This is a genomic window from Sphingobacterium sp. HMA12 (assembly GCF_002933815.1).
Taxonomy (GTDB): Bacteria; Bacteroidota; Bacteroidia; order Sphingobacteriales; family Sphingobacteriaceae; genus Sphingobacterium.
Genome location: NZ_BEYR01000001.1, coordinates 2,496,808 through 2,554,478, shown reverse-complemented (window position 1 = coordinate 2,554,478; position 57,671 = coordinate 2,496,808). Strand labels below are relative to the sequence as shown.

Below are 57,671 nucleotides of genomic sequence, written 5' to 3'. Positions count from 1 at the left end.
CGCGAATGCCAGTTTCCGGTACTTTGCCAGGCCTGATTCACAGGTTTCGGCGCATTATACCTATGCTTCGGACGGGTTTAACAACTGGTTTAATGGTGTATTACTTCGGGGATTTCTTCAGATTTCTCCAGTCTTTGAAAAAGCGGGAAGTTATATGGACACCTTTCAGCAGAATTTGGACTACGGGTATAGCCATTTTTTGCGCTCTGGTTTATTACCACAGGACCTTCTTGGGGGATGGCATGCGGACAAAGACAAAAATAACCTGGAAGGGATGTTCATGTTCGCTTATGCGGCACAGTATGCGATGCTATCGCAATATGAGACCGGCAAATAGTGCGATGAACAAAAGATCGGCATAAACAATTGTGATTAAGAAAAACAAATACCAATAAAAACCGGGCTTTCGAGCTCATGAAATACATCAGATAGTATAATAACTATTTAAAAACCAATTTATTAAGATGAAAAAGGATATAGGGAAATCAAGGCGGCGACTCAGCACACTGCTCGTGCTGATGGCGCTGGGCATTCCGTCCATCGGATGGGCACAACAGAAGAATGTCAGTGGAAAAGTGCTCGATAGTAACAATAAGCCTATTGCCGGAGTGACAATATCGGTTCAGAATGCCGGTACTCGCATTGAGACGACGACTGATGCGGATGGTAGTTATACTATCCGTGTTCCGGAAGGGAAAAAGCTTTTATTTAAATCACTTGGTTTTAACGCTAAGGAAGAGCTTACTGAGGGAAAATCCACAATTAATGTTGTGTTGCAAAGCGATGATACCCAGTTGGAAACAGTGGTCGTGGTCGGTTATGGAACACAGAAAAAGCAGTCTCTTACAGGAGCTATTTCCTCCGTAAAGGGGACGGAAATGAGGCAGACGAAAAATGAAAATCCGCAGAATATGCTGACTGGTCGTGTGGCCGGCGTACGCGTGTGGCAGAGAAGTGCAGAGCCGGGTGCCTACAGTGCTAATTTCGACATTCGTGGACTTGGTGCTCCACTGGTTGTGATCGACGGAGTTCCTCGTACGAGCGAAGACTTTCAACGCCTGAATCCTAGTGATATTGAAGATGTTTCGGTATTAAAGGATGCATCGGCAGCAATTTATGGGGTGCGTTCGGCTAATGGTGTTGTTTTGGTTACAACCAAAAAAGGGAAGGAAGGGAAGACCACAGTGAATTATAATGGATCTTATACCTTCCAAAGGCCTTCGGGTCTGCCTGTATTGGCCGATGCAATCAATGCAATGACGATCTACAATGAGAAGTCCATGAACAACATCAATGGTGGTAGTCCTATTTATACGGAAAAAGATTTCGAAGATTTTAGAAATGGGACACGACGTTCATCAGACTGGACTTCGCTAATCTTTTCCAAATATGCACCGCAGACGCAGCACGATATTAGCTTTTCTGGCGGTAGTAATAAAGTTCAGTATTATATTGGCGGGGGCTATTCTTATCAACAAGGATTCTTTAAATCAGGTGATCTCAATTATAATAAATACAACCTACGTTCGAATATTTCGGCAGAATTGGCCAAGGGATTGAAACTGGATCTGAATATTAGTGGTATGGCCGATCAGCAAAATAATCCCTATAATAGCTCTGTTGATATTATTCGAAACTATTGGAAACAGGGGATGTTATTCGCCGCGTATGCTGATCCCGAAAACACCTTGTTAAATTACGAGGGACTGGATTTAGAACAAAATACGGTCGCGATGATGGATGCAGATATTTCCGGATACCGCAAATTCAAAAAGAAGACCTTTCAATCCTCCGCTGCACTGAATTATGATCTGAGTAATTTATCACCTCTTCTGCAAGGGTTTTCCGCAAAAGCATTGATTGGTTATGATTACCGCGCGGATAACAATTCCCTATTCAGAAAGGAATATTATCAATATGCGTTGAATAAAACAACGGGTAAATATGATCAGAAACTCTATAATTTGAGCAGTCCAAATCAAATGAAGCGGGAGTTTTTTGATAAACAACAAGTATTGGGACAATTTATCCTGAATTATGACCGGACGTTTGGGGTTCAACATAAAGTATCGGGACTTGTGGGATGGGAAACCCAAAAGAATGATGGCGATAATTTCTATGCTTTAAAAAATCTAGCATTTGGTTCGGATAGACTATCAGCTGGGGTGGAGGACGGTCAGATGAGTTCGATGTATCCTGGGATTGCAGATTATTATAACGAAGCGAAATCTGCTTTATTTGGCCGGGTTAACTACGATTTTGCAGGCCGATATATTGCTGAATTCCAGTTTCGGTATGATGGATCGTCGCGTTTCGCAAAAGGACATCAATGGGGATTTTTTCCATCAGCTTCTGTAGGCTGGCGTATCTCTGAAGAACCGTTTTTTAAGTCTAATGATGCACTCTCTTTTGTCAATCAGTTAAAATTGAGAGCAAGTTATGGCGCATTGGGTGATGATCAGTTCAAAGACTGGGATTTTGGCTGGTTACCGGGCTATATTTATCCAGCAACCAGCGGAAATGCCGAAAACGGCTACAATAACCAGTATGCACCGGGTTATATTTTTGGTGGGAAATACGTCACTGGTGTTACGCGTAAACCTATAGCAAACGAGTTAATTACATGGTATACAGCAAAAACATTCAATGCCGGTATAGACTTTGAAGGCTGGAACGGTTTGTTTGGATTTACATTGGATTATTTCGAGCGGACACGGACAGGTATATTTAAGCGCCCTGAAAGCCAATTTCCTACAGTAATCGGGGCGGTTCCGCCCTTGCAAAATGCGGATAGCGATCGTCATATGGGATTGGAACTGGAATTGAAACACCGCAATAAAATCAATGATTTCTCCTATAATATTCGCGCGATCGCCACGGTGACAAGGAATAAGTACCTGACTTCAGTCGAAAACGGCCCTTATAGCAATTCCTATGATCGCTGGCGCAATGATAACCTGAACAATCGATATCAAGGGCTTCAGTTTGGGTATGAATCCGCCGGTAGATACGAAAACTGGGCAGATATCTGGAGCTATCCGATTTATAAGGAACGCGATGTATTGCCCGGAGACTATAAATACCTGGATTGGAATGGTGATGGTGAAATTAATGGTCAAGATGAGCATCCCTTTGCCTTCGACCAGACACCTTGGCTTAACTATAGTATGAACCTTGAGACTTCCTACAAAAATTTTGATATGAACTTATTATTGCAAGGGTCTGCTCTCGGTTCTATGCAGTATAAAGAACCTCTTTATGCAATCTGGGGATCAAATGGCGGCGGAACGCTGGAACAATATCTTGATCGCTGGCATCCTGTGGATCCTTCCGCTGATCCCTATGATCCAGCAACAGCTTGGGTGAAAGGATATTATGCCTTTACGGGAAGATATCCAAAGGAAAACTCTGAATTCAATCGCGTCAGTACAGCTTACTTGAGATTGAAGAGTGTGGAACTAGGATATACTTTCTCAAATCTAAAGCCTTCGTCGACGATGCGTTTACGCGTGTACGCGAATGCCTATAATTTATTCACAATAACAGGCGTACGATTTGTAGATCCAGAACATCCGGATGATGACTTAGGCCGAATGTATCCATTGAATAAGACCTACTCATTAGGCTTATCGCTTACTTTTTAGCACGCAAAAAAATATTCCAATGAAAAAACTACTCATTATATTATCATTAGCTGGCTCAATCGGATTTATAGGTTGTGCCGATCTGGATATTACGCCCAAAAATGTGGTTACAGATCAAGATCTATTGAGCACTCCTGCCGGTATGGATATTTACATGGCCAGGATGTATAGCCTAATGCCTTTTGAAGATTTCAAATATATGGCACAATGGGGAATAGAATTCAATGGCTGGCTGGCTGCCATCGGCATTGAAGGAACTGGGGAAGCTGTGACCAGGGATGGCATTAGTACTTCCTTTACAGGCGAAAGGACAGCCTATTGGGAAAGAGCATTCGAATTACTTCGAGATGCAAACCATTTAATCGAGAATTTACCTAATTACAGGGATAAGTTCTCGGAAGATCTTTACAACCATTATTTAGGTGAAGGATACTATGTCCGGGCAACAGTATTCTACGCCATGGCACGACGCTTTGGTGGGGTACCATTGGTCACCAAAGTCTTACAGTATCCAAACACTCCTGCTAATCTGGAAATTCCCCGTTCGAGTGAAGAAGATACCTGGAACCAGATCCTCAAAGATTATGATGAAGCGATCAAATTAATGCTTCCAAAAGGTCCCAAAACTGGATATTCCAATAAATATGTGGCACTTTCTTTTAAGTCCGAAGCCATGCTTTATGCGGGAAGCGTAGCCAAATACAACGAAACTGTTTCTGGCCGCTTGACAGGCCTAGGCAGGAAAACTGGTGTTCGGGTTATCGGTTTTGACCCCACTACAGCAAAAACTGCTTCACAAAAGTACTTCGCAGAAGCGTATGCCGCTGCCCGACAAGTGATAACGGCTGGAGGCTATTCACTTTATAAAAAGAAATGGGCGGCAAACGACAAAGATGCTCAATATCAAAATATGGTGGACATGTTTAGTGACCTCAGCAGTCCTGAAAATATCTACGTCAAAGAATATGTCTATCCGACGTTGACACATAGTTTTGATGCGTTTAGCTCGCCTTTCACCTTTCGGTCACCACTTTCTGCCGGCACCTGTCCTACGGTGGATTTTATGGAGTTGTTTGATGGATTTGACAAGTACCCTGACGGAACAGTCAAAGTGACTACCGGACAAAGCAACAAGGAGGGTGAGTATAAACTGTACGACAAACCGATGGACTTCTTTAAAAACGCGGAACCCCGCTTGCGCGCTTATGTTATTTTTCCTGACGATATCTTCAAGGAAAGAAAAATGGATATACGGGCAGGGGTTTATACCGGTCAGACTCCTATAAAACCGTTGTTCTCAGATTATTCTTATGCTACAGCGGATACACGTTATCAACAGCTGGGTGCTTATTCGGGCTCACCAAAGACTTTATATCTGAGTCCACGAGATGGTAGTGGACAGCAAACGGTGGATTACAATGGGCAAAAAATGAATGCCGCTGGAAACGAAGGACCATTCTTTGATAATGGTGAAGCGACATTAACAGGGTTTTATGTACGTAAATGGCTCAATACAAATCCAGCAAAAGAAGTTGGCGAAGGGAAATCCGATCAGCCCTTTATTTTGATGCGATATGCTGAAGTCTTGTTAAATGCTGCCGAAGCAGCTGTTGAGCTGAAAATGCTGGGAGCGAATCCCACCGATGGAAGCGACCTGCTACAGACAGCAACTACCGCCGTCAATGAGATTCGCTCGCGGGCAGGAGCAGATCTACTTACAGGTACAATAACCGGTGATAATACCGGAAGAGACATTGTTCGAAGAGAGCGTCGTAAAGAACTAGCATTTGAACATAAGGCAAAATGGGACTTACGTCGCTGGCGGGTATTGCATTTTGAAGGTCGGAATGGTTTCTGGGGAACACAAAAGGATAAAAATTTATACAGCAATAACGAGAACTTCAGGTTCAGAGGATTGTACCCGTTTTTTTCCACCGCAACAGGTAAATACTTCTTTGATGCACGATTCCAATGGGTAAGTACCAAAACATTCCGGTACACCCCTGTAGACTATTATTTTGAAATTCCCGGTGGAGAGGTGGCGAAAAGTCCAGTGATCGACCAACAACCCAATCGATAGATAAGTATGCTGTGCTACGAGCGTGGATGCGCCAAGCACATTCTACTTGCGGAGTGAATTTCTAATATTAATGTATAATGAATTACAAGAGATGAAAAATAGCATTTTTGGTGCGATAGGCGTATTATGTATGCTGAGTTCGTGTAGCCTCTTTGAGGCAGATAATTATGAAGCCCCTTCTGTGGCATTAAAAGGGATTGTCGTTGACGCACAGACGGGTGAGCCGGTATTGACCGATCAGGGCAGTGAAGGTATCCGTGTCCGATTGACAGAACTTAGTTGGGGAGATAATGTGGAGCACAACCCTGACTTTTATTGTATGCCCGATGGAACATTCCAGAACACCAAATTATTCAAAGGTAATTATAATATCACCGTTGACGGACCTTTCATACCATTGGTGCGAATAGATGGTGATGGCAAGGTACTGTCAGATGACAGCAAAAATATGGAACTGAATGGTTCACATGAGATCAAGATGGAGGTACATCCTTTTCTCAAAGTTGAATGGGTAGGAAATCCCGTTGTCGAAAACGGAAAGGTAAAAGCTAAGGTAAAGGTTACGCGTGCTATAACCGAACAGTTTTTTCGAGATAAGATCGAGCCGCTGGGGAGCTATAATGCGGATTTTTTGAATGTCACGGATATACAGTTCTTTATTAGCTACTCGTCCACGGTAGGATATAGGGCACGCGATGAACGTTGGTCCAGTAAAATAGAGTATGGGGGCAACAGCTTTAACGCAAAATTGGGACAGGTTATTGATCTGGAATCCATCGGTGAAATCCCAAAAGGCCGTACGGTCTTTATTCGGGCAGCATCACGGATTAATTACGATACTCCTCGTGGTACGGGGACCCGTAGGTGGAACTACAATGAAGCCAAGCGGGTAGATATTCCATAAGGGAATTCGCTACCGGGCTGAACCAGTCTGTTTAAAATATCAATGTTGCAGTTAGATTTTGAATTAGGCTGGTTTCAGCCGGTTGGCCGATAAACTGGCTATTCATATTGAAATTTATGAAAAGTGCAGGTGTAAACCATGAGTAACAGCAATGGAAATAGACAATAGATTATGATAAAAACGAACATACTCGCTTTATTGATGCTGCCGACGCTTACTGCGGTCGCTCAAAAAAAAGATCCCGTAAAGACGACATTTCAGAGTTCCAGAGAATGGCGCCCGACAATTGACAACCGGGCGGATGCGGTGATGATCTATGGAACAGGGGGGAATCCATCCGACAAGTCTCGAAAGATTCCATTTGAAGAGCGCGTTAAATCCTGGCGTGATAAGGGATATATTACCCATTTTATGACCGGGATTGCCTGGGGCGAGTACCAGGATTACTTTACAGGGAAATGGGATGGAAAGATGCATTTAGATGAGGGACAGGTTGACGTAAAAGGGGATACCATCTGGCATGGTCATATGGTTCCCTATATAGTTCCTACTGAAAATTATTTAAAATACATCAAAGAGATGCATGTCAAGCGGGTTATTGACGCCGGGATTGAAGCCATATTTATGGAGGAACCCGAATTCTGGGCACGTGCAGGTTACAGTGAATCATTTAAGAAAGAATGGAAAAAATACTATGGTTTTGATTGGCGACCACAGCATGAATCGCCTGAGAACACTTACTTATCCAATAAATTAAAGTACGCTTTATACCTCAATGCACTGAATGAGGTCTTTACGTACGCGAAATCTTATGGAAAAACCAAAGGGATGGATGTGAAATGTTATGTGCCCACGCATTCCTTGATCAACTATTCGCAGTGGATGATCGTGAGTCCTGAAGCGAGTTTAGCTTCGCTTCCCTGCGTGGATGGTTACATCGCGCAGGTATGGACGGGGACTTCGCGTGAACCTAACTATTTTAATGGTGTAGCGAAAGAACGTGTTTTCGAAACCGCATTTTTGGAGTATGGGGCAATGGAATCCATGACCGCACCTACTGGACGAAAGATGTTTTTCCTGACGGACCCGATCGAAGATTGGCCCCGGGATTGGGCAGATTACAAAAAGAACTATCAAGCTACGTTCACAGCGCAGCTGCTCTATCCGAATATCGCTGACTATGAAGTGATGCCCTGGCCCGAACGGATCTATGAGGGACTGTATAAGACAAGCCCCAATAGTGACCAAAAGGAAAAAATACCACGGCATTATTCGACTCAGATGCAGGTGATGATCAATAGCCTGAATAGTATGCCAAAAACGGCCAGTAAAGTTTCTGGATCGACAGGGATCAGTGTCCTGTTGGCAAATTCGTTGATGTTTCAACGTTTTCCGACGCATGCCGGGTATGACGATCCACAGTTGGCGAACTTTTATGGTCTCGCTCTTCCTTTCCTAAAACGTGGGGTGCCCATAAAAACAGTTCACCTGGAGAATTTGGCGGTTAAGGACGCCCTGGCGGAGACGAAGGTACTCCTCATGTCTTACTCCAATATGAAACCCCTGGCCCCCGAAGCGCATCAGCACCTTGCAGATTGGGTGAAAAATGGTGGTGTCCTTATTTATTGCGGTACCGATCTCGATCCCTTTCAATCGGTACAGGAATGGTGGAACACAAATGGCAAACAGTACCAACGGCCATCGGATCATCTATTTGAGAAAATGGGGCTGAAAACCGGTATGGCAAAGGAGGGCAAATATAATTACGGGAAAGGTACTTTTTATGTGTTAAGATCGGATCCCAAAGAATTTGTGGTCAAACCGGATAACAGCCAGAAACTGCTGGACCTGACGAAGAATCTTTATGAAAATAATGGTAAGTCCGAAAAGCTACAATTTAAAAATTATTTTACGTTGACGCGGGGTAATTACGACCTGATCGCCGTATTGGATGAGAGTGTGAGCAATCAGCCTTACCAGGTTAAGGGCAATCTAATAGATCTTTATGATCCGGCTTTGCCCATTGTTACTTCCAAAAATATCCAGCCGAATGAGCAAGGGCTGTTTGTGAATATCGATCATATAAAAAATAAACAACAGCCACAGGTACTGGCCTCTGCAAGCCGTATCTACGACGAAGTGTCGGCTGGGCATCAATATTCATTTACAGCAAAAAGCCCGATTAACACCACAAACATTTCGCGGATATTATTGCCTGGTAAACCAAAGAGTGTGCTCGTAAATAAAACCGAGGTATTTGTGGAGGAAAATTGGGATACAAAAACAAAAACGTATCTGTTGGGATTTGAAAATAGTCCCGACGGTGTACATGTAGCTATCAAATGGTAATAGGTGAGACACTCGATTTTCAGATAAAGGAGATGATAGCAATTCTGATTTTGTGAACTTGAGACTAATTATACGTTAGTTGCCATATCAAAAAAAAGAACCATATTTTCCGTGAATATGGTTCTTTTTTATAGCTGCATTAATAGCAATCGGGCTAAGTTTGTGACCGTAGCTATTATTCGGCCAATGATTTGATTTAAATTTTCGGGCACAAATTTGATCTGTCTCTAATGAAAAGTCGCTGTTCAATTATTTCGATTGGGCATCCTGGAATTCCGTCGGACTGAGTCCAAACTGTTTTTGGAAATTTCGGGAGAAATGTGTGGCCGAACTATAACCTAATAAGTTTGAAATTTCATAGACTTTGTATTGTCTTAAACTAAGCAATTCTGCCGCTTTTCGAAGCCTGGTCAGGTTAATCAGTTCATTTGGTGACAGGCTCGATACCAGATTTATTTTTCGATACAATGTGGGTCTACTCATGCAGAGTATGTCTGCCATTCGGTCCACATTAAATTGAGGGTCATCCAAATGTTCCATTATGATTTCGTCGATCTTGAGCAAGAAATCCTGATCACTTTGATTCTGACCGATTTGTTGTATCTGGGACATCGGGTTTTTGATGAAAAATTCCTTGATTTTAATCCTGTTTTTTAATAAGCTAGCAATTTGAGCTTTTAAAAATGCGGGCGAAAATGGTTTTTCGATGTATGCGTCAGCACCATATTCTAAGCCTTGGATCTTTGATTCTATGCTATTTTTTGCCGTTAGTAAGATAACGGGAATATGTGCATAAGCAATATCTTCCTTAATTTTTTGGCAAAGCTCGTAACCATCCATTTCGGGCATCATCACGTCACTGATGATTAAGTCGAAATATTCGGACGCGAGTAAATTTAAGGCCTCATTTCCATTTGTGCTGGTGGTGATATGGTAATCTTCATTGAGGTCGTCTGCAATAAATTCAAGTAATTCAGCATGATCATCTACTATTAATAAATTGGCTTTTGCATTCATAATCATTGGTTTGAACTGTGGTTTAGCGGTAACGTCAAACGGAATACATTCCAGCGTGAATTTTCGACTTCATACACTAGACTGCCCTGATGTTTTAATGCCAAGGATCTTGTCAATGCTAAGCCTAGACCACTTCCAGGAATGTTCTTATTTTGTTTTAAGCGATTGAATGGTTCAAAAATTCGTTCCCTTTCTTCTGAAGGAATTAAATCACCGTCGTTTTTCACGGTCAATATAGCAATATTTTTCTGTTTATCCACCGCTAAATTCACTTCAATATCCTGTGATGAGTATTTTAAGGCATTATTGAACAGGTTATAACAGATTTTATCAAAAGCATCTATGTCAATGTAGCCCATGATATCGGGAGCTATGGTCACTGTCATGTTCCTGCCCATGGCCTGAACAGTAACATTGAAATCATTACTGATTTTTTGTGCTGCTTGACTAATGTTTTCCAGCTCAAAGTGTAATTTAAACCCTTCTGTTTCGACTTGCCGAAAATCCAGCAACTGATTACTGAGCGCAATCAATTTTTCGGTATTGTTCTGCATGGTCGTCAATAGTTTATTCGTTATTGGATTGTGTTCGACCTTGTCCATGAGTTTTTCCAATGGTGCCTTAATTAATGTTAACGGCGTACGTATTTCATGGACCACATCTGTATAAAAATTGATTTTTGAGCGATATAGTTCCTGTTCCCGAAGGTTTTGGACGGTCAATAAATGTTGCCGGTTACGCTGTTTGATCTTTTCATTAAAATGATAAATAATAAATATAATTAGCGCAATAAGAATAAGGGCGTAACAGATATATGCTGGCATACTTGCCCAGATTGGGGGAAGTATGACAATTCTAAGACTTGCAGCAGTAGGAATGACATTTCCGTTGGGATCTTCCGCTTTGACTGTAAAAATATAGTTTCCCGGTGCAAGCTTAGTGAAATAAGCCCGTTGATTGCTGGTAATATCTACCCAGTTATTGTCTAAGCCTTCCATCTTGTAACTGTAATGGATGGAGTGGGGGGCTTGGTAATGAAGTGCAGCAAAATCAAGACTAAAGGATGATTCATCGTGTTTCAATTGAATTTTATCCGTAAATAGGATGGATTTGGATAGTATATTGCCATCTGTATACTGGTTGATCGCTTTGTTATTGATATAGAGGTTGGTGATATAGATCGGAATTCGGGTATTGTAATTGATCTGATTGAGTTTTTTTGGATCAAAACGGATTAAACCGTTGATCGTGCCAAAATAAAAATTTCCCTGACCGTCATCAAATGAGGAATTGTAATTAAACTGAATGGATGGCAAGCCTGATTCCAGGTTAAAAACGCGTTTTTTCCCGTTCGATAAATGGTAACGAACCAGTCCTTTGGAGGTGCTCACCCAAAGATTATTTTGCGCGTCTTCAAGAATGGCCAGGATCACATTGCTGGGCATACCTTCTTTGATGCCAATTTTGTCAAAACCATTTCCAGTAGGCAGTTTCTTTGCCATACCACCTTCCGTGGCCACCCAAATCTGTTTTTTTGAGTCTTCAAATAGGCTATTGATACGGTTGTTTGGTAGCGATGTGGGGTCGTCCTTTTGGTGAGTATAATGTTTGAGCGCTCCGGTAGCAGGCGTATAGCAGAATAAGCCATCCCTCCAGGTGCCCAGCCAGATATTTCCCTCTTTATCTTCAAGCACGGTCGTATAAAACATATACTCGGGAACGTTTCGCAGTATATGAAAAGATTTATTGGCGAAATCAAAACGATACAAACCGCGGGTGGAAGCTGCTAAGATGTCTCCTTTCTTTGTTTTATAGAGATAAAACAGGAAATTACTCTGTAGATCTGGGTTGGAATAGCTATTTCTATCAATATGGTAAACAACTTTTTCTTGTTTGGGATCAAAAATATCCAGCCCGTTGACAAAAGTACCGACCAATATTTTATTGTCAAATGGAAGAATACCATGAATATTATTGTTTGCCAGATTTCCTTGTTTTTCAGAGAAATTTTTGATTTTGCCTGATATAGGATCTAGTTTGGACAGACCGCCATTTTCAGTGCCGATCCATACATTGCCTGTTGGATCTTTGGTAATGATCCGTACAACAGAACCTTTTAGGCTACCAGGTTTATCTTTTGGTAAAAATTTTTCGATAATGCTGTTGTTTTTATGATAATAGTTGATGCCACCAAAATAGGTGCCTATCCAAATTCCTTGATCCTTATCCTGTAGGATATTATAAACGGCATTGTCAGAAATGCCCCATGGGTTTTCCTGTTCTTTTTGAATATTGATAAAGCTTTGATCTGCAATTTGATAAATAAAGAGCCCTGACTCGGTCGCAAACCAATATTCGGTATCATTGGGCTGTAAGATGTCTCGAATATAGAGAAATTGCTTTAGGCGATCTGGCCCTAAGATGGATTTCAGGGTTTTGGCTTGTAAATCGTAAACATAGACGCCAGATTTGGAAGTGCCGATCATGAGTTCCCCCTTACGGTTCTCCGTGATTTTTTCTATGCTGAACCAGTCTTTTGTACCATATTTTAGTTGGAAGTCCAGCAAGAGAACGGCTTTGTCGACATTATTGATCTGGAAAATTTTTCCTTCCGGAGTGCCAAAGAAAATAGTTCCATTTTTCGTGCAACCAACTGCCGTAATATAAAGATCCGATTTGGTGATTTGCTTAATTTCGTTGTTGATCAAATGATGGTAATAGAGCATACCATTCGATATAAACCAGATCCTTTTTTTTTGATCTGTAATGATAACCGGTACATCTGAATTTTCGAACTGTTTACTTAATAATCTAAACTGTTCATCGATGGGATTGTAACAGTAGATTCCCTGATCCGTACCAATCCATATCCTTCTCTTGAAATCTTCTTTCAGTGAGATGATATTATTGCCCCCTAAACTGTTTTTGTCGGAAGCTGAAGCATCAAAATGTTTGAAACTATTTCCGTCAAATCGGTTCAGACCATCTTTAGTGCCGAACCAGAGAAATCCGTAACTATCCTGCATACTACAGATCACCGCATTGTTGGAAAGTCCTTCATTAATCTGATAATGGTTAAAATAATAAGGTTGTGCGTGGATGAGCAGAGGGGACAACAATAATAAAAATAAAAAATGCAGCGGCTTCAGGTTGATCATGATCATTTGGTTATTGATACAAAATAGCTTAAAATTGAAACAATTTAATCCCAAAAGAATAAAAAAAAATAGGATTTTAGTATTTGTATTGCAACCAATAAAATTATAAAAAATATGGATAACAATGCATTTGTTATTCAACAAAGATTATAAACTGTTTAAATCATAAGAAATGAAAGGAAAATTGATGTTGCTGGCTATTTCCGGTTTACTTACCTATTGTTGTCTGTCCTGTCAACAAACGAATAGATCAAAAACGGCTTCAAAAGACACGGTGGCAGCTTTGATGGACACTTCATCATTTAGCGCGACAATCGATACAAAAAAAGTCTATCTATATGAATTGACCAACAAAAACGGTGTACAGGCCTATTTTACTAATTTTGGGGCCCGCGTTGTTGGTTTATGGGTACCGGATAAGGAAGGTAAATTGTGTGATGTTGTCTTGGGATTTTCTAAGGCCGGTGATTATAATAATCCCAAAGAACCATTTTTTGGAACAATCGTGGGACCTTTCGGCAATCGTATTGCAAAAGGGCATTTTAAGCTGGATGGCAAGAACTATACGCTGGCTGTCAATAATGGACCTAATACATTACACGGTGGTTTCAAAGGCGTACATTTTGCGCATTGGACCTTAAAGAAAGCTGATCGGTCGTCCCTTACTTTTGCGTATACCTTGCCGGATGGACAGGAAGGATTTCCGGGCAACATTCAGATGGAAGTTACTTATACGCTCAATGACAAGAATGAATTGATGATCGCTTACCGAGCTGAAACTGATAAAAAGACAGTGATTAATTTAACAAATCATGCTTATTTTAACTTGAATGGCGAGGGCAGCGGAACGATTTTGGACCACCAGCTTCAATTGTTTGCCAATCAATATACCCCCGTCGACAGTACCTTGATACCTACAGGACAATTGGCCGAAGTAAAAGGAACAGCGTTTGACTTTACCTCTCCCAAGGCCATTGGAAAAGATATCAATGCCACTGATAGGCAGCTCATCTATGGAAAAGGATATGACCATAATTTTGTGTTGAGCAAGGAGAAAGAAGGCGAGTGGTATAAAGCCGCACACGTCGTGGGAGATAAGTCTGGTATTATCATGGATATTTTGACCACCGAACCGGGGATTCAATTCTACAGCGGCAACTTTATGAATGAGCAAGTGCAGTTAAAAAATGGAAAAAAGGACGCTTTTCGGACAGCGTTCTGTTTAGAACCACAGCATTTTCCGGATGCGCCAAATCAACCCAACTTTCCAACGACAGTTGTAAGTCCTGGACAAGTCTATCAAACGAAATCCCTGTATCGTTTTTCAATAAAATAATATAGATTAATAATGATTGGTTTTGGAAGTACATCCCTATGGGGATGTGCTTTCTTCTTTTGATACAAATAGGCAGTCTTTTGAGAAAAATCAATCGTCCAACTCATTGATTAAACCTTATTTTTGGATAATCAGTTATAATACTAATCAAGCCAATAATGACAAAAAAAATAGGTCTATTATCTTATTTCATTGGAATTTGTTTTTTAAGTTCTGCGCAGAGCAATGCCGTCATCGCCGTTGATCAACTACCGGTTGAGGGTAAAAATCTAAACTATATTAACAACCGCTTGCCGTTAAAACAGAACGCCCTGCTAAAATTGCCTGTAGGAAGTATTGTTCCTCAAGGTTGGTTGGGGAAATATTTGGAATTGCAAAAAAATGGTCTTACTGGTCATCTTGGTGAGATTAGTGCCTGGTTATCAAAAAAAAATAATGCTTGGCTGAGCGCAGACGGAAAGGGTGATTATGGCTGGGAAGAAGTTCCTTATTGGTTAAAAGGCTATGCAAATCTGGGCTATATTCTGAAAGATCCCAAAATAATCGCGGAGTCAAAAATATGGCTGGAAGCGGCCATGAAAAGTCAAAGGCCTGATGGCTACTTTGGCCCCCTGATCCTGCGCAACAATAAACCTGATTTATGGGGTAATATGATAATGCTTTGGTGCCTACAATCCTATTACGAATATAGTGCTGATCAACGTGTACTAACCCTAATGACAAACTACTTTAGATGGCAGGCGAGTTTACCGGATAGCTTTTTTCTAAAAGACTATTGGGAGAATAGTCGTGGTGGGGATAATTTATTATCCGTCTATTGGCTCTATAATCGGACCCAGGGGAATGAATGGTTGATGGACCTCGCAGATAAAATCCATCGTAATACGGCCAACTGGCGGCAAAAAGATGACTTGCCCAACTGGCACAATGTCAATGTTGCACAATGTTTCAGGGAGCCGGCAACTTATTATCTCAAAAGTCAGTCCGCTGAAGATCTGAAGGCGACTTACAATAATTTTCATTTTGTCAGACAGGTATTTGGTCAAGTGCCGGGTGGAATGTTCGGCGCCGATGAAAATGCTCGTCCGGGGTATACCGACCCGCGGCAAGGAGTAGAAACCTGCGGTATGGTCGAACAGATGGCCTCCAATGAGATCCTTCTGGGAATTACGGGCGATCCCTTTTGGGCAGATCACGCAGAAGACGTGGCCTTTAATACATATCCGGCAGCCGTAACAGCTGATTTCAAAGCGCTACGTTATATCACTAGCCCAAATATGAGCATTAGTGATAGTCACAATCATGCTCCGGGCATTGATAACAACGGTCCGTTTTTGATGATGAACCCTTTTAGTTCACGCTGTTGTCAACATAATCATAGTCAAGGATGGCCGTATTATGCAGAGCATCTGTATATGGCAACAAACGATAATGGCGTTGCCGCAGTACTTTATGCTGCATCCCATGCAGATATCAAGGTCGGGGATAATCAAAAGATTCAGATTCAACAAAGCTCCAATTATCCATTCGAAGAATCGATTCGCTTTGCAATAGGAACGAATGGAAAGGCTATTGATTTTCCGTTCTACTTGCGGATTCCTGCCTGGGCGAAACAAGCACAGGTCAAAATTAATGGAAAGGTACAGGGCGTTGAGCCAGGTGCAAAGTACATCCGGATTGACCGAAAATGGAAAGATGGAGATCAGGTGGAACTATTGTTGCCAATGTCCATTGAGTTGAATACCTGGAAGGCGAATAAAAATGCCGTGAGTATCCAACGGGGACCACTGACTTATGCCTTGAAGATTAAAGAGAATTACGTACAAAAGGATAGTAAAGCTTCGGCTATAGGTGATTCAAAATGGCAGGAAACTGCTGACCCAAGCAAGTGGCCTTCGTATGAGATTCTGCCGGCGAGCGACTGGAATTATGGCCTTGTCCAAAATCAATTGCTTGCTCCGGGTCAATTGAAAGTTGTCAAACGGGCTTGGCCAAAAGACGCTTTTCCGTTTGAAGCGGATGCGGTACCCATTTCTATTTTGGTAAAAGCGAAACGAATTGATGGTTGGAAAATAGATGAAAATGGGTTGACCGGGGTGTTGCCATTGAGTCCGGTCGAAAGTCAGGCAGCCGTACAAGAAGTCGAATTGATCCCGATGGGGGCAGCCCGACTGCGTATCGCGGCATTTCCGACAGTAAAGTAATAAAAAGATATAAATGACATAACGATTTCTATGATGAAGAAAACCTTATTTTTTACCAGTTTGATGATGGCTGCACAGTTGAATTTTGCCCAGGAGTGGAAACCGGTTGGCACACATATATTGACCTCTTGGGGTGAAAAAGTGACTGCACAGCAACCACATCCAGAATATCCGAGACCACAACTGGTGCGAAAAAATAACTGGCAAAATTTAAATGGCCTATGGAAATATGCCATTACTCCAGTAAATGCAAAAGAAATTCCCCAACAGTGGGACGGAAGTATCCTAGTGCCTTTTGCGGTAGAATCTGCGCTTTCTGGTGTAGGTAAGGAGGTCGGCAAGGATAAAGCATTGTGGTATACCAATACGATTACCTTGGATAAGTCGGTCAACAAAAATAATGTTTTGCTCCATTTTGGCGCTGTGGACTGGCAATGCGATGTATATGTAAATAATCAATTGGTCGGTAGACATGAAGGCGGTTTTGACCCTTTTTCGATGGACGTGACCCGTTTTCTCAAAAAAGGAACTAAACAGGAAGTCGCGATACGTGTATGGGATCCGACAGATGAGGGGCCACAACCAAGAGGTAAGCAGGTCAATCGTCCAAATGGCATTTGGTATACACCGGTTACCGGAATATGGCAAACGGTATGGCTGGAAAGTGTGCCATCATCCTATATCGTGACAACAAAACAGACACCGCGGTTGGATGAAGGGATACTAGCCTTCCAGGCGACAGTGGCAGGTAGTCAGGCCGGTGATGAAATTAAAGTGCGGGCATTAAACGGAACTCAAGTGATTAAAGAACAGGTGGGACAACCAAATGCAGCTTTCGAGCTTGCCGTTCCGAATTTGGAAGCCTGGTCACCCAATAATCCGAAGCTTTATGATTTGGAAATTCAGTTAGTCCGCAAAGGGAAGGTCATTGACCAAGCGAAAAGCTATTTCGCGATGCGTAAAATTTCAATGGGAAAAGATGAAAACGGGATACAAAGGCTCCTATTGAACAATAAGTTTACATTTCAGTATGGACCACTTGATCAAGGCTGGTGGCCCGATGGTTTGCATACTGCACCTACGGATGAAGCCCTAAAGTTTGATGTAATCAAGACAAAGGAAATGGGTTTCAACATGATCCGTAAGCACATTAAAGTTGAACCCGCGCGGTGGTATCGCTACTGTGATAGCATTGGTATGCTTGTCTGGCAAGATATGCCAAGCGGCGATCTCGGCGGAAATCATTGGGACATGCAACCTGGGAAAATATCTGGCGGAAATCGGGATAAGGTGCGTTCAGCAGAGTCTGAAGGATATTATAGAAAAGAATGGAAAACCATCATGGAGGTTTTGCATAATTACCCCAGCATTGTGATTTGGGTTCCTTTTAATGAAGCCTGGGGACAATTTAAGACAAAAGAAATCACCGAATGGACGATGGCCAATGATCCATCCCGTTTGGTAAACAGTGCCAGTGGCGGTAATTTTATGGAAACCGGCCATATACTGGATATACACAACTACCCAGATGCGGCAATGCCGGATCCAAAATTGTTTGGCGCAAATCAGGTACTGGCATTAGGTGAATTTGGAGGCCTGGGACTTCCCGTAGATGGTCATTCCTGGCAACAAAAAGACAACTGGGGCTACCAGAGTTTCAAAAATAAAACCGAACTGCTCGAACGGTATAAACAATTGATCCGTGATTTGACAAGACTGATTCCTATGGGGCTGTCGGCAGGCGTTTATACACAGACGACAGACGTGGAGGTGGAAACCAATGGTTTGATGACGTATGATCGTAAAGTCATTAAAATGCCTGAAACAGAATTAAACGCTGCCCACCAGGCCCTCTATCATGCGCCAACGAAATAGTCTTAAAGGAACACCATGAATGGAAATTGTGACTGCTTTCATATAATTTTTTCGGATACAATGATAGGAAAGCATCTGGATAACATAAAATTGATAAAATGCTGCAGTCGAACTCGTTAAAATATTGGAGTGGAGTAGTGGTAATCCTGAGCCTGTTGAACTCCTGTAGAAGTTCTTCAGGTTCAGTTACACAACCTGTTCAGACCACGCGGTCTTCCGTAAAAAACACAACGTATATAAATCCTGTCTTTGAACCGATACTCGCAGACCCTACAGTCGTACGTAATCCACAGAATAAATTATTTTATGCTTATGGAACAGCTGATAATTGGGGCGATGGTAAGGGACAGCGTTTAGTTTCTATTTTGCAGTCAAAAGATCTAGTACATTGGACCTGGATCGGAACGGCATTTTCAGCCAAACCCAACTGGAAGCCGGAAGGTGGGATCTGGGCGCCAGATGTGGTGTTATTGAATGGGAAATATATAATGTACTATGCTTACTCTACCTGGGGCGATCCTAATCCCGGTATTGGAGTGGCCCTAGCGGACAAACCTGAGGGGCCATTTGTGGATCAGGGCAAACTGTTCGATAGTAAATCGATCGATGTACCCAATTCGATAGACCCCTATTTTTTCAGGGAAAATAACCGGAACTACCTCTTCTGGGGAAGTTTTAGCGATGCCACTACGCAGGGGACTTTTGGTATTCCTTTAAATAATAATGGGACGCAAATCCCCGATCTTAAGAAGAAATTTAAGGTTGCAGCTGGTGATTTTGAAGCTGTGGTCATCCACAAAAGAAATGGCTATTATTACTTTATCGGTTCAAAAGGATCCTGTTGCGAAGGCGAGAAAAGTACCTATCATGTCCTCGTTGGCCGATCAAAAAAATTGCAGGGCCCTTATCTGGATCAGGAAGGCCGTGATTTGACACAAAGAGGAAGCGGAACATTATTACTGAAAGGGAATGATAAATTTGTGGGCACTGGGCATACCTCCCGGATTATAACCGATGAGCAGGGCAATGACTGGCTGCTTTATCACGCCATGGACCCCAAACGGCCTCGTGTTTCGACAGGAGGAAATCGCCGCATGCTATTATTGGATAGGGTAATCTGGAAAGAGGATTGGCCAACGATTGAAGAGGCAACAAGTAGTGTCGGTGCGAAAGAGGCTCCAATGTTTAAAGAATACTAATCTTTAGTTGTCGCCTGTTATATGTACCATTCGATCTACGATTAACTTAAATGCTGATCGAGCCAATGATCTATGCATTGAAAGACCTCTTCTTTACAATCTTCGTTGAGTATTTCGTGGCGCATTCCTTTGTACAGTTTTACGGTAATATCCGTCTGTCCCTGCAAGCGTAGCTGAGTGGCAGTCTGTTCCACTCCCTTCCCGAAATCACCAATAGGATCATCCTGTCCGCTAATAAATAATAGGGGTAAATTTTTGGGGATACGTTTTGTCAGCTTTTTGTCTGTCGCGCGTAGCGATAGACTCAATACCGTATAGAAACCATTGTTGGTAAATAAACCACCGCATAGTGGATCTTCAATAAAAGCCATGCGATTCGCTTTGTTGACACTTAGCCAATTGCTATTGTTTTGGTTGGGTTCATTCTTAAATCCGGCATTATTACGCCTGTCAAATATACCGTTGATTAATTTACTGCGTTTTTTGGGGAAAAGGGAATTCAGTACAGCCAATAGCGCACGAAAAGCTGTGGATCCCTTTTGTCTTCCACCCGTCCCCACGATTATGGCTCCTTTAAAACGATCTCCAGCTTGTTGTAAGGCACAACGTGTCACAAAAGATCCCATGGAGTGACCCAAGATAAAATGTGGTTGATCGGGATAGCGCTGTTGCAATACAGTACTCATGGTTAATGCATCCTGCACAAGCTGTCCCGCTGGATCGCTTTGTTGAAAATACCCTAATCCTTCCGCATTTATGGCCGTTTTTCCATGCCCTAACTGATCATAAATGAGCACAGCAATACCCTGGTCAGTCAGATGGTTGGCCAGGAGCTGATACCGGCCACTATGCTCTTGCATACCATGGACAATTAATAGTGTCGCTATTACCTTTTGGTCTACCGGCTCATACGTCCGGTAAGAGAGCTTGTAGTCTGCGCTTCCTTCAAAAGGACTTATTGGAAAGAGATTCGATGATACCGTATTCATGCCGCTGTTTTGTTGCTGTCAAAGCAAACTAAGACTATTTTATCAGATTTGCAAGTTGGACTCTTCGGGTTTGAACAAATTTAGCCTGTTTTAATTTTTTAGTATCAGAATATTTTTTAGATTTGCAATAATTTAGAATTAATTTAAATAAGAAATTGATTCTTTGTTTAATAATCAGTGTTCAACTGAGGTTCGCATAAGATTACAGGATATTCTCAAACAGATAGCGTGGGATAACGACTACTTATGATGACTTCATTATCAATAAAAAATACGTTCTAATGAAAAAGACACTTTTAGCAGCTTTACTTTTTGCGGCATCTTATGCTCATGCACAGACAAATTCATTAATGAATGGTGAGTTTTGGAAAGGTAAACCTACTTTGGCTACAGTTAAGGAGGAAATTACAAAAGGGAATAGTCCTTCACAACCCAATGCGGCATCTTTTGATCCCGTAACGATGGCAATCCTGAATGGAGCACCGACAGATGTTGTCAAATTCATGATCGAACAAGAAGGAAATTATGTCACTAAGAAAACCCACCATAGCCGGAGTTATCTGCATTGGGCGGCTTCAAGTGGTAATGCTGAATTGGTAGATTATCTCATTGCAAAAGGTTCCGATGTGAACTACCAGGATAGTCATGGCTACCCGATTGTAGCCTATGCTGCATCGACGGGAAATATCAATACCGCTGTTTATGATGCTTTATTTAAAGCTGGAGTAAACCCGAAACAAAAATATGAAGGTGGAGCCACGTTAATGATGCTGGCGGCTTCTGCTGATAAAGATCTGGCATTGACCGATTACTTTATCAAGAAGGGTCTTTCTATACAAGATAAAGATGAGTATGGACGCGTTGTCACGGATTATGCGGCGAAATTGGGTAATATGCCGCTGGTCGAAAAGTTTATCGCCCGTGGGGTAAAACCGACGAATAATGCGTTGTTTTTTGCAACACAAGGATCCAGACAAACATCGAATGGCTTGGAGACATATACTTATTTGGTAGAAAAACTAAAATTAGATCCTAAATTCATCAATAAAGATGGTGCGACTTTATTACATGCGCTGGTACGTCGTCCAGATATGGCTGTGATCAAATATTTTTTGGATAAAGGAGTTGATGTGTCGAAAGCGGATAACGAAGGCAATACAGCCCTTATGGTCGCGGCGAATGGCAAAGACGTGAAATTAGTGGAACTGTTACTTTCCAAAGCAAAGAATGTGAATGCTGTGAATGAGAAAGGTGAATCGGCATTGACCAAAGCAATCGGTAATGGCTCTGCTGAGATTGCAGCGCTCTTGATAAAAAATGGTGCCGATGCCAAATTATTGGACAAAGATGGTAACAACTTAGCTGTCTACTGGTTTAATTCTTTTAAGGAAGCTCCACAGGGGGGACGCCCGCCGCAGGGTGCGCAGTCCAATAACCCGCAGGTAGATGATTTTAAGGAAAAATTAGGCGTGCTTAAAGCTGGTGGATTGGATGTTGTTGCACCACAGAAAAACGGGAGCACACTCTATCATCTTGCTGTCGCTAAGGAAAGCACAAACCTCATTCAGAAAGCAAGCGAATTGGGGGTAGATATCAATGCACAGGATAAAGAAGGAACCACTGCACTACATAAAGCTGCTTTGATTGCGAAAGACGATTCATTATTGAAGAGATTGGTCGCTTTAGGAGCAAAAAAAGAACTGAAAACCGAATTTGATGAAACCGCATACGATTTGGCCAAAGAAAATGACTTTTTGTCAAAAGGAAATGTACAGTTGGACTTTTTAAAATAATAAGATGAATACTATAATTAAAATCGCGCTAATCACACTTTTGTTTTCTGCAGTTTCTGTCAGCACATTTGCCCAAACGGGTAAGTATAAATGTATGATCCAAATGAACGCCTATCAAGGAGAAGGAGCTTATGTCGTTATTTCACTCATAAACCCGAAGGGAGCATACGAAAAAACGCTTTCCGTATTGGGACCAGATAAACAATGGTATAACACATTGAAAGAATGGTATAAATTTCAGGCTAAAACCAAAGAAAAGCTGAGCGCAGTGACCGGTGCTTCTGTTGGTGGTGGTGACCGTGCGATGCGTACATTGGAAATTGATGAGTCTAAATTCAACAAAGGATATAAACTTCGCTTTGAATCCGCTGTAGAAGAACAGAAATATCATACTGCAGATGTAGAAATCCCATTAACAAAAGAGGCTATTACTGAAAAGGCAAATGGCAAGGGATACATTAAGCTTGTCAAATTAAATAAAGTACAATAAGAAAAAATGTTGGTATCTGTCTGGAGGTATGCACATTTAGCCTTAGCTCTTGTTTCTGCTGTTTTTTTACTATTATTATCGGTCACGGGAGTGATTTTGGCAATTGACGCCGTCAATGAAAAAATACCACCCTATCGAATAGAAAATATAGATTCTTTGGATCTTTCGCAGACCATTACTGGTTTGCGAAAGATTTATCCCGAAATTATTGAAATTTCGGTCGATCACAATCAATTTGTGAGCATTGACGCCATAGATGCTGAGGGAAATACGGTAAAAGGGTATATTGACCCGCAAACCGGCAAATATCTGGGTGCGCAAAAGAACAAAACACAGTTTGTTCAATGGACTACAGCACTGCATCGTTCCTTATTCTTAAAGGTAACAGGCCGAATCATTATCGGCATCGCTTCTTTTCTACTATTTTTGATTACAATCTCAGGTTTGGTATTGATTATCAAACGTCAACAGGGCCTTCGATATTTCTTTGCCAAGATCAATCGGGATTTCTTCGCACAGTATTTTCATGTTGTTTCAGGGCGGTTGTTTCTGATACCTATCTTAATTTTGGCTTTGACGGGGACTTATTTATTTATGGTTCGGATTGAACTGTTAAAGAAGACAAACCAAACGGTTGAATATCCAGTGAAGGAAAATGAAGCCGAGGAGCTGGCGATAGCAGATTTTCCAATCTTTAAAAAAACGAAGCTTAACGATGTTGTGAAGGTGGAGTTTCCTTTTATGGAAGGAGATCCTGACGAATATTATGTCCTCAAACTGAAAGAGCGGGAGTTGACAGTAAATCAATTAAACGGTGCGGTACATAAAGAAGTCAAGTATCCCTTTACTGCACTTGCAGAGCAATTTTCGCTCGATCTTCACACCGGTAAAACCAATATGATATGGGCCATCATTTTGGGGCTTGCATCACTGAATATTGTGTTTTTTATTTATACGGGTTTTTTCATTACCTTCAAACGTACGCGAACAAAGATTAAGAATAAGTATAAGGCAGCCGACGCCGAAATTGTTATTCTGGTAGGTACTGAAAATGGGAGTACCTTGTTTTTTGCCAATCAGATTCACAAACAGCTGTTGGCTGATGGTAAAAAATCACTTTTGCTTGGCATGAACCACTATCAGTATTTTCCAAAAGCAAAGCATCTTTTGCTGTTTACGTCCACCTACGGTCTAGGGACAGCGCCTTCCAATGCGGCTCAGTTTGAGAAAAAGCTATTGGCCTATCCACAGCAGCAGTCGATTAATTTCTCTGTTCTCGGTTTTGGATCAAAAGCATACCCTGATTTTTGTGCTTATGCGTATGCGATAGACAAGTTGCTTAGCGAGCAAGCATGGGCCTCCCGACTGATAGACCCACATACGGTTAATGACAAAAGTGTTGATGATCTGATTTCATGGGTACATCATTGGAGTGAACACACCAATATTGCCTTAGCTTCTGCTCCAGCGATATACAGCTCCAAAGTTGTTGGATTGAAGAAATTTAAAGTGATAGCCCGATCAACTGTTTCAGAGAGCAATAGTACCTTTACACTTTTATTGAAGCCACCTGGAAAAATGAAAGTACAGTCCGGAGATTTGTTGGCCATTTATCCGGCTCAGGATCAACGGGAACGTTTCTATTCCATTGGATGCAAGGATGGGATGGTTCAATTGGTCGTCAAGCTATTTCCAGATGGTTTTGGCTCGGGATTTCTATACCAACTAAAAGCTGATCAGGTTCTGGAAGCGCGTGTCATGGCCAATCCAAGTTTTCATTTTCCCAAGGCAGCACCTGCTGTGGCGTTAATTGCAAATGGAACCGGTATTGCACCGTTTTTGGGTATGATTGCAGAAAATCAGCACAAAATACCTGTCAAACTCTATGCAGGCTTCCGCAAGAACAATGAGATCATAGCACAATATCTGGAATTTACCGATGAACAAAAAAAACTGGGACAGCTGAACGATGTACAGTTGGCTTTTTCACGGGAACAGCAGGGGCAGTATGTGATGGATCTGATCCGTCAGGACGGTACGTACTTTGTTGAATTGCTCGAACAGCAGGGCTGTATCCTATTATGTGGTTCACTTCGTATGCAACAGGATGTCGAAGCAACTTTAAACGAGATACTGCTGGTAAGTACGGGCAAATCGATCAACATCTACAAAGAAAAAGGTCAGATTCTGACAGATTGTTATTAAACAAACAATCTTATGCCATCATTTATTTTGACAATGTGTAATGAATTATTATAAGCAGTATCTACTGATTTCAATACTTTGGTTGATAACCGCCGCTAACGGTTTTTCACAGGTAACGCTTAAAAAACAGGTGACCCTTATGGGCTCTGTTTTTGAGATCACCCTAGTTGATCAGGATAGCGTAAAGGCCAACCAGCATATTGTCGAAGTCATTGCCGAGATTGGACGCATAGAAAATCTGATTTCAGAGTGGCGTCCCTATACGCAGATTTCCGAGGTAAACCGGAATGCCGGGATCAAACCTGTCAAAGTTGACCGGGAAGTTTTTGATCTGACCAAAAGAGCAATTCAATACGCCCGGAATTCACAGGGAGCCTTTGATATTAGCATTGTCGCGTTAGATAAAATATGGAAGTTTGATGGCAGCATGGATACCATGCCCTCTGAGGATGCGATCAGAAATTCTGTTGCTAAGGTTGGCTATAAACATATTGTTTTGGATAGCGCTGCCTCGACTATTTTCTTGGAACTTGCGGGGATGAAGATTGGCTTTGGTTCGATCGGGAAGGGCTATGCCGCCGATCGGGGAAGGGAGATTATGAAAAACCGAGGTATACATGCAGGAATTGTCAATGCTTCCGGTGACCTATCGACCTGGGGTAGCCAACCAAATGGTGAACCCTGGAAAATAGGGGTGAACAACCCTTTTCGGCCACATGAAATGATAGAGGTCCTTCGTTTGAATGAAATGGCTGTCGCTACCTCAGGCAGCTATGAAAAATATGCCGAAATCGAAGGGAAACGTTATTCTCATATTATCAATCCTATCAGTGGATACCCAGCTACGGGACTGACTTCGGTGACAATCTATGGCCCGTCGGCAGAAATAGCCAATGCCCTGAGCACTTCCATTATGGTACTTGGTGAAAAAGAAGGAAAAAAATTAATCCAAAATTTTCCAAATTATCGTTTTATCTTTATTACAGACAAAGGAAAGATTGTCCGGGATAAACGCAAGTAATCCTATTAAACAACAACCTGTATGTTCATGTAACCATTGTGATTTCTTTACACCGGGTGAACCGATTGAGTTCATGAATGCCGCTTAAAAAATACAGTCGATGAATAAATCAGATAGCTGCATCACAGCTGAAAATAATTTAGAGTAAAAGCTTTGTTGATTCGTCTATGTAGCTATGGACATTGCATACCAAAATCATATGGCAGAAAAAAACTCCAGATCATTTACAGATATCGTCAAGACTTATGGGAGTCAATTGCTGCGTTTTGTAAAAGGAAAGGTCAAAAAGACGGAAGATGCCGAAGATATCTTGCAGGAGGTCTGGTATCAATTCAGCCGTTTGACCAATATGGACGAACTGGAAAATGCGGGGGCATGGTTGTATGCTGTCACCCGAAACAAGATTACCGATAGCTACCGAAAAAAGAAAGATGAATCGCTTGACGATTTAATGGCGGATGGAGAGGAAGTGGATACGGCCTTTCCGATACGTCAGTTTCTCCTGGCCGATGATTCGAACAATCCGGAGCTCAAATTATTCAAGGATATTTTTTGGGATGAGTTGATGAAAGCCCTCGAAGAATTGCCCGAAAAACAACGTCGGGTTTTTATGCTCAATGAAATTGAAGATAAAACCTTACAGGAGATTGCCGACATGGAAAATGAAAATCTGAAAACGATCATAAGCAGAAAGGGCTATGCTGTAAAACATCTGCGTTTACGTTTGCGGAACTTGTATGAAGAATTAAAATTTTAAAAGTAAAGCTATGAATAGAAGAATGAGAAGACAAGGAAAAGGCAAATTTGCTTTTGTGTTTGTTGCCATTATCATTGGAGTTTTCTTGCTGGTAGCCTTGTTGCAATATCTGTGGAATACATTAATGTGTGATATTTTCAATTTGAAGGCAATCACATATTGGCAGGCGTTTGGACTTTTTGTGCTATCACGAATTCTATTTGGACGTGGATTTGGTAAGCCGGGAAGAGGCGGGTTCCGTAAAAATTTCACTCCCGATATGGGCCGCCATGAAGATCTTTCGGAAGAGGAAAGGGAGCGCTTGCGTGAGGAATGGAAGCGTCGTTTCAGCGGACGATGTGGATTCTGAAAAAATTAGGTTAAAAATATGTGATTACCGCTTTTTAAGTAGCTATTGTTTTAAATATTCTTTAACTCATTATTGATAAATGCTTCCAGTTGTGATTTATCAGGTAGTTGTAGTTGGTATTTACTTACAAAAATATCCAAATCACTATCTGCAATGGCGTATTCTACCCATGCTTTGTTTTGGATGGTTACAAGTAAAATCCCGACAGCTGGATTAAAATGCGGTTGTTCGATATTTAAAAATTCAAAGAAGTAATGAGATTTAATCAAATCTCTTGTTTGTTGTGGCTTTATTTTTTTCATCACCTCCTCAAATGAATTTTTGTGGTTTTCGGATAATCCAACTCTTTCGTATGTAAGGGTATCAATTAGTCGTTTGAGTTCTTTTACAGTTGGCTGTGTTTTTAATATCACTAATTCATAAAAACGCCTTTTGGTTGGTTCCTCTATTTTGATAAGTTCAGTAAAATGTGTGTATGAAATAGATTGCCAACTCTTCAAAGAGTTGGACGTTTCATATCCCTTAAATTTGTGCAGAGTCGGAAAAGGATGGTAAAGATTTATGCAAAGCTATTTTTAAATCAGAAATTTTTTAAAAAAACTTAAAGTAAAAACTTGGTGCGGGCGTCTTCTTCTATAAAGGCGCCTTTTTTTATGTCAAAAGCTGAAAAAACACTTTAGAGGTAATGACAGAACGCGATGATCTGTTACTAGCGATATACAACAATTATAAGGGTTGAGAAATTGACAACGAAAGAAGTATATCGAATAACGAATAGGATTACCAATAAGTGGATTGACAGATTTTGGATTTAAAGAACAATTAAATTAAGGAAAAAATGAAAAATAAAATTCGATTTATATTGCCCCGCTTGATCGCATTGACGGTAATAGCGGGTTTAGCAACCTTGATAATAGGAGCGATCTTTAAGCTACTGTTGGTTGCATCCATCTTATTCGGAATAGGAAGTTTTGCAATGGCCAAAATGCGGCGGAGAGAGATGCGCTCATTTAAAATGGATAAGGCGCCAATTCACCCCGGTATGTACAGTGCTTCGAGGACGAATAGTGCAATCGTTCCTTTACACAAGCAACAACGGGTTAAGAATGCGACAATTGTTCCGGTATATTAATATCAGGACTTGGTAGAAAACCAAATAACATTAATAAAATGCGATAGTGAAGTCCCTTGGACTGCTCATTGCGCAATACACAATATTCATTATTAAAAAAATAAAGACATGTTTAAAAGAGATCATTATTCCAGCGGATATTCAAATCAAAACAGATTTTGCGGTCAACATTTCAAAGACCGTTTTGAAAAATTTCAACAGCATTTTTTTGAAGGCGAAGCAGGACAGCGCGGAGAGGGACAGCAATTTGTTCCTGTAAATATTTCCGAAAATTCCGAATTCTACGAAGTGCAGGTATTCGCCGCCGGCCGAAAGAAAGAGCAATTTCAGGTCAGTATAAATGAAGGGATCTTAACGATTTCTTGTACAGAAAATACCAACGATGCGGCAGCTTATATCTATAAGGAGCACTTGGGCACTGCGTTTGAACGTGAATTTCAATTAAATGAACAGGTACTCACAGATAATGTACATGCCAGTTTTGAAGATGGTGTACTTACAGTCATTCTCCCTAAGGATCTTGACAAGGTAAAAAGACCACAAGAAGTCATTATTGACTAAATAATCGGCAACAAGTTGAAAGAGGTCGATGCTGGCGCATTGATCTCTTTCATGTTTTTTTGAGCTTCTTTTGCAGCTGTTTTTTTCCAAATTTTCCGAAGAAATAAAATAGTGCTAGAACGACCAGAACAGCCATAAAAGGAACAAATATGGCCAGGATAGTCAAAATGGTTGAACCAATGGTTTCCATGGTCGAAATAATGAAGTTTCCAAGACCCGCCGTACCGATTGAGGAAGCCGCCCTCGTACCAGCAAGTACGGTACTGATCGTTGCAGCGGTTCCTCCGCCAGCGATAATGGCGGCCGACCAACGAAAAAATGGAGAAATATCTGCAAACTGTATGGCAAAAAGCAAGGTGCCTGCAATTGTTGCCAGGGGAATAGAAATTGTATCCAGGATATTGTCCACAACGGGTATGTAGTAAGCAGCAATTTCAATAATCATTGCTATGCTTGTCGTGATCAGGACCAGATTAGAACCAGCCCAAGTCCATTCATTGCCCACCTGAAACAACTCCAGACGACAGCCTAAACTCAATAAAAATAGTGGCATAAAAATTCGGAAGCCGGTTGCCGCTGCCAGACTTACACCGATAAATGCACTGACCAGGTATGTGGATAATTCCCCCATGACAAATGAATGTTAGTTTCTTCTATTCATAGAATAAAAAAAGAGTGTTTTTTGTTTTTTTAATTGTTGCGGACGATATAGCTAGAGCGTACATTTAAAGTATTTATTGGTATGATTGCTTATAAGGTTTAGTTATATTTATAGATTTTGATTATATTGTATCGAATCATTCGATGTGCAAGGGGGCGTGTATTTGTTTACTTTTATGGAAGTAAGGATCAAACAATTTGATCATTTAAGATATTATATAAATAAACTTTCTTTTAATATGGACAACAACGAAAAAGACATTAGCAAATGCCCATTTCACAATGGGACTATGCGCAACGCCGTTGCGGGAGGGGGAACTCAGAATCAAGATTGGTGGCCGAATAGACTTCGTGTGGATCTTTTGAGACAACATGCAACAAAATCAAATCCTATGGACGAAGGCTTTGATTATGCTGAAGCTTTCAAACAGTTGGATCTGGAAGCCGTTAAGAGAGATTTACATGTGTTGATGACTGATTCACAAGATTGGTGGCCAGCAGATTTTGGACATTATGGCCCCTTATTTATTCGCATGGCCTGGCATAGTGCCGGTACTTATCGCGTGAGTGACGGCCGCGGTGGTGCAGGTTCTGGGCAGCAGCGTTTCGCTCCTTTAAATAGTTGGCCGGACAATGTTAGCTTGGATAAGGCCCGTCGACTGTTGTGGCCGATCAAACAAAAATATGGTAAGAATATTTCGTGGGCAGATTTATTGATCCTAACGGGGAATGTTGCGTTGGAATCAATGGGATTTAAAACCTTTGGTTTTTCAGGAGGCCGTGTGGATGCTTTTGAACCGGAACTAGATGTGTACTGGGGATCTGAAAAGACCTGGTTAGGTGGTGATGTACGTTATGCGCATGGTTCTGAAGGGGTGGTTGAGTCACATGGTGTGTTATCAGCGGATGACGATGCAGATGGCAAACAACATTCACGCAATCTTGAAAAACCTTTGGCAGCGGTACAAATGGGGTTGATCTATGTCAATCCGGAAGGTCCTGATGGAAATCCAGATCCTATTGCAGCGGCAAAAGATATCAGGGATACCTTCGGACGTATGGCAATGGATGATGAGGAAACTGTTGCCTTAATTGCTGGAGGACATACTTTTGGGAAGACGCATGGTGCCGGACCAGCAGATAATGTCGGTAAAGAACCAGAGGCTGCTGGTATTGAACAACAGGGACTCGGATGGAAAAGTAGCTATGGCAGCGGAGTTGGTACTGATGCGATTACCAGTGGCCTAGAAGTAATCTGGACCCAAAAACCGACTGAATGGACAAATCTCTTTTTTAAAAATCTTTTTGAAAACGAGTGGGAACTTACGAAAAGTCCCGCAGGCGCTCATCAATGGGTAGCCAAGGGAGTAGAAGCCACCGTTCCTGACCCTTTTGATCCAAATAAAAAACGTAGACCGACAATGTTGACAACGGATCTCTCTTTGCGCTTTGATCCCGTTTACGAAAAGATTTCCCGTAGATTCTATGAAGATCAGGATGCTTTTGCTGATGCTTTCTCACGCGCCTGGTTTAAATTGACGCACCGTGATCTAGGTCCACGTGAGCGTTATTTGGGTACAGAAGTACCGAGTGAAGAACTGCTATGGCAAGATCCTATTCCCGCGGTAGATCATGTCTTGGTTGATGCAGATGATATTGAAGGTTTAAAAGCGACTATTTTAGCTTCAGGTCTTAGCACAGCGGAACTCGTGACTACAGCATGGGCTTCGGCATCTACATTCCGCGGTTCGGATATGCGTGGTGGAGCAAATGGTGCCCGAATTCGTTTGGCACCACAACGGTACTGGCAGGTTAATAACCCGACGCAATTGCAAAAGGTACTTACAGTGCTGGAGCAGATCCAACAGGATTTTAATGGTAAACAACAAGGGGGCAAAAAAGTATCGCTGGCTGATTTAATAGTCCTTGCCGGTGCAGCAGCAATCGAACAGGGAGCAAGAGCTGGCGGACATGCGCTAAAAGTTCCGTTTAATCCGGGACGCATGGATGCTTCTCAAGAACAGACTGATGTGGAATCAATGGGATATTTAGAACCTATCGCTGATGGTTTTAGAAACTATCGGAAGGGCTCCTACACAGTTTCTACAGAGTCCTTGTTGATTGATAAAGCGCAATTACTGACCTTATCTGTTCCAGAATTAACCGTTTTAATCGGTGGTATGCGTGCATTGCAAGCTAATTTTGATGGTTCTCGGACTGGTGTTTTGACCGAACGCCCCGGGCAGTTGACCAATGACTTTTTTGTAAACTTATTGGATATGGGGACAGCATGGACAGCAGTTTCGCAAGATCGGGAATTGTTTGAAGGAACCGACCGCAAAACGGGCGCAAGGAAATGGGTTGCTGGACGAGCGGATCTGGTTTTTGGTTCTAACGCCGAATTAAGAGCAGTTGCCGAAATCTATGGTAGTGCTGATGCGAAGGAAAAATTTGTTAAGGATTTTATCGGTGCCTGGAATAAGGTAATGGAGCTGGATCGTTTTGATTTACACAGATAAATTGACCTGGCACTGCCTGTTAAAATAAGTTCAGAACACAAGGGCGGCATGTGACAAGCAATTGATAATGGGAGAGCCTGTACTTGATCGGAAGTACAGGCTCTTTTTTACGGAGATGCGCGATCAAGACTAATCTCCATGGCTTCCCAGGCAAGTACAGGTACGCCGGGAGAGTAGTGTATAAGTGCAATATTTTCGTTGTGGAGATGGATATCCCCTGTTATATAGTCCAGCTGACATTCCTGCAATTGCACGGAAAATAACGGCCATTCCGGATGATGGATGTCGAAACGATATATTCCATCGGGTTTGTCCAGGTAAAGACAATAGCGTTCGGTAAGCCAGCTGTCAAGGCCGGATTTTATTTTAATCTCATCGGTCACCTCAAATGTCGTTTTCAACTTAAAACCTCTCTTTTGGTTAAGATTGTGGTATCCTTGTGCATCCCGTAGTATCATAGACTTTTCGTAAGGTAGCCCGGATAACTTTCTTGCGACTAATGCGGATAGATATTTACTCGCTTCAATATTGATAAAATAAACGCCCTTTTTGCCATCCTGATCAATGTAGGTGCGTACATTGATTTCATAAAAGTCCGAGATAGGCGAAAATGCAGGTAAATTTTTTGGGCGGATATCTTTCATTTTGAAAGCGACTAAAGATACATAAGAGCTGCCTTCGTGTTGATCAATCTGTAACTCGGCGGGTACTAAGGACCACAAGAGATCATAATCGACCTGAAAATGTAAAAAGAGCAAATCAAGCCATTCCTGATAGTACCGCCAGGAGCTAGTTGGTATAGGCCAGGGACGATGGCTATAATCGCTTAAAACTGTTTTAATTTTTTGTGCCAAAACCGTCAATTTACGCCTCTAAGATCATTTTAATCTGGCTTTAACCAAATTTTAATTTAATATATGAAGAATTATGGAATTTTCTTTGGACTTTTCCTATTTTGTGAAATAAAATTCAAGATTTGTGCTACTTTTTGTTGTTTGATCGGTAGTAACTTTGTGTTGTTTTCAAAGGGAAACTTGTTACTTTGTTAGTTTACAGCTATGTGGAAGCACTTTATTTTTCTAATTACAGTTCTGTTTGTTTCATTTAAAAGTTTAAATGCAAACAGTATTGTACCGAAAAGTGATAGTTTTCACCAGGACATTTCTTCCCTAAAAACGGAGCCGAATAAAGATAACTTTCTTCGCTCGACCCCTCAAAAAATAGACAATCCGAATTTACATCCCCTCTATCCATCGGTCCAATCTATTGCAGAATTGGACATTGAGAATAATCAAGATTGGTTAACGGACCGCTGGGTAGTTATGGTTGATTTGCTTTGGCATGAATTACTGCCTTCAATGCTGCAAAACGACTACCGTTATCTCCATGTTTTGGATATTGAACCGATTCCCATCGCACGGTTCCTGCTCTTTGAGCAAATAAAAATTCCATTTTAGCGATTTTGGAGCTTTCATTCTTCATGGAAGCTGAACGAAAAAGTCGTAATTTCTTTTCTAAATTTATTTTATTGATTTCTTAAAATATACCAATGCACGAGCTAAGTATAGTAAAGGATATCTTCGATACCCTGACCTCGCATTACGAGAGCAGAGTGGATGATATCCAGAAAATTCAGGTGACAGCAGGACTATTGTCCAATGTGCAGCCTGTGCTGATCCAAAATGCTTTTGACGCTTTTATCACTGAAAATACTCATTACCGGGATATGGAAATGGAGGTTGTAGTAAATGATATCATCGCCTATTGTGAGCACTGCAAAAAGAATTTTCCTGTTCATTTTCACCGATTTGTCTGCGATTGTGGACAGCCTTCGAGTACAATTGTTCAAGGAAATGAACTCTATATATCAAAAGTAATTTTTAAACACGATTAAAAAATCATTTATCATGTCAGACAATACTCAAAATCCTAAAAGTTTAGGTAACCGCGTCGGTTCGGTTCAATGTGAAAATACAACCCTACATTTATTAAAGGCAAACGATTTTGTCGCCAAAAGTATCCGCGACAGACTGAAAGAAGTATGTGTGGTTAATGTATGTTCTTCTCCGGGTTCTGGTAAAACAACGTTGATGCAAGAGACAGGAAAGCGTCTTTCCAAAGATCTAAACATTGCCGTATTAGTGGGAGACCCTGAAACAGAACGTGATGCTATTCGTATGCGCGATGTTGGAATCAATGCTTTGCAGATTGTGACCGGTGGTATGTGTCATATCGAAGCACAAATGATTTTACAGGCGCTTGATCACATTGATATCGAAGGAATCGACTTGTTGTTTATCGAAAATGTCGGAAACTTACTTTGTCCTTCTGCTTTCGATTTAGGGGAAGATTATCGGGTCACCTTATTGGCGACAACTGAAGGTGACGATAAGCCAAAAAAATACCCACGTATGTTTTTAACAAGTGAACTGATGCTTGTTTCAAAAGCGGATTTGTTGCCTTATGTGCCTTTCTCCGTAGACGCAGTGACAAAGGATGCTCGTGAAGTGAATCCAAACCTGGAAGTGATCACAATCAGTACCTTGAACGGAGATGGTCTGGACAGCTGGTGCGACTGGTTGAAAGAGAAAGTCCAATTGAAAAAAGAACAACAGAAAGTAGCTGCGGCGAAATAGTAAATGCGCAAAAGCGATCAGCGATCGGATAGAACGATGGTTGATTACTGCGCGAAACATGAATGAGAAATCCTATATAACAATGAATAAATTGCCTGTACCGATAGATACCATTGTGTCCCAGCCTCAATCCGTTGCTGGACAGGTAGATCAGGTGTATATCGAATGGTTTGAAATTAATAAACGCCGTTTGACCAGAAATACCTTGTCTGGCAATACGATCCTGATGCAATTGGAGCACGGAAGGGAATGGCATCATGGAGATGCACTCTATCACAATGGCGTGTTACAGGCAATCGTTATGGTCAAGCCGACCTTGGCGATCAGGTTTAATCCCTCAGGTCTGATCCAACTCGCAGATTTTAGTTATTTCGTCGGTAATAGACATTTGCCTATATTCAAAGTCGATCAGAGCGAATCGTTTCGTTTGCCATACGATGGCCGGCTCTATGAACAAATTGCGGCGAAATATGGCGCGTCGGTCCAATTAGAAGAAGCAATGTTGCTTTCCGAAGACCTAATTCGCCAACAGCTCAAGAACAGGAGAAAGAATGAAAACTAGTATATATACATTACTATTGCCGCTGGTCTTGTTGGTCTTTTTACAAAGCTGCCAAAACCAACAGTCCAAAGCAAATAAAAATGGGGTCAAGGCGACAGATGGTCGCGGTAAGGAAATTACGTTAGCACGACCAGCACAACGTGTTGTCGTTCTGTATCCCTCTCTTGTGGATGAGGTGTATATGCTGCAGGCCAGTGACCGGCTGGTCGGTATTCCTGAACAAGTCTATCAAATGGAGGATACCTACGCTTTTTTATCGAAACTAGATCCACGTATCATTGAGAAAAGCATAGCAACACCGACATTTGGGGGGCAGGCCAACAATGTAGAAAGCATCGTAAGCCTGAGCCCTGATCTTGTCCTCACATTTGATACCGATCAGGATAATATCGCGCAGCTCGAAAACCTGGGTATTCCCGTCTATACCTTTTCATCGAAGGATGAAACCAGTATTTTTAGCGAACTGATCGGTATGGCAACGCTATTGGACAAGAAGGCGCGGGCTGAGGAGATTGTGAAATTTGTTGGGGATGAGGTTAAAAAAATGGCAGCTCCGCTAAATCAACCGCAAAAGAAAGTGTACTACGCCTGGTCAAAAGGACGGGTACTTTCGACTTCGGGAAAAGGAAGTCTCATTGATATGGCTATTCGCCTATCGGGTGCTGCGAATGCCTGTCCTTTAGAAATGGAAGCACCAAATGTAGGAGCTGAAACGATCTATAAGTGGAATCCTGATCTCATGATACTATGGAATTCCAAAAGTTCTGATGTTTACAACCTGAAAGAATTGGCGGCACTGCCTGCCGTGAAAAATAAACAGGTATTTGTGATGTCGCCTTCCTTTCCTTTTGATCCTCATACAGTAAAATTCATGCTCTTCGCCAAACAGGTGCGGCATTGGTGTTTCCCGAGTTATACCAAGGAGCAACTGGATCAGGACATGGCAGTAGCTTTTGAAAAATTATACGGTAAAGCAGGGCTTCTTCAATGATACTTCAACTAAAAAAGCTGATTTTGCTTGTCATATTGCCGCTCTTGCTTTTGCTGCTTTCTTTATTGATCGGCTCGAGTCAGCATATTGGTATTGTTGAACTCTGCCAGCGTATCGGATTAGAACTGGGACTTTATAAGGGTACTGATAGCCCCGTGCTGATGAGTAATATGGATACGATTTTGTGGCAGGTACGCTTGCCACGGATCCTATTAACCTTTATGGTAGGTGCAGCTCTAGCTTCCTCTGGGGGAACACTACAAGCTATTTTTCGAAACCCTATTGTTGATCCGTTCACCTTGGGCATATCTTCGGGAGCAGCTTTCGGCGCTGCTTTGGCTATGCTGTTTCCACTTTTATCGGTTAATGTCTCGGCGTTCCTATTTGGTGTCTGTGCTGTCGCATTGACTTACTTTGTATCCAATGCAGGTTTAAAAACATCGATTATTGGGATGGTGTTGGCAGGAATGGTTATTTCAGGGGTATTTACGGCGATGCTTACCCTATTACAATATATGAGTGATCCTTACAAATTGCAGGCTATTGTACAATGGACAATGGGAAATCTCCATACCGCCTCTTGGTCAAAAGTGCAGCATGCCTTTTTCCCGATTTTGATCGGATTGATCATATTGATCTTATTGCGCTGGAAATTAAATTTATTGGCATTGGGAGATCAGGAAGCAATTGCGGTAGGTGTAAATCCGAAGCTGTTGAAATTGATCATGATTGGAGTGGCGACAATGATCACCGCATCAGCTGTTGCTGCGGTGGGCGTGATTAGCTTATTCGGACTTATTGTCCCGCATATCAGTCGCATGATTTTTGGTCCCAACAATAATATTGTCGTATGGGCTAACATCAGTATTGGCGGGACATTCCTGTTATTGATTGATGATTTTTCCCGTGCAGTCATGCCTTTCGAAATTCCGATCGGTGTATTTACGATGATTATTGGCGCGCCGCTCTTTATCTACCTAATGCGTAGGAACGAAATTAACTGGAACTCATGAGTAAATCCATCCATATCAAAAATCTATCTTTTGCCTATGCTAAAGAGACTATTTTGCGGGACGTCAATGTAACCTTTCCCGAAGGAAAACTTTCAATTATTTTAGGCCGAAACGGCAGCGGAAAGTCGACCTTATTCAATGTCATCGCTGGTTTGGAGAAGCAATATCAGGGGGTGGTAATGATCGGTGAAACGGAGCGTCGAAACTGGAAAATAGGGAAGTCGAATGCGCTGAAATTGGGCTTCTTAAACCAGTTTCATCAGACAACTTTTCCTTTTAAGGTGGCTGATGTCATTTTAACAGGGCGCGCTTCCTTCAGTCGTTTTTCGCCGAATCACGAGGATTTTGAGGCTGTGGAGAAGATCTTGGACAAGTTTAATTTAGCACATTTAAAACAGAAGTCCTACACCTCCTTATCCGGTGGTGAACGCCAGCTGGTCTTGCTTTGCCGTGTATTGGTTCAGCAGCCTGATCTATTGCTGTTGGATGAACCGACAAACCATCTTGACCTGAACTATCAGATGGCGGTTTTGCAGACCGCCAAAGAACTCGTGAAGGAGGGAACAACAGTGCTCTGTGTCATGCACGACCCAAATATGGCCTACCTTTTTGGTGACCACTTTTATTTGATGCAGGAAAATACGCTTGTGGATCTGCAAAGTCTGAATAGAGAGCAGGTCCGGGAGGTATTGGAACAGACCTATCAGTTGCCATTGATCAGTTTGGAAAATCAAGGTAAATGGATGTTTGCCCCTATGCTGCATATGCATAAATCGACCTCGAAAAAATCCCTTGAACTGGAGGAAATAAATAATAAACGATAACCGGCCGTAAACAGCCGGCCGAAGGGCTTACAGATTCATCGTGACAGAATGGGCGCTAAAAACGAAAATAGTATGAATAAAATAGATTTGCAAAGGACAGATTCAATCACAAATATCGCGATAAGTGCAGTCACTGTCGATGATCTGGAATTGGTATTACCCTATGTTATTGAATTTCGGAAGCAGCTGTTTCCAATGCTTGATCCCGAAAAGATTCCCAGAGATTTGCTGGATTTTAAACAGGTGTATCTCGATGAACAAGCAGGAACATTTTTACAGGCAAGGGACAGCAGTGGAAAACTGGTCGGTGTGATCGGTATGCTTGCTTATGACTATCGTTTTCCACACCTGGATTTAGACGCCCGGAAGACAGTCGAGATCGCCCGTCTTTTTGTCGCCCCCGATTACCGTCGATCTGGACTTGGAACGGCGCTCTTCCGCCAATTGACAAAGGCGGCCAAGAAGAAGGCTGTCGAAAGACTTTACTTACATACCCATCCTTTTTTGGAAGGAGCCCATGAGTTCTGGTTAAAACAGGGATTCTATCTCAAAGAATTCTGTGATGAATCGGGCTTTCCGACGATTCACATGGAGCAATTGTTAGGGCAGTCCAATGATCTGAAATATTCCGCCGAGCTGGAGTTGTCAAAATAAAGATCCTCAGACCAACCTGTCTTTTTAAACATACTCACGCTGAATACATGAAATAAAATAGTTCAGTGATTAATAATAAAATAATTCCGGATGGACTGCCTTTGTTTAAAGACCTTATTTCAAGAAGATCGTTATAAGTGAATTTTAAACAGGGAAAGTTTCATCCGGGGATGACAAAAAAAATACAGATGAAAAACACAATGAAAGCGCTCGCTTTCGGATTATTGGCAAGTGCATTCGCACCGTTGGCTGTTTACGCCCAACAGAGTTTTATGATTTTTGGGAAGATACAGGATGAAAATGGAAATCCAATTTCTGGAGTAACTTTGACTCTCGGAAATCAGGGACAACAGGTCAGCACTGCTACGAACGGTGAGTTTACTTTTGCGAGGGCAATGACCTTTCCGGTACAATTGCGCGCCGAAGCAATTGGTTATAAACCGCAGCTTATCCTTATTGATGAGACGACCTGGAATCCCAAAAAAGGAATCCGGCTCATCATGGAAGAGGGAGGACGAACCTTGGATGAAGTATTGGTTACCGGACGACGCAATAATTCCTATTTGACAAACAACATGGAACTTGGCGGCAAGTTCGCTGGAAAACTGAAAGACCTCCCACAATCCGTGGCGGTATTGAGTAAAGAATTTATCGAAGATAAACAGGCTTTTACAACGGGGGCTTTGGTACAGGACCTGGCAGGTGTAACAGAAGCTTCATCCTACGATGATGTGGTGATCCGTGGTTTTAAAAGCGGTTATGAAACCGGAGTCCGTTTGGTCAATGGTCTGCGTTCGGGCTATGGTTATGGGAATAGCTATTATAATTCCCCATTAACAATCAATCTTGAAAATATTGAAGTGTTAAAAGGCCCCGGCGCCTCTTTATTTGGTGACATTGTACCTGGTGGTACCATCAATATGACAACAAAAAAACCTTTGGAAGATTTTAAAGGTCATGTCAGTTTTGCTGCTGGAAGTTTTGAAACCATGCGCACCACAGTAGATCTAGGTGGCCCTCTGGATAGTGCAAAACGGATTCTCTATCGCTTTAATGCCGGTTATGAAGATACCAAAACCTTTCGAGATGTGAACCGTCAAAAACGAATGATGTTGGCGCCTTCATTTACATTTAAGCCCGCTGCAGGGACAACCGTAGATATTGACGTGGTGTACAATCAATTCAACGGTTATCTGGATCGTGGAATGGGAATAAAGGAAAATAATTTTTATGCACTGCCACGTTCGTTTACTTTAAGTCAGCCTTCTGATTTCTATAACTCCAAGACTTTCTCACTGAGCGGAAGGCTGGCACAACGATTGGCAGACAATGTGAGTCTGAACGTGAGTTATATGAAATCCATCTATCAGGAAGATGTCAACGAACACCGGACGCTAAACACCTTTGCCGATGCCCCGCATAATACGATTATGAACATGCGTTTTTTTGACCGTCATGGCCGCGATTATACGGACAATGTTGTCGGGTATGTCAAGTGGGATCTATTGGGGGATAAAATTGACCATCATATTGTTGCCGGAGTAGACTTTGCACAATATCGGGGTGATAAGGAAAATCAGTTGCGGGAAGCAAGACAACAGACCGTGGATGGTAAAGTAATACCACTAACTTTTGATTTGAACAATCCGACCTATACCACGCATGATCTGACCAACTACGTCTGGCGTACACAGGTTGCTTACCCTTTTTTGAGCCCGTATAAAACGACGGGTAAGTACATCCAGGATCAGATCAGCATTGCGGATCGTTTGAAATTAATTGTTGGGTTGCGGCATGAACATTATTCTTCGGAAACGATAGATGGACAGAATCGTTTCCATGCGACACAAAATGCCTTGCTACCTCGCTTTGGGCTGACCTATGGAATTAATAAACAGATCAATTACTTTGCTAGCTACTCGCAGGGTTTTGTTCCGGTAGGTGCTAATTTTATCCATAATTATAAGGATTATGGTGCGGATAAACCTTTTGATGCAGAACGTAGTTTTCAAGTTGAAACCGGGGTTAAAACGGGCTTTTTTAACGATCAATTGCAAATGGATCTTTCGCTGTTTCAGATTGAACGTAGGAACATGCTTATCGCAACAGGGACAATTAATGACTCGGGATTGCCGGAATACCGTCAATCTGGAAAAGCGCTCTCACAAGGTGTTGAACTGGATGTCCGGGGGCAGCTGACCAAGGAGTTTCAGGTCATGGCCAATTATACCTTTAACCATACGGAAGTGAAGGCTTCCTCCGTAAGTTCAGAAGTCGGTCAGGCTTTGCCGGGAGCACCCAAAAATATGGCCAGTGCCTGGCTGAAATACGTGTTCTCTGATACTGCATTAAAAGGACTTGGCTTTGGCGCGGGCGTCTACTATGTTGACAGCAAGCGTATGGACAATAGCATTGGAAAGGACAGCGAAGGAAATGCCCTATGGGGACAATGGCCTTCTTATACGACAGTTAATGCGGCCGCATATTACCATATCGGTGCAATGAAAATGGCGCTCAACCTCAATAATGTATTTGATAAATACTATTTTTTGGGAGGATTTGACTATACACGTGCCTTCGCCGGTGCACCAAGGAATGTGATGGTTTCCATTGGCTACTCTTTTTAGCGAAAACAAAATGAAATAAAACCGATCAAAGCAGGTTTTTCGACAAATTTAGACTATTTAATTCAAGATTTGTACTAGTGAAGTGGCCTGCTTTGGTTGTAAATTTGAACAACAAATAATAGGATTGTGAATACAATGATTAGGCATAGTTTGGTTTTTTTAGTTTTCCTTTTGAGCGCCCTGCTTCTGAGAGGAACGACTATTTCCGAACAGTCTACGGTTCACAGTCCGTCAGGTACCTCTTTTGGTTTGTCCGCTTCGCACCAACAGATTGACAAAGGTGTCGGTCAGCCCGAACGGGAAAATGTGGTTGCAGCTGTCCATGATCATGACCTTTATGATATGAGTGAACAGATGGATCTACAGGATGAATGGAGCAAATTGCTCAGTTGGGTCATATTGTCCATTTGCCTTTTTATCTTCTGTTATCCGGTGTGTCTCAACATGCAGAATAACAGAAAACCTTACATGGATCGATTGATCCTGCCACCCAAATACATTCTTTTCCAAAGTTTAAAGATCCCATTTCTGGGATAATTCTTTCCTTTTCTTACAACGCTGAGAACTGAAACGCGATGTCGTAAGCATTTGCTATGGGCTCCGTCTATCAGGCTTTTCGAACGATTTTTTAAATCGTCAGGGCTTGTAGTGACTTGTTTTAATTGAAATAACAACAATTTAAATAATATTTTATATGCATTTATTACCTAGAGAGACAGAGAAGCTATTGCTTCATCTTGCCGGCGAACTAGCAAAAAAACGGAAAGCTAGAGGACTTAAATTAAACTATCCGGAGTCTATTGCATTGATCAGCAGTGAGCTTTTGGAAGCCGCACGTGATGGCCGTACTGTGGCTGATTTAATGCAGTATGGCGCGACATTATTAACACGTGAGGATGTCATGGAAGGTGTACCTGAAATGATTCACGATGTACAGATTGAGGCGACCTTTCCGGATGGTACCAAATTGGTGACTGTTCATAATCCGATTCGATAATTGTTAAAAATAGAATTTATGATTCCAGGAGAATTTTTTATAGCGGATGGCCATGTCATCTGCAATGAGGGTAGAGAAGTTACAACGATCACGGTAACAAATACCGGGGATAGACCGATTCAGGTAGGTTCACATTTTCATTTCTTCGAAGTAAACAAGATGATGGAATTTGACCGTGCAAAGGCTTTTGGCAAGCGATTGAATATTATCGCAAGTACAGCAGTACGTTTCGAGCCGGGAGAATCCAAAGATGTGGAATTGGTTCCTTATGCTGGTGCCAAAAGAATCTACGGCCATAACGACTTGGTAAACGGTGATACCGAAACTGAAGTTGCGAAAGAAAATGCGATGAAAAAAGTGAAAGAACAAGGCTTTAAAAACAAAATATCATGAGTTTAAAAGTTAGCAAAGTAAATTATAGTGCCATCTTTGGTCCAACAAGTGGCGACAAAATCCGTTTAGGAGATACCGATATCATTATTGAGGTTGAAAAAGACTATGCTTATTATGGCGATGAAGCAAAATTTGGCGGTGGTAAGACGGTACGTGACGGTATGTGTCAATCTTCGGTTCACACACGTGATGAAGGTACCTTGGACATGGTCATCACAGATGCGATTGTAATTGACCACTGGGGAATTGTGAAAGGTGATATCGGTATCAAGGATGGTAAGATTGTCGGTGTCGGCCGTGCTGGAAATCCAGATACCATGGATAACATTACGCCAAATATGATTATTGGTGCTTCTACCGAAGTGCATGGGGGATCTGGCTATATCCTAACACCGGGCGGTATAGATACCCACATTCACTATATCAGTCCTACACAGGTCGAAACCGCCTTATACAGTGGTATTACCACCATGATTGGTGGTGGTACCGGTCCCGCGGACGGAACAAATGCAACCACCGTAACGCCAGGAAAGTGGAATATCCGTCGTATGATGCAAGCGGTGGAAGATCTACCGATGAACTTTGGCTTCTTTGGAAAAGGAAATGTGGGGACAGAACAACCGATAGTTGAGCAGATCGAAGCCGGAGCTTTGGGTGTTAAAATTCACGAGGATTGGGGAGCAACACCCGCAACAATTGACAGAGCACTTACAGTAGCTGATAAATACGATGTACAGGTTGCTATTCACACCGATACATTAAATGAAGCGGGCTTCTTGGAAGATACCATCCAGGCGATCAATGGCCGTGTAATCCATACTTTCCATACGGAAGGTGCTGGAGGCGGTCACGCTCCGGATATCATCAAATCGGCAATGTATCCAAATGTATTGCCAGCTTCTACAAATCCGACACGTCCATTCACAAAAAATACGATTGACGAACACTTGGATATGCTGATGGTTTGCCACCACCTGAGTAAAGAAATTCCTGAGGATGTGGCTTTTGCCGATTCACGTATCCGTCCGGAGACAATCGCTGCTGAGGATGTATTGCAAGATCGCGGGGTATTCAGTATCATGAGTTCGGATTCACAGGCAATGGGCCGTGTGGGTGAGGTTATCACACGTACCTGGCAGACAGCAGACAAAATGAGAAAACAAGTAGGTCCGCTGCCTGAAGATGAAGGAAAAAACAATGATAACTTCCGCGCACGTCGTTATGTCGCAAAATATACAATCAATCCAGCGATTGCACATGGTATCTCGAAATACGTAGGTTCCATCGAACCCGGTAAAATCGCCGATATGGTGATCTGGCGTCCGGCATTGTTTGGTGCAAAACCGGAAATGATTATCAAAGGCGGTATGATCATCGCATCTAAAATGGGTGATGCCAATGCATCCATTCCTACGCCACAGCCAATCATCTTGCGAACCATGTTTGGCGGTTTGGGAAAAGCTGTGCATAATACCTGCTTTAACTTTGTTTCCAAAATTTCATTCGAAAACGGTATTAAAGAAGAATACGGCTTGGCAAAAGGCTTGCTTCCTGTAGAAAACTGTAGAAATATCTCCAAAAAAGATATGATCCACAACGATGCCACGCCCGAAATTATCGTTAATCCGGAAAACTATGAAGTGAGCCTTGATGGAGAGATTTTGCGGTCGCAGCCGATTGATACAGTTTCTTTAGGACAATTGTATTTCTTGTTTTAATCTGGATGATTACTGCCATGACCTGGTCGCGCACCAGGTCATAACAAATGAAAAACACATTGGTAAAACGGTCATGAGCATAAAGCTTGCCAGTGATCAATGAGCAAAATAGTGCTCATGGTCGTTTTATTGCCCTTAAAAACAACGATATATCAATGAAAAATTTAAAGACATTTTTGGGATGTTGTCTGGCGATAGCATGCTTTTCGATACAATCGGCCTATGCTCAAAAGGGCGGAATTATGTTGTATGGCTCGCTCAATTACCATGAAACCACCGCTGGACATCAGTTTAGCGCCGCACCAGTTGGCGTGGGGTATTTTTTTAATGACAACATGAACGTCGGGATAAATTATGGATTCAATAATGCTTACAATAAGGCACTTGACTTTACCGACCACGCTCATGAAGTCGGTCCGTTCTACAGCAACACATGGCCGCTGGGTGAGCATTTTATGCTAATCGGTCAGGTGGATGCGCATTACCTGTGGGGAGACCAACATGTTGCTAACGCATCTGGTGCCATGGTGGATGGGAGCTATAATGGTTTCTTATTCAGAGTGTATCCGCTGGTGGGTATTAACCTGGGAAAAGGCTGGGCGCTGAAAGCCAAGGTTGCGGAGCTTTCTTACAAAAAGACCCACGGTAAAGACGCGCTTATTCCAAATGATCATGAAGTGATTACAGGGATTAATGGCTCAACAGTGGGGTTGGGATTGTCAAAAAATCTATTTTTTTAAGCAATTAGCATGATTATCACAGAAATCACAAGAAATATCAAGACGGAGCAGGTCAATAAGCGTTATGATCTGCTGTCGATTGAGTGGTATGAATCCACCAAACGTATTCAACGTCTACGTACAGCGGAGGGGATGGATATTGCTGTAAAATTATTGGGCAACACTTCCTGCTTGCAGGACGGCGATATCTTGTATGAAGATGAAGAAAAAATAGTTGTGGTGACCATCAGATCTTGTGAAATCATCAAAGTGATGGCAATTGATTTCCTTCAGATAGCTTTTGTCAGCAGTGAAATTGGAAACAAACATTTGCCTCTATTCGTAGAGGCAAATGAATTGCTAATGCCATATGAACGCTCCATGTACGAGTGGTTGACCAAAAATGGATTTGAGCCTGTATGCGGTGTGCAGCAGCTGCTGAATCCACTCCATGCAAACGTAGACCCAAAGCATCATCAAAAGTTGAAATTTTCAACAAAAAATATTCCCCTGTTCATTAAGGAGCAAGAGGATACTGGTACAGCGCCGACGGTCGCATCTACAAATAATGATAAATAATTTATGTCAATGAAAAAAACTTTTCTGGGCAAGTTGCTCCATCTCGCAGACCCGACGCTACCGATCGGTGGATTTACCCATTCAAATGGGCTGGAAACCTATGTGCAGCAGGGCTTAGTCTGTGATAAAGCAACTACTGACAAATATGTGCGCCATAATTTATGGTACAATCTAAAGTATAACGATGCTGCCCTGATGAAATTGGCCTACGAGGCTACCACATCATCGGATTTAAATGCATTGATCGCTTTGGATCAGGAGTGTACAGCATTGAAGAGTCCAAAAGAGATCCGGGAAGCCAGTAAAAAACTGGGCGTACGCATTTACAAAATATTTAGCCGTTATCAACAACAGGATTTTGTTGTTGCCTGGGGCAAATTGATTCAGAAAAAGGAAGTGGATAGCCACTATTGCTTGATGTATGGGATGCTGGCTTCGTTATTGGAAATTCCTTTGGAAGAAGCATTACATGGCTTTTATTACAATGCGGCTATCACCATGGTGACGAATGCCGTGAAACTCGTACCGCTCGGACAGCTCGATGGTCAAGATGTTCTTTTTGGCCTGCACGATGATATACTTGAGCTCTGTCACGAGACTTTAGTAGTTGAAAGAAATTTAGTGGGGCTATGCAATATCGGATTTGATATCCGCTGCATGCAACATGAACGATTATATTCTAGGGTTTATATCTCTTAAAATCAAATAAAAATGGAAAATAGAAAATATGTTAAAATAGGTGTGGGCGGTCCTGTGGGTTCCGGTAAAACTGCATTATTGGAAAGATTAAGCAGACGCTTGATGAATGAGTTGGATCTGGCGGTTATTACAAATGATATTTACACAAAGGAAGATGCGGAGTATATGGCCAAAAATAGCCTATTGCCCCGTGAACGTATTATCGGTGTTGAAACCGGTGGTTGCCCACATACAGCAATACGTGAGGATGCAAGCATGAATCTGGAAGCCGTAGACGAGCTAGCCGGCCGTTTTCCGGATCTGGAACTTATTTTAATTGAAAGCGGCGGCGACAACCTGACATCTACCTATAGTCCAGATCTTGCGGATATTACTATTTTCGTGATTGATGTCGCTGAAGGAGAAAAGATGCCGCGTAAAGGTGGTCCTGCAATTACACGCTCGGATCTGCTCCTGATCAATAAAAAAGATTTGGCGCCTTATGTTGGGGCAAGCCTCGAAGTGATGGAACATGACGCCCGTATGATGCGCAAAGGTGCTCCCTTTTTATTCTCGAATTTGAAAACTGGTGACGGTCTGGAAGAGATTGTGGGCTGGATCAAGAAATATGCATTGCTTCAGGATATTGAAGAGCCTAATTTACTTCGTTAATTATGATCTGTTCTTTAGCTGTCAAAATAGCACATCGTGAAGGGAAATCCTTTATGAAGGATGCTTATGTCACGCAACCTTTTCGCATTGTCCCTGTCGGGCAATATCAAAAAGATAATGCGGCTTATTTGATGATCATGAGCTCCTCTCCAGGATTATTGGATGGTGATGATCATCAGATTAAAATTGATATTGCACCGGGAGCAAAGTTGCAGTTACAGACGCAGGCTTATCAGCGTTTGTTCCACATGAAGGGACATTCTTCCCAGACAATGCAGGTGACTTTGGGTGAAGGTTCCGTGTTTTCCTATGTTCCTCACCCGGTGGTACCACAACATTCTTCTCATTTTTTGAGCCACAACATTATCCATCTTGCTTCCGATTGTCACCTATTACTTAGTGAAATTGTGACTTGTGGCAGAAAGATGTCCGGAGAAGAATTTCAGTACAACCATTTTCAAAACTTAACGGAATGTTATGTGAACGATAGGTTGGTCGTCAAGGATAATGTCCTGTTGCAACCTGGCCGGATGCCTATCCAGGAGCTTGGTATTTTGGAAGGCTATACACATCAGGGAACACTGATTTACCTGAATAGTGCCGGATTAAACCCGTCCGAATGGATTGAAACATTTTATGAGAAATATGGCGAAACCAAGAATGTAGCCTTTGGCATCAGCGAATTGCAGCACGATGGTTTTATGGTGCGTGTGCTGGGGTATGGTGCCGAGCAACTTTATCTTCTTTTTAAAGAAATGCAAAGTGCATTGTGGGAAAAATTATTCCTGAATTAAATAGCGGGGACTGATAACGATTTTAAAATAACAAATTATTCTAATGAAAAATAACATCTTGGCTTTTGTGAAAGCTGTTTTCAAGGGATTTGGACAGATTATGTTACAGGGTAACATCTGGACCGGAGTCCTGTTTATCGGTGCTATTATTTATGATTCTGCACTTATGGGATTTGCAGGGATACTGGCTAATCTTGTCGGGGTAATAACCGCTAAATTGATGAAGTTTGATGAAGACCATATTAATGATGGGCTCTTCGGCTTCAATGCGACACTTTATGGAATTGCGTTGGTCTTTTATTTTCAAACCAATATTTGGGTATGGGCAGCCTTGATCATTGGGTCTGGGCTGACTACTATTTTGATGGGACTGGCGCTGAAGAAAAATATTCCCGTATTCACGTTTCCTTTTATTATGATCACTTGGATTGCGTTATACGTACTGAGTATTCCTGAATTGGCCTTACGCACGGTTCCCGAACATTTTGTAGATATTGAGGAAATGGATGATTTTCTTATCGAGGGACATGCCTTCGGACAGGTCATATTCCAGGGGAGTTTAATTGCTGGACTGATCTTTTTCATTGGCGTTTTTATCAGTAAACCCATCGGTGCATTATACGGTTTCGCCGCTGTGATTATCAGTGTCTATATTTCGCATCATGGCCATGAATCTGCTGATATGACCAATAATGGGATCTTTAGCTTCAACGCCGTTTTATGTGGAATTGCTTTAAGTGGTCAGCGCGTCAGAGATGGTGTGTATGTATTGATTGCGGTTGTTATCGCAACTTATTTCGATCATTTCCTGATTCATAATGGTTGGACTACCTTAACTTTTCCTTTTGTGGTAGCGATGTGGGCAATGGAACCTGTTAAGCGGCTGGACAATTGGTTGGTGGCTAAATTTTCTGCGACAACAGAGACTTCTTAGTCTTTCTTTTAATTAAAAATTTATTCATGTTGAAATTTCGTTTCATAAAAATATTCCCAATAATGCTCTTATTGGGAATTCATATAAATACAGTATACGGGCAGGTAAGTCCGCCGGGGCTTGGGAAAGCTAAAACAGCCTCTTGGTCAGTGCTGGGGCTCAGACGTAAGCTGGACAGCGCCGGAACAAAAGAAGCGCTGACCTATATCGGTCTAGGAACAAAAAGTACGCCCGATGATTCCAATCCTTTTCATAAACAGGCCATCTGGGTGGTGAACCATGAGGTTTATCACAAATTTGCACCTAATCAGCAGTATAGTTATGCGCTGAGCTATAGGCGCCAAAATGTATATGACGAAAAGGCACCCTATCACAATGAAGGGGTTGAGCAAGAGTTTCGATTGTATGGCCGTTACGCCTATACTTTTAAGTTGGGAGGGCGCTGGAAATGGAAAAATACGTTGCGGCAAGAATTTCGAAAATTTTTTACAGCAGACTTTCAGAAGGCTGAAGAGAACTTTCAATTTAGGACCCGTTTAAAATCACAGGTGAATTTTAAACTATCAGATAGGCACAAACAGGAACTGGCTTTGAGTGCCGAAGGACTTTTTGCGATCAGTAAATTAAATGAACCTGATGCCTGGTCAGGCTTTGGGTACAAAGAAACACGATTGGGCTTTTATTATATGACAGATATTCCAAAGACACCCTTGCGATTAGATGTTGGCTATATGAATGATCTGATCAAAGGCTATGATCAAGTGGACTTTGGTGTGCATTATCTGGCCATTGACCTCATTTGGAACCTGCCTTACCATAAACATTAGTCTGCCATAAACTTATGTTTTCGATAATCACTGGGTGAATACCCGGTGATTTTTTTGAATAGCCGGGTGAAGTAGGAGGGCGATTGGAATTTCAATTCAAATGCGATCCCTGCGATGTCCCGTGTAGCATCCTGCAATAAGATCTGGCTATGTAGAATACTGATTTCTGTAATCCATTGCTTGGGCGGTTTATTGGTTGCTTCCTTGACACATTTGTTCAGGTAGTTTTCCGAGATATGCAATAAGTTCGCATAAAATAATACATTTTTATGGTCGATATGGAATTTTTGAACATATTCCCGAAAACGGAATGCAATATCGAGCTGTCTGCTCATTGGTGCCTTTGTCTCGATATCAGACTTGATGACCTTCAATAAGATACATTGCATCATGGATATACAGACTTCCATCACACGGCCTTCCGTAAAAAGCTCTTCCTCCAAAAGAACCAGCATTTGCTGTATCCAATTAGCAACATGCGGCTTTAACGTGGTGAACGGATGGGAATTGAAAAATTTGATATCGTTGATCCCAAGTTCGATATCAGTAACAATTTCATTTTCATAAACCACAAAAAAACCTTCCACATCATCCGAAATAGCCAACGTTGCGGTGATATTACCTTGTTTGATATTGATCACTTGATTTTCCGTAAGTGTATAGGAAGCTGATTCCAGATGTTGTGTCAGCGAACCTTTTGTTACGAAAATAAGAAAATTGAAGGTGGTGCGATAAGGTATGACCGGCATTAAAATGCTCCGGAGATAATTTTCGATTCGATAGACCTGAATTTTACTTTCGTTAAATAGGTTATGATCAGAAACATCAGGCAAGAATAATTTTTTATATTCGTAGTTATTGATGATCTTAATCGAATTTTTCATCCGTATAAATTTGTTTAGTCATTAGTCCATTTTCCTTCAAAGCATTATTCATAAGTAATTATTTTCAATGGTATTCATGAGCTCACGTCGTTCGGTTCACTCAGTTCATGCTGCCTTCGGCGGTTTCATCTGCAAATAATTATTTTATTACTTGTTTATTCCCTAAGGGGATAGCTGGTATCCCTATACTCGCTTTTTGTTGTTCAGCTCTAAACAAGCTGATTCCCTAATGACGGTCAGCGAATCAGCAATGGTAGATTATACAAATATAATCAAATGTTGGCTAAAAAAGCTCAAAAGCAATGCCTTCCATGTAACGTTTTTAAACAGATTTGTAGCATATATATTGTTCTATTTCTTTTTTGCCTGAGCGAATTTTTCCTGGTTAAAATCGGAAGATTTCCCTTTGGGAATGGAGAGCGAGGTCCATTGCTCATCCTGGCACATTTTTCCAATATAAACAATCTGTCCTACGTGGTAAGGGTAGTGAGCAAGCTGACGGTGGATAGCCGCTAATACGGAATGCCCTTCTCCCCGGATAAAGATTGTTTTTGAAAGATCTTGCTCATTCAGGGACTCAAGGGCATGAAATAAACAATCCCAGCCTTCGTTCCACAGCGTCATAAGCTCTGATCTATCCATCGCCGTGTTTTCGAACTCCATATCACGGTTTCTTCCTTCTTTTTCACCGTCAGTATTCAAAAAGTCAGTCCAACGCGAAAGCATGTTTCCATGGAGATGTTTCACAATGAGGGCAATACTATTACTGGATGGATTGAATTGCCAAAACAGTTGTTCATCACTCAACTGGTCGAAGGTTTTGTCGCCAAGACCTTTAAATTCCCGAAATTGCTTGAGGCTACTTGCTAAAAAATTATCCATTGGATGCGGTGTTATGTGTGCTTGTGTTTCTTCGCACAAGATACAAAAATATCAGATGATATCCGGTGAATCAGATCCGGTTGATAGGGGGAGTGGTCTGTTTCAGTTTTTGGTCGGATCGAAAAAAAAGGTGGCACTGGGGAGGGCGCCACCTTTAGCTAACTAAACATTAAACATAAATAAACAGTCTTTTTTAAAGACCTAAACTAAAATTACATAACGACTCGGCCACTTGTCGATTTGTCAACTTGGACATTGCGTGGCTGGTTTTTTAAGGAGATCTTTGCCGAGGTAGAAACTTTACCTTGTAGATTGTCCTTAACACTTAGGGTGACACCCGAGGATGTGCTGGCATTGACCTCTGCATTGTTTGTTGTAAAGGAAGCCATATCCACTGATGCGGAAGAGTTGGTGCTTAAATCCAAATTCGTTGCACTTCCTGCAATTTCCTGTCTTGACGAACTTGTTGAATTTACCGTCAGATTTTTTGCACTTACATCCGTTGTTAACTTACTTGAGGAACTTGTCGAAAGTGAAATATCATCGGCAATTAATTTTTTAAGCGAAATACGCGCAGACGAAGAAACATTTACCGATATCTTGTTGGCTTTTATCGTTTCGTTGCTGTAGATTGATCCACTCGAAGAAGCGGAAAAACTTGTCGGAATTTTACTTGAATATACCGTTACGCGATTGTTTCTTGCATTTCTGACCTGTGAATTCCGTTTATATTGCACATTTAATATGCCATTTTTTACATTTGTTTCTATCAGTGACAGATGCGCTGCATTGTCAGCTTCAACAACAACTTCATTACGGTTGGAGTGAACGTAGTCAACACGTAGCGAAGTAGCTGCCGAAATTCCATCCGGAGCCGAAATCTTGCGGATCTCACGCTCTTGAGCCTGAGCTACATATAAAAATGAAATAAAGGCGATGGTTAAGATTCTTTTCATGGTTTTGTCTATTAGTAGTTTTTGATTTTATACGATTATTATTTCCATTTTAATTTTTATTTCGAAAAGCAGCCTCATTTCCTACTTTACTCATATAATAGTGGTGCCAAAATGTGAAAACTGCGTAAATCGCTGATAGACATGTTTTTTTGTTTTAAAGCATTTTTAGCTACTGCCCATTTATGAACAATCGGTGTTCGCTATCGAACAATTTATTGTTGTTCTCGGTGGCTACCACATTTTTTTTTCGTAAGCGGCCTGCCAGAAATGATACTCCAATCGGGAGGCTGTTATAAATACTTGTCGCATTTTATCCCGATTTGTTGCACTACTTTGTTCAGAAATTTGATCGACATAATTTTTGGCCTTGTTTACGCCTTCGGCGAAGTCCGCACCGCTATAGGTATCGATCCATTTAGAATAAGGATTGTGGTCGCTACTGGCGATCGAAACAATATGATCGCCAACTTCTTTATAAATCCAAAAACAGGGCAAAGTTGCGGCCATAGCGACTTCAATAGGTTCAAAGGCGGCTACGCTTTTTAAGAAATGTATATAATGATGGCAAATAGGTTCGATCTTGTTGTCGTCTTTAGGATCCAGACCAAATTCTTTAAAATAGTTTTCATGGAGCGCTTTTTCAACGATAAGTGCATTGCTTCCAAATTCAAAGTAGTCTAGTGCCTGTTGATTTTCTGCGCTCTTTGCACCGATAAAAGCTAAAACACGTCCAAATTCCTCCAGGTAGAAGGCATCCTGACGCATATAGAACTGAAATTTCTCCAGAGGCAGACTGCCGTCACTCAGTTCAGAAATAAAAGGCATCGCTAAGATATCGGCATAGATTGGGCTTATAGCATCCCAGGCTTTATCGCTCCATTTCATGAAAAATAAGTTTAGAAGGGTTGTGAAAATGATTAAGCGGCCCATTTCCTTTGCCAATAACGAGATCTTTACTTCCTTGAATTGCCTCGTGGACATAATCTAAAGCAATGGCTACCGCCTGATCAAGCGGAAATTTTTGCGCTAACTGGCTTGCTATTGCTGAGGATAGGGAACAACCGGATCCATGTGTATTTTTGCTTTCGATTTTTTGTGATTTAAATACCGACGGCGATGCATTTTGCTGGAAAAGGAGGGAGGTCAGTTCGCTACTTTGAAGATGCCCGCCTTTAATAAGGACAGATTGACATCCTTTTTCAAGCAATTCAATGCCTGCTTTTTCCATTTCTTGTACATTGTCTGTGGTTCTTCCCGTCAGCACACTGACTTCATCCAGATTGGGCGTGATAATCGTTGTTTCTGGGAAAAGCAAGTCCACACATGCCTGTATCGTATCATCATGAATCAACTTGTGACCACTTGTTGATACCATCACAGGATCAAAGACGATTGTCCCGCGGTAGTCTTTTAAATAGGATGCGATCAGTTCGACAAGCTCAATGTTATGAACCATTCCGATTTTGATTGCGTCCGGATAAATATCATCGAAGATCGCGTCCAACTGCTCACGCACGGCTTGGGTCGGTATTTCATAGATATTCCGAACACCTTGTGTATTTTGCACCGGTAATGCTGTCAGGATGTTCATTGCATAGCATCCCAGGGCCGATATGGTTTTTGTATCTGCTTGTATGCCAGCTCCGCCGCTGCCATCAAATCCCGCGATGCTCAGGACAGTGGGTACCGTATATTTTTTTGCTATGTTCATGTTAATAATTTCTTTAATTGAGCACTACACTCTTTCGGGTTTGAACTTTGGCAAATTGCCGAGACAACAGCAATGGAATCTGCGCCTGCCATCCAGGCACTTTGGCTGGTATCTAAGTTCATGCCGCCGATGGCGATTAAGGACTTTTCGGTCAAATTCCGCAGCTCGCCAAGTCCACTGATTCCCCAGGTTGTGATGGTGTCTATTTTTGTTTTTGTTGGAAAAATCGGGCTGACACCAAGATGGTCAACGGCAGCCATCTGTTTGCTCTCAAGTTGCGTCTTATCTTCGAGCGACCAGCCAATTTGAAGACGCTGTCCATATTTTTCCCTTATTTCTACCGGTTGACGATCGTTTTGTCCGACATGTACCCCCCATGCCTCGATTTCAATCGCAATATCCACAGCATCGTTGATGATTAATGGGATTCCGTAACGGTCGGTGATCTGCTTTAGCCTCTTGGCTTTTTCCAGAAATCCCGCTGGGGTTTCATTTTTCTCACGCAATTGAACAATATCCACACCACCACAAATAGCCTCTTCTGCAACATGAAGCCAAGATTGTGGGTAGCAGTCCTGTTCAGAAATAACCAGATACAAGGGATAGGGAAATAGGGGATTAATTGCCATAGTGTTTGATGTTGAGATGCCTGCGGATACGGTCATCATTGAGCTGATAAAGTTCATCATAGAGATTCATCTGTAAAGAACCGGGGCCCGAGGAGCGGCCTGAAGCCAGTTCACCAGCCAAGCTCAAAAGGGACACTCCGGCTGTTGCTGCTCGAAAAGAATAATCTGTAATACCCAAAAATGCACCGATGAGTGCGGTGGAACTACAGCCAAGCCCAGTAACCTGGGTCATCATTTGATGTCCATTATGGACTTCAACGGTATATTGTTCAGAAAGGATATAATCTACCTTTCCGGAAATGCAGATAACAGACCCGATCTGTTCTTGCAATGCTTTACCAAAGCCGATAGCAGCCTTACTGTCTGCCGTGCTGTCTACGCCTTTGGTATTGACCTGGTTGAAATTGTAAAGGCTCATGATCTCCGATGCATTTCCCCGGATAACGGTTGGTTTTAGTTCCAGGAGGTTTGCCAATAGGTCATTGCGAAAAGCGGATATTCCCGCACCCACAGGATCCAGGACCCAGGGACGGCCAATGTTATTGGCATGTTCTGCTGCTACAAGCATGGACTCGGCGGTAAGTTCACTCAATGTGCCGATGTTAAGTACCAACGACTGGGCAAGATCAACAACCTCGCGTACTTCGGATGGACTGTGGACCATGACTGGGGAAGCTCCAAGAGCAAGGAGCGCATTGGCGGTGCTGTTCATCACCACCAAATTCGTAATATTATGTACAAGTGGTTTTTGTCGTCTGACCTGTGCTAACAGATCGATAATTAAATCTTCCATTCTTTTTTGTTCTCTATGTTTGAAGGTGGCTTTGTCAGGAAGAAATGAGACAGATGGGCTGTCCGGTATATTGCAATATACGTAAGCGGTTGCTTTTCCCTACGCCGGTATCAACCGGATCAGGTTCAAAGGGACTATCTCAATTCTATACAGAATACCCCCAAAGCCATATCAAATTTACACAAAAAAAAGGATTTTTTATAGTTCGTGTTTTATTAGGTGCCGGAGCAGTAAAAATGACTTGGGGGCTCTGACTGGAATAAGAGGGATGTTAAATTTGCCAACATCCACCTTCAGCTGGCAATTCCGTGTAGTCCGGCGGGGTATAAGTGACGCGAGCAAAATTTTTGGTTAGAAGTTCTGTATCAACCACCTTTCCACCCTGGAATTTTAGGAATTTTTCCCGCCAGATTTCATTTTTTCGGTAGAATTGATTTCCTATTTTAAGGAATTGATGCTCTTTTTCAATGACGTGATAGGCAAAATCGAGTTCCTGATCGATCCTCAGTTCACCTTCAAGACATTTTTCGGTAAACCAGAGATTGATCTGAAATGTATAGGGGGTATTGTTGGTAAACTGATAGTCCCGATAGTTGTAAAACACTGTTGCCCCGCTTCCGAAAGGTAATACACGCCCATCATCGGGAAACGGATCAAAAGAATGGTGATAACGCTCGGTTACTGTCAGCGGGCTATGGATAACAAGCCAATGGATCAGATTGGAGATCTGGCAGATTCCACCACCGATACCTGCCCGTGCTTCACCGAAAGACAATTCCATCCCTGGAAGATAGCCTTTCTTTTGTGTGGGCTGCCCAACCAGTTTGCAGAATGAAAAGGTCTCTCCGGGGTAGATCAGTACACCGTTGATCTGTTTTGCTGCAATCTTTAGGTTGGTTACCTTGTTGATCTGCAGCTGCATATTGTTTTCTCCTAGTTTCTTTAATAAAACGGATTGGTGTTTTTTGATGCGGTACTGCAGCGCTGTTGTAGATTTGGTTTTTGTGTACTTTTTATTATCCAGTAACCAAATAGCTTTTCTTTGTGTCCTTCTCGCCCAGACAGCAAGAAAATAGAGTAAAGGGTGATGTTGACTTATTAATTTCCGTTTTTTCACTAATGACGAATTACTGTTTATTGCTTCCTTTTATTTCAGGTTGCGCGTTTTAATTATTGAGAACTGGATGAACTTTTCTTTATTTGAATTGTTTTTGAAGTAATTTTATTCTGTTTATCAAATACAGTGCTCTCGTATTGATAATCACCCAGTTCTTTTGAGACTATTTTCATTTCCAAGGTACCATCACGATAAAATAGGTAGGTGCTTTCATTGCCTTGTACAGTTATTTTAGATTCAGCAGTGCACTTCCCCGTGGCGTCAAATACCTGCCACGAAGAGAAATTGCTTGCTTGTGGGTTATCATAGTAATACTGTCTACGGTTTTCGATAGCGTCATTTAGTCCCGAAACTTCCTCAATAAGCTGCCCATTTTCATTGTAACGGTAATCGACCCAATGCTTCCGTTGGTAGACGAAATGGATAGACTCCTCCCGGACCAATTGATATTGATCATTTACATGGTAGATGGAGGCGGACCGCCGCTCAGGATCGGTAATGAGAATAGCATGTGGTAAGTACTGGTAAATTGTACTAGACGTCCATTGGCTGTTTTGAAGCTGCTGTATTGAATCGATTAATCCCCATTTGTTGTAAAAATATTTGGTGTAAAAGTTGACCCCATTAGACAAATTGTTTGCGGAGAGCTCTTTGCCTTGCTGATAAGTAGTTGTCATCATGCCGCTGGGTTTTTCGAGATTGTCCCCTGTAAAAGTCTGCGAAATATAAGTTCCGTCATATTTGCCTTTTTTCTGATTGGAGTAGATCGGAAGACTGGATCGGGAAATGATGGCTTCAGCATATTGCCTGGATGGCTTAAACGGAATAGCAGTGATGGA

At 41.9% G+C, this 57,671-nt stretch carries 52 protein-coding genes, 1 pseudogene and 1 riboswitch (2 of these 54 only partly in view); of the genes and pseudogenes, 38 read left to right on the top strand and 15 right to left on the bottom strand.

Annotated elements, in window-relative coordinates; translation table 11 throughout:
- The 5 genes from HMAT_RS11100 to HMAT_RS11080 form a co-directional block, all read left to right on the top strand.
- Window positions 1-337, top strand: partial view of a glycoside hydrolase family 76 protein gene (locus HMAT_RS11100; RefSeq protein WP_199768596.1) — the end only. The gene continues 1,121 nt to the left of window position 1, outside the view; the window shows 337 of its 1,458 coding nt (coding positions 1,122-1,458); its start codon lies beyond the left edge, outside the window; it ends in the stop codon at window positions 335-337.
- Window positions 338-464: 127 nt separating this feature from the next.
- Window positions 465-3,644: a TonB-dependent receptor gene (locus HMAT_RS11095; RefSeq protein ID WP_104382759.1), complete on the top strand. Its 3,180-nt coding sequence runs from the start codon at window positions 465-467 to the stop codon at window positions 3,642-3,644.
- Between the two features lie 19 nt (window positions 3,645-3,663).
- Window positions 3,664-5,724, top strand: a complete 2,061-nt coding sequence (locus HMAT_RS11090) for a RagB/SusD family nutrient uptake outer membrane protein (protein ID WP_104382758.1) — start codon at window positions 3,664-3,666, stop codon at window positions 5,722-5,724.
- Window positions 5,725-5,815: 91 nt separating this feature from the next.
- Complete coding sequence (locus HMAT_RS11085; protein WP_104383393.1) at window positions 5,816-6,628, top strand: DUF3823 domain-containing protein; 813 nt, start codon at window positions 5,816-5,818, stop codon at window positions 6,626-6,628.
- 171 nt (window positions 6,629-6,799) lie between these two features.
- Entirely contained in the window at window positions 6,800-8,977 is a 2,178-nt protein-coding gene (locus HMAT_RS11080; protein ID WP_199768595.1) for a hypothetical protein, read from the top strand.
- Between the two features lie 249 nt (window positions 8,978-9,226).
- On the opposite strand, the gene HMAT_RS11075 is transcribed toward HMAT_RS11080, so the two are convergent.
- Window positions 9,227-9,994 (bottom strand): response regulator, encoded by a 768-nt coding sequence (locus HMAT_RS11075; protein ID WP_233789191.1) that lies wholly within the window; start codon window positions 9,992-9,994, stop codon window positions 9,227-9,229.
- A 2-nt stretch (window positions 9,995-9,996) separates the two neighbouring features.
- Window positions 9,997-13,152 carry a two-component regulator propeller domain-containing protein gene (locus HMAT_RS11070; RefSeq protein ID WP_158655773.1) on the bottom strand — a complete coding sequence of 1,052 codons (3,156 nt, stop codon included), beginning with the start codon at window positions 13,150-13,152 and terminating at the stop codon, window positions 9,997-9,999.
- Between the two features lie 172 nt (window positions 13,153-13,324).
- On the opposite strand from HMAT_RS11070, the gene HMAT_RS11065 reads away from it, so the two are divergent.
- From HMAT_RS11065 to HMAT_RS11050, 4 genes are all read left to right on the top strand, one after another.
- A complete protein-coding gene (locus HMAT_RS11065) occupies window positions 13,325-14,488 on the top strand; it encodes an aldose epimerase family protein (RefSeq protein WP_199768594.1) in 1,164 nt (387 codons plus the stop codon).
- A gap of 158 nt (window positions 14,489-14,646) precedes the next feature.
- Window positions 14,647-16,692 (top strand): beta-L-arabinofuranosidase domain-containing protein, encoded by a 2,046-nt coding sequence (locus tag HMAT_RS11060; protein ID WP_104382755.1) that lies wholly within the window; start codon window positions 14,647-14,649, stop codon window positions 16,690-16,692.
- 30 nt (window positions 16,693-16,722) lie between these two features.
- Window positions 16,723-18,567 carry a glycoside hydrolase family 2 protein gene (locus tag HMAT_RS11055; protein ID WP_104382754.1) on the top strand — a complete coding sequence of 615 codons (1,845 nt, stop codon included), beginning with the start codon at window positions 16,723-16,725 and terminating at the stop codon, window positions 18,565-18,567.
- Between the two features lie 98 nt (window positions 18,568-18,665).
- A complete protein-coding gene (locus HMAT_RS11050; protein ID WP_104382753.1) occupies window positions 18,666-19,766 on the top strand; it encodes a family 43 glycosylhydrolase in 1,101 nt (366 codons plus the stop codon).
- A 41-nt stretch (window positions 19,767-19,807) separates the two neighbouring features.
- On the opposite strand, the gene HMAT_RS11045 is transcribed toward HMAT_RS11050, so the two are convergent.
- Entirely contained in the window at window positions 19,808-20,755 is a 948-nt protein-coding gene (locus HMAT_RS11045) for an alpha/beta fold hydrolase (RefSeq protein WP_104382752.1), read from the bottom strand.
- Window positions 20,756-21,036: 281 nt separating this feature from the next.
- Here HMAT_RS11045 and HMAT_RS11040 point away from each other — a divergent pair, with 281 nt between their 5' ends.
- The 6 genes from HMAT_RS11040 (at window position 21,037) to HMAT_RS11015 (ending at window position 27,370) form a co-directional block, all read left to right on the top strand.
- The gene (locus HMAT_RS11040; protein ID WP_104382751.1) at window positions 21,037-22,548 is read left to right on the top strand and encodes an ankyrin repeat domain-containing protein; all 1,512 of its coding nucleotides are present in this window, start codon (window positions 21,037-21,039) and stop codon (window positions 22,546-22,548) included.
- A gap of 4 nt (window positions 22,549-22,552) precedes the next feature.
- On the top strand, window positions 22,553-23,038 hold the full coding sequence (locus HMAT_RS11035) for a DUF2271 domain-containing protein (protein WP_104382750.1): 486 nt from the start codon (window positions 22,553-22,555) through the stop codon (window positions 23,036-23,038).
- A 6-nt stretch (window positions 23,039-23,044) separates the two neighbouring features.
- Entirely contained in the window at window positions 23,045-25,243 is a 2,199-nt protein-coding gene (locus HMAT_RS11030; RefSeq protein ID WP_104382749.1) for a PepSY domain-containing protein, read from the top strand.
- A 40-nt stretch (window positions 25,244-25,283) separates the two neighbouring features.
- The gene (locus HMAT_RS11025) at window positions 25,284-26,264 is read left to right on the top strand and encodes an FAD:protein FMN transferase (protein WP_199768593.1); all 981 of its coding nucleotides are present in this window, start codon (window positions 25,284-25,286) and stop codon (window positions 26,262-26,264) included.
- Window positions 26,265-26,463: 199 nt separating this feature from the next.
- Window positions 26,464-27,021 (top strand): RNA polymerase sigma factor, encoded by a 558-nt coding sequence (locus tag HMAT_RS11020; RefSeq protein WP_199768592.1) that lies wholly within the window; start codon window positions 26,464-26,466, stop codon window positions 27,019-27,021.
- A 10-nt stretch (window positions 27,022-27,031) separates the two neighbouring features.
- Entirely contained in the window at window positions 27,032-27,370 is a 339-nt protein-coding gene (locus HMAT_RS11015) for a hypothetical protein (RefSeq protein ID WP_104382748.1), read from the top strand.
- A gap of 50 nt (window positions 27,371-27,420) precedes the next feature.
- Here the strand turns inward: HMAT_RS11015 and HMAT_RS11010 are convergent, their stop codons facing one another.
- Entirely contained in the window at window positions 27,421-27,870 is a 450-nt protein-coding gene (locus HMAT_RS11010) for a PDDEXK nuclease domain-containing protein (RefSeq protein ID WP_158655772.1), read from the bottom strand.
- Window positions 27,871-28,208: 338 nt separating this feature from the next.
- Here HMAT_RS11010 and HMAT_RS11005 point away from each other — a divergent pair, with 338 nt between their 5' ends.
- Both HMAT_RS11005 and HMAT_RS11000 read left to right on the top strand, forming a co-directional pair.
- Complete coding sequence (locus tag HMAT_RS11005) at window positions 28,209-28,502, top strand: hypothetical protein (protein ID WP_104382746.1); 294 nt, start codon at window positions 28,209-28,211, stop codon at window positions 28,500-28,502.
- Window positions 28,503-28,610: 108 nt separating this feature from the next.
- Entirely contained in the window at window positions 28,611-29,063 is a 453-nt protein-coding gene (locus HMAT_RS11000; RefSeq protein ID WP_104382745.1) for an Hsp20/alpha crystallin family protein, read from the top strand.
- 49 nt (window positions 29,064-29,112) lie between these two features.
- Here the strand turns inward: HMAT_RS11000 and HMAT_RS10995 are convergent, their stop codons facing one another.
- Window positions 29,113-29,694: a DUF4126 domain-containing protein gene (locus HMAT_RS10995; protein WP_104382744.1), complete on the bottom strand. Its 582-nt coding sequence runs from the start codon at window positions 29,692-29,694 to the stop codon at window positions 29,113-29,115.
- Between the two features lie 268 nt (window positions 29,695-29,962).
- Here HMAT_RS10995 and katG point away from each other — a divergent pair, with 268 nt between their 5' ends.
- The gene (gene katG / locus HMAT_RS10990; protein ID WP_104383389.1) at window positions 29,963-32,242 is read left to right on the top strand and encodes a catalase/peroxidase HPI; all 2,280 of its coding nucleotides are present in this window, start codon (window positions 29,963-29,965) and stop codon (window positions 32,240-32,242) included.
- 107 nt (window positions 32,243-32,349) lie between these two features.
- On the opposite strand, the gene HMAT_RS10985 is transcribed toward katG, so the two are convergent.
- The gene (locus tag HMAT_RS10985) at window positions 32,350-33,096 is read right to left on the bottom strand and encodes a YqjF family protein (RefSeq protein ID WP_199768591.1); all 747 of its coding nucleotides are present in this window, start codon (window positions 33,094-33,096) and stop codon (window positions 32,350-32,352) included.
- A 204-nt stretch (window positions 33,097-33,300) separates the two neighbouring features.
- Between HMAT_RS10985 and HMAT_RS10980 the strand changes: the two genes are divergently transcribed.
- The 20 genes and pseudogenes from HMAT_RS10980 (at window position 33,301) to HMAT_RS10885 (ending at window position 49,860) form a co-directional block, all read left to right on the top strand.
- The gene (locus HMAT_RS10980; protein ID WP_104382743.1) at window positions 33,301-33,699 is read left to right on the top strand and encodes a hypothetical protein; all 399 of its coding nucleotides are present in this window, start codon (window positions 33,301-33,303) and stop codon (window positions 33,697-33,699) included.
- A gap of 92 nt (window positions 33,700-33,791) precedes the next feature.
- On the top strand, window positions 33,792-34,136 hold the full coding sequence (locus HMAT_RS10975) for a hydrogenase maturation nickel metallochaperone HypA (RefSeq protein WP_104382742.1): 345 nt from the start codon (window positions 33,792-33,794) through the stop codon (window positions 34,134-34,136).
- A 13-nt stretch (window positions 34,137-34,149) separates the two neighbouring features.
- Window positions 34,150-34,878, top strand: coding sequence for a hydrogenase nickel incorporation protein HypB (gene hypB, locus HMAT_RS10970; protein ID WP_104382741.1), 729 nt, complete (start codon window positions 34,150-34,152; stop codon window positions 34,876-34,878).
- A gap of 82 nt (window positions 34,879-34,960) precedes the next feature.
- A complete protein-coding gene (locus tag HMAT_RS10965) occupies window positions 34,961-35,440 on the top strand; it encodes an urease accessory protein UreE (protein ID WP_158655771.1) in 480 nt (159 codons plus the stop codon).
- Window positions 35,430-36,431, top strand: a complete 1,002-nt coding sequence (locus tag HMAT_RS10960; RefSeq protein ID WP_104382739.1) for an ABC transporter substrate-binding protein — start codon at window positions 35,430-35,432, stop codon at window positions 36,429-36,431. Before HMAT_RS10965 ends, HMAT_RS10960 begins: the two co-directional genes overlap by 11 nt.
- The gene (locus HMAT_RS10955) at window positions 36,428-37,444 is read left to right on the top strand and encodes an iron ABC transporter permease (RefSeq protein WP_104382738.1); all 1,017 of its coding nucleotides are present in this window, start codon (window positions 36,428-36,430) and stop codon (window positions 37,442-37,444) included. Before HMAT_RS10960 ends, HMAT_RS10955 begins: the two co-directional genes overlap by 4 nt.
- Window positions 37,441-38,268, top strand: a complete 828-nt coding sequence (locus tag HMAT_RS10950) for an ABC transporter ATP-binding protein (RefSeq protein ID WP_104382737.1) — start codon at window positions 37,441-37,443, stop codon at window positions 38,266-38,268. The genes HMAT_RS10955 and HMAT_RS10950 overlap by 4 nt, the downstream gene beginning before the upstream one ends.
- Window positions 38,269-38,340: 72 nt before the next feature.
- Window positions 38,341-38,922, top strand: a complete 582-nt coding sequence (locus HMAT_RS10945) for a GNAT family N-acetyltransferase (protein ID WP_104383387.1) — start codon at window positions 38,341-38,343, stop codon at window positions 38,920-38,922.
- 188 nt (window positions 38,923-39,110) lie between these two features.
- On the top strand, window positions 39,111-41,549 hold the full coding sequence (locus HMAT_RS10940; protein WP_104383386.1) for a TonB-dependent receptor: 2,439 nt from the start codon (window positions 39,111-39,113) through the stop codon (window positions 41,547-41,549).
- 126 nt (window positions 41,550-41,675) lie between these two features.
- Window positions 41,676-42,086, top strand: coding sequence for a hypothetical protein (locus tag HMAT_RS10935; RefSeq protein ID WP_158655770.1), 411 nt, complete (start codon window positions 41,676-41,678; stop codon window positions 42,084-42,086).
- Between the two features lie 157 nt (window positions 42,087-42,243).
- Window positions 42,244-42,546: an urease subunit gamma gene (gene ureA, locus HMAT_RS27425; RefSeq protein WP_075993440.1), complete on the top strand. Its 303-nt coding sequence runs from the start codon at window positions 42,244-42,246 to the stop codon at window positions 42,544-42,546.
- Between the two features lie 18 nt (window positions 42,547-42,564).
- Window positions 42,565-42,870: pseudogene (ureB, locus tag HMAT_RS27420) on the top strand (urease subunit beta); the annotation flags it as partial.
- Window positions 42,871-42,935: 65 nt separating this feature from the next.
- A complete protein-coding gene (ureC, locus tag HMAT_RS10920; protein WP_104382734.1) occupies window positions 42,936-44,657 on the top strand; it encodes an urease subunit alpha in 1,722 nt (573 codons plus the stop codon).
- Window positions 44,658-44,812: 155 nt separating this feature from the next.
- Entirely contained in the window at window positions 44,813-45,397 is a 585-nt protein-coding gene (locus HMAT_RS10915; protein ID WP_104382733.1) for a hypothetical protein, read from the top strand.
- A gap of 9 nt (window positions 45,398-45,406) precedes the next feature.
- Window positions 45,407-45,955, top strand: a complete 549-nt coding sequence (locus HMAT_RS10910; RefSeq protein ID WP_104382732.1) for an urease accessory protein UreE — start codon at window positions 45,407-45,409, stop codon at window positions 45,953-45,955.
- A 9-nt stretch (window positions 45,956-45,964) separates the two neighbouring features.
- Window positions 45,965-46,654, top strand: a complete 690-nt coding sequence (locus tag HMAT_RS10905; protein ID WP_104382731.1) for an urease accessory protein UreF — start codon at window positions 45,965-45,967, stop codon at window positions 46,652-46,654.
- A 12-nt stretch (window positions 46,655-46,666) separates the two neighbouring features.
- Window positions 46,667-47,305, top strand: coding sequence for an urease accessory protein UreG (ureG, locus tag HMAT_RS10900; protein WP_104382730.1), 639 nt, complete (start codon window positions 46,667-46,669; stop codon window positions 47,303-47,305).
- A 2-nt stretch (window positions 47,306-47,307) separates the two neighbouring features.
- On the top strand, window positions 47,308-48,099 hold the full coding sequence (locus HMAT_RS10895; protein WP_104382729.1) for an urease accessory protein UreD: 792 nt from the start codon (window positions 47,308-47,310) through the stop codon (window positions 48,097-48,099).
- A 43-nt stretch (window positions 48,100-48,142) separates the two neighbouring features.
- The gene (locus HMAT_RS10890; RefSeq protein WP_104382728.1) at window positions 48,143-49,033 is read left to right on the top strand and encodes an urea transporter; all 891 of its coding nucleotides are present in this window, start codon (window positions 48,143-48,145) and stop codon (window positions 49,031-49,033) included.
- 62 nt (window positions 49,034-49,095) lie between these two features.
- Window positions 49,096-49,860: a DUF2490 domain-containing protein gene (locus HMAT_RS10885; protein WP_233789188.1), complete on the top strand. Its 765-nt coding sequence runs from the start codon at window positions 49,096-49,098 to the stop codon at window positions 49,858-49,860.
- On the opposite strand, the gene HMAT_RS10880 is transcribed toward HMAT_RS10885, so the two are convergent.
- From HMAT_RS10880 to HMAT_RS10840, 9 genes are all read right to left on the bottom strand, one after another.
- On the bottom strand, window positions 49,857-50,744 hold the full coding sequence (locus HMAT_RS10880; RefSeq protein ID WP_104382726.1) for an AraC family transcriptional regulator: 888 nt from the start codon (window positions 50,742-50,744) through the stop codon (window positions 49,857-49,859). The two genes, HMAT_RS10885 and HMAT_RS10880, sit on opposite strands and share 4 nt — an antisense overlap.
- Before the next feature lie 351 nt (window positions 50,745-51,095).
- Window positions 51,096-51,626: a DUF1572 family protein gene (locus HMAT_RS10875; protein ID WP_104382725.1), complete on the bottom strand. Its 531-nt coding sequence runs from the start codon at window positions 51,624-51,626 to the stop codon at window positions 51,096-51,098.
- Window positions 51,627-51,838: 212 nt separating this feature from the next.
- Window positions 51,839-52,582 carry a GIN domain-containing protein gene (locus tag HMAT_RS10870; RefSeq protein WP_104382724.1) on the bottom strand — a complete coding sequence of 248 codons (744 nt, stop codon included), beginning with the start codon at window positions 52,580-52,582 and terminating at the stop codon, window positions 51,839-51,841.
- A gap of 231 nt (window positions 52,583-52,813) precedes the next feature.
- On the bottom strand, window positions 52,814-53,467 hold the full coding sequence (gene tenA, locus HMAT_RS10865) for a thiaminase II (RefSeq protein WP_104382723.1): 654 nt from the start codon (window positions 53,465-53,467) through the stop codon (window positions 52,814-52,816).
- Complete coding sequence (gene thiD, locus HMAT_RS10860) at window positions 53,451-54,293, bottom strand: bifunctional hydroxymethylpyrimidine kinase/phosphomethylpyrimidine kinase (RefSeq protein WP_104382722.1); 843 nt, start codon at window positions 54,291-54,293, stop codon at window positions 53,451-53,453. The genes tenA and thiD overlap by 17 nt, the downstream gene beginning before the upstream one ends.
- On the bottom strand, window positions 54,290-54,922 hold the full coding sequence (gene thiE, locus HMAT_RS10855; protein ID WP_104382721.1) for a thiamine phosphate synthase: 633 nt from the start codon (window positions 54,920-54,922) through the stop codon (window positions 54,290-54,292). The genes thiD and thiE overlap by 4 nt, the downstream gene beginning before the upstream one ends.
- On the bottom strand, window positions 54,912-55,715 hold the full coding sequence (gene thiM / locus HMAT_RS10850) for a hydroxyethylthiazole kinase (protein ID WP_104382720.1): 804 nt from the start codon (window positions 55,713-55,715) through the stop codon (window positions 54,912-54,914). Before thiM ends, thiE begins: the two co-directional genes overlap by 11 nt.
- A gap of 79 nt (window positions 55,716-55,794) precedes the next feature.
- Window positions 55,795-55,887, bottom strand: a riboswitch (TPP riboswitch).
- Window positions 55,888-55,986: 99 nt separating this feature from the next.
- Window positions 55,987-56,832 carry a VanW family protein gene (locus tag HMAT_RS10845; protein ID WP_104382719.1) on the bottom strand — a complete coding sequence of 282 codons (846 nt, stop codon included), beginning with the start codon at window positions 56,830-56,832 and terminating at the stop codon, window positions 55,987-55,989.
- A gap of 53 nt (window positions 56,833-56,885) precedes the next feature.
- Window positions 56,886-57,671, bottom strand: the 3' portion of a protein-coding gene (locus tag HMAT_RS10840; RefSeq protein ID WP_104382718.1) for a hypothetical protein. The gene runs 378 nt beyond the window's last position; 786 of the gene's 1,164 nt are visible here — the last part of the coding sequence; its start codon lies beyond the right edge, outside the window — the gene reads right to left on this strand; its stop codon occupies window positions 56,886-56,888.

Excerpts from the sequence above, each read along its gene's own strand:
- HMAT_RS10945 (WP_104383387.1), top strand. The coding sequence starts at position 38,341 with ATGAATAAAATAGATTTGCAAAGGACAGATTCAATCACAAATATCGCG.
- HMAT_RS10950 (WP_104382737.1), top strand. The coding sequence starts at position 37,441 with ATGAGTAAATCCATCCATATCAAAAATCTATCTTTTGCCTATGCTAAA.
- HMAT_RS11095 (WP_104382759.1), top strand. The coding sequence starts at position 465 with ATGAAAAAGGATATAGGGAAATCAAGGCGGCGACTCAGCACACTGCTC.
- HMAT_RS10940 (WP_104383386.1), top strand. The coding sequence starts at position 39,111 with ATGAAAAACACAATGAAAGCGCTCGCTTTCGGATTATTGGCAAGTGCA.
- HMAT_RS11050 (WP_104382753.1), top strand. The coding sequence starts at position 18,666 with ATGCTGCAGTCGAACTCGTTAAAATATTGGAGTGGAGTAGTGGTAATC.
- HMAT_RS10960 (WP_104382739.1), top strand. The coding sequence starts at position 35,430 with ATGAAAACTAGTATATATACATTACTATTGCCGCTGGTCTTGTTGGTC.
- HMAT_RS10895 (WP_104382729.1), top strand. The coding sequence starts at position 47,308 with ATGATCTGTTCTTTAGCTGTCAAAATAGCACATCGTGAAGGGAAATCC.
- HMAT_RS11035 (WP_104382750.1), top strand. The coding sequence starts at position 22,553 with ATGAATACTATAATTAAAATCGCGCTAATCACACTTTTGTTTTCTGCA.
- HMAT_RS10980 (WP_104382743.1), top strand. The coding sequence starts at position 33,301 with ATGTGGAAGCACTTTATTTTTCTAATTACAGTTCTGTTTGTTTCATTT.
- ureC (WP_104382734.1), top strand. The coding sequence starts at position 42,936 with ATGAGTTTAAAAGTTAGCAAAGTAAATTATAGTGCCATCTTTGGTCCA.
- HMAT_RS10880 (WP_104382726.1), bottom strand. The coding sequence starts at position 50,744 with ATGAAAAATTCGATTAAGATCATCAATAACTACGAATATAAAAAATTA.
- HMAT_RS11080 (WP_199768595.1), top strand. The coding sequence starts at position 6,800 with ATGATAAAAACGAACATACTCGCTTTATTGATGCTGCCGACGCTTACT.
- HMAT_RS11030 (WP_104382749.1), top strand. The coding sequence starts at position 23,045 with ATGTTGGTATCTGTCTGGAGGTATGCACATTTAGCCTTAGCTCTTGTT.
- HMAT_RS10910 (WP_104382732.1), top strand. The coding sequence starts at position 45,407 with ATGATTATCACAGAAATCACAAGAAATATCAAGACGGAGCAGGTCAAT.
- HMAT_RS10955 (WP_104382738.1), top strand. The coding sequence starts at position 36,428 with ATGATACTTCAACTAAAAAAGCTGATTTTGCTTGTCATATTGCCGCTC.
- thiD (WP_104382722.1), bottom strand. The coding sequence starts at position 54,293 with ATGAACATAGCAAAAAAATATACGGTACCCACTGTCCTGAGCATCGCG.
- HMAT_RS10995 (WP_104382744.1), bottom strand. The coding sequence starts at position 29,694 with ATGGGGGAATTATCCACATACCTGGTCAGTGCATTTATCGGTGTAAGT.
- ureG (WP_104382730.1), top strand. The coding sequence starts at position 46,667 with ATGGAAAATAGAAAATATGTTAAAATAGGTGTGGGCGGTCCTGTGGGT.
- HMAT_RS10870 (WP_104382724.1), bottom strand. The coding sequence starts at position 52,582 with ATGAAAAGAATCTTAACCATCGCCTTTATTTCATTTTTATATGTAGCT.
- HMAT_RS11005 (WP_104382746.1), top strand. The coding sequence starts at position 28,209 with ATGAAAAATAAAATTCGATTTATATTGCCCCGCTTGATCGCATTGACG.
- HMAT_RS11040 (WP_104382751.1), top strand. The coding sequence starts at position 21,037 with ATGAAAAAGACACTTTTAGCAGCTTTACTTTTTGCGGCATCTTATGCT.
- HMAT_RS11055 (WP_104382754.1), top strand. The coding sequence starts at position 16,723 with ATGATGAAGAAAACCTTATTTTTTACCAGTTTGATGATGGCTGCACAG.
- thiM (WP_104382720.1), bottom strand. The coding sequence starts at position 55,715 with ATGGAAGATTTAATTATCGATCTGTTAGCACAGGTCAGACGACAAAAA.
- HMAT_RS11015 (WP_104382748.1), top strand. The coding sequence starts at position 27,032 with ATGAATAGAAGAATGAGAAGACAAGGAAAAGGCAAATTTGCTTTTGTG.
- HMAT_RS11085 (WP_104383393.1), top strand. The coding sequence starts at position 5,816 with ATGAAAAATAGCATTTTTGGTGCGATAGGCGTATTATGTATGCTGAGT.
- HMAT_RS10915 (WP_104382733.1), top strand. The coding sequence starts at position 44,813 with ATGAAAAATTTAAAGACATTTTTGGGATGTTGTCTGGCGATAGCATGC.
- HMAT_RS10965 (WP_158655771.1), top strand. The coding sequence starts at position 34,961 with ATGAATAAATTGCCTGTACCGATAGATACCATTGTGTCCCAGCCTCAA.
- HMAT_RS11090 (WP_104382758.1), top strand. The coding sequence starts at position 3,664 with ATGAAAAAACTACTCATTATATTATCATTAGCTGGCTCAATCGGATTT.
- HMAT_RS11070 (WP_158655773.1), bottom strand. The coding sequence starts at position 13,152 with ATGATCAACCTGAAGCCGCTGCATTTTTTATTTTTATTATTGTTGTCC.
- HMAT_RS11065 (WP_199768594.1), top strand. The coding sequence starts at position 13,325 with ATGAAAGGAAAATTGATGTTGCTGGCTATTTCCGGTTTACTTACCTAT.
- HMAT_RS11000 (WP_104382745.1), top strand. The coding sequence starts at position 28,611 with ATGTTTAAAAGAGATCATTATTCCAGCGGATATTCAAATCAAAACAGA.
- HMAT_RS10890 (WP_104382728.1), top strand. The coding sequence starts at position 48,143 with ATGAAAAATAACATCTTGGCTTTTGTGAAAGCTGTTTTCAAGGGATTT.
- hypB (WP_104382741.1), top strand. The coding sequence starts at position 34,150 with ATGTCAGACAATACTCAAAATCCTAAAAGTTTAGGTAACCGCGTCGGT.
- HMAT_RS11075 (WP_233789191.1), bottom strand. The coding sequence starts at position 9,994 with ATGAATGCAAAAGCCAATTTATTAATAGTAGATGATCATGCTGAATTA.
- HMAT_RS10905 (WP_104382731.1), top strand. The coding sequence starts at position 45,965 with ATGAAAAAAACTTTTCTGGGCAAGTTGCTCCATCTCGCAGACCCGACG.
- HMAT_RS11020 (WP_199768592.1), top strand. The coding sequence starts at position 26,464 with ATGGCAGAAAAAAACTCCAGATCATTTACAGATATCGTCAAGACTTAT.
- HMAT_RS10885 (WP_233789188.1), top strand. The coding sequence starts at position 49,096 with ATGCTCTTATTGGGAATTCATATAAATACAGTATACGGGCAGGTAAGT.
- HMAT_RS10975 (WP_104382742.1), top strand. The coding sequence starts at position 33,792 with ATGCACGAGCTAAGTATAGTAAAGGATATCTTCGATACCCTGACCTCG.
- HMAT_RS10875 (WP_104382725.1), bottom strand. The coding sequence starts at position 51,626 with ATGGATAATTTTTTAGCAAGTAGCCTCAAGCAATTTCGGGAATTTAAA.
- HMAT_RS11025 (WP_199768593.1), top strand. The coding sequence starts at position 25,284 with ATGAATTATTATAAGCAGTATCTACTGATTTCAATACTTTGGTTGATA.
- HMAT_RS11045 (WP_104382752.1), bottom strand. The coding sequence starts at position 20,755 with ATGAATACGGTATCATCGAATCTCTTTCCAATAAGTCCTTTTGAAGGA.
- tenA (WP_104382723.1), bottom strand. The coding sequence starts at position 53,467 with ATGAAATGGAGCGATAAAGCCTGGGATGCTATAAGCCCAATCTATGCC.
- HMAT_RS11060 (WP_104382755.1), top strand. The coding sequence starts at position 14,647 with ATGACAAAAAAAATAGGTCTATTATCTTATTTCATTGGAATTTGTTTT.
- ureA (WP_075993440.1), top strand. The coding sequence starts at position 42,244 with ATGCATTTATTACCTAGAGAGACAGAGAAGCTATTGCTTCATCTTGCC.
- katG (WP_104383389.1), top strand. The coding sequence starts at position 29,963 with ATGGACAACAACGAAAAAGACATTAGCAAATGCCCATTTCACAATGGG.
- thiE (WP_104382721.1), bottom strand. The coding sequence starts at position 54,922 with ATGGCAATTAATCCCCTATTTCCCTATCCCTTGTATCTGGTTATTTCT.